Source organism: Neptunicella marina (assembly GCF_014270035.1).
Classification (GTDB): domain Bacteria; phylum Pseudomonadota; class Gammaproteobacteria; order Enterobacterales; family Alteromonadaceae; genus Neptunicella; species Neptunicella marina.
The window spans coordinates 57,672-115,342 of sequence record NZ_JACNEP010000010.1 but is presented as its reverse complement, the minus strand read 5'-3'; the positions used below and the strand labels follow the sequence as shown (position 1 = coordinate 115,342).

Below are 57,671 nucleotides of genomic sequence, written 5' to 3'. Positions count from 1 at the left end.
TCTGCTGACGAGGCACCTGCCGGCTCTGCGTCAGTTTGTTGGTTATCGGCTGCTTTGTCGTTAGCAGCGGATTGTTGTTCGGCTAATTTTGCTTCACGTTTGGCTTTGGCACGTGCAATAGCCGCGGCAACTTGTTGCTTTTTATCATCCTGAGCTGAATCGGCTGCGATGGGTGTTGATTCCTCTTCGCTAGATTCAGATGCAGATTCTTCAGCGAGTTTAGCCGTGCGTTTTGCTTTGGCACGGGCAATGGCTTCCGCTACCTGCTGTTTTTTAACATCCGCTGGTGCGGCATCTGCCGGTTTTGTTGCGTTATCAGCGTTTGATAATTCATCCCCGGAAACGCCATCCTGTGCTTTGTCGATTGTTGCATCAGATTGTTTCGCGGCACGTTTGGCTTTGGCGCGTGCAATCGCATCGGCCACTTGTTGTTTTTTATTGTCCGCCTCATCTGCTGTTTGGCTGGTGTCTTCGGATGGGGCTTTTTTCGCTTTGGCTCTGGCCAGTGCAGCGGCGATTTTGGCTTTGGCATCGCTACCATCAGCTTGCATCGCTTGTTTACGTGCTTCAGCCGCCTGACGGTGTTTTTCCTCACGCTCTATCTGGTCGCGCTCTAAGCGCGCTTTTCTGGCTTCAAAACGCTCACGGGCTTTATCGGCCTGAATCTTTTCCTGCTGGGCGCTGCGAATATCGGCTTTGGCGGTGCGGTAATAGTGCACCAACGGAATATCACTGGGGCAAACGTAGGCACAGGCACCACATTCTATACAATCAAACAGATTATATTCCTGCGCTTTTTCATGGTCGTCTGCTTTGGCATACCACAATAATTGTTGTGGTAATAAGCTGGCAGGACAGGCATCCGCACAGGCCGAACAACGAATACAGGCTTGTTTCTGTGGGGGGAGCGGCATTTCGCTTAAACTGGGCGCCAATATACAGTTGGTGGTTTTTACCACCGGGATGTGATCATTGGCTAAGGCAAAGCCCATCATGGGGCCACCCATGATTAAACGCTCAGTGCTTGCCGGCTGATATCCGGCATGGGCTAATAAATGCGAAATTGGGGTGCCAATTGGTGCCCATACATTTTGTGGAGCATCGAATTGTTCACCGGTTAGGGTAACAACCCGTTGAATCAGCGGTTTACCCGAAAAAATAGCATCGGCAATGGCGTAACAGGTGCCGACGTTTTGCATGATCACACCAATATCCACCGGCAAACCATTTTGTGGTACTTCTTGCCCGGTTAAAGTTTGGATCAATTGTTTTTCGCCGCCTGCGGGATATTTAGTGGGAACAACACAAATCTGATACTGCTCGTTATCACGGCACGCCACCCGCATGGCTTCTGCCGCTTCGGGTTTATTGTCTTCTATGCCAATCAATACTTGTTTGGGATTGAGTAAATATTGCAATACATCAATTCCCTGACGAATTTGCCAGGCGTATTCGCGCATTAATCTGTCATCTGAGGTGATATAAGGTTCACACTCAATACCGTTAATAATTAAAAACTGAACGTCTTTTTTCGGTGAGACTTTTATATGGGTTGGAAAGCCTGCACCACCCATACCTGAAATACCGGCTTTGCAAATGGCTTCCACCACTTTGGATTTGTTTTGTTGCTGGTAATCCTGCATGGGTTTTAAGTCAATCCACTGACCTAAACCATCGGGTTTGATATGTACCGCCATTTCGGGCAGTGCAGACGGATGAGCGCTCGGATGCACATCAATGGCTTCGATGGTGCCTGATGTTGGCGCATGTACCGGCACCGAAAAAGGATTGGCACTATGGGTTAAGGCCTCACCTTTTAATACTCGCTGACCTACTTCAACTTTTATTTTGCCTTCCGAGCCAATGTGTTGTTTAACACTGACATGTAACAGCTCTGGCAGGGCGATGTTGTCAATGCTGCCTTGGTTGGATATGTCTTTACGTGACGGCGGATGAACGCCACCCGGGAAGTCCCACCAACGTTGATTTTTTATGCGGTTTAATAAGGATTCCACGGTTACCTCAACTCACTTGCTTAACCGGGATACTGTTTAAATCCCAACGCCATGACTGCGCAGTGGCTTCAACCGGACGCATTTCAATGCAATCCACAGGGCAGGGGTCGACACATAAATCACAACCCGTGCATTCATCACTAATAACAGTGTGCATATGTTTAGCGGCACCTAAAATAGCGTCTACCGGACAGGCAACAATACATTTTGTGCAACCTATACATTCATCTTCGCGGATAAAAGCCACTTTTTTGATGGGCTCCTGTGCGTGGCTGTCATCTAACGGTTTGGGATCTACCCCCATTAAATCTGCCAGATTTTTAACCGTTGCTTCTCCACCGGGAGGACATTTATTAATGTCATCGCCATTTGCGATGGCTTCGGCATAGGGTTTACAGCCAGGATAACCACACTGACCACACTGGGTTTGCGGCAATAATTTGTCAATTTGATCAACTAACGGGTCAGCTTCAACTTTAAAGCGCACCGCAGCATAACCGAGGATCAAACCGAATATGAGTGCCAGCAAGCCAATGGCAAATAAGGAATAAACAAACAACATTAAAACTTAACCAATCCGGTAAATCCCATAAAGGCGAGCGACATCAGACCTGCGGTTATCATGGCAATGGACGCACCTTTAAATGGGGTTGGTACATCGGCAGCAGCTAAACGCTCACGCATAGCGGCAAATAAAATCAATACCAGTGAAAAACCAACCGCAGCGCCAAAGCCATAAATGACTGACTGGGTAAAATTGTGGTTTTCGTTAATGTTTAATAATGCCACACCCAATACAGCACAGTTGGTGGTAATAAGTGGCAGGAAGATACCCAATAAGCGATAAAGCGTCGGGCTGGTTTTATGTACCACCATTTCAGTAAATTGCACCACAACCGCAATAACCAGAATAAAGCTCAGGGTACGCAAGTAGCCTATGCCAAGCGGCATTAAAATATAATGTTCAACCAGATAACTGGATAGGGAAGCGAGGGTTAAAACAAAGGTGGTTGCCAGTGACATACCAATGGCCGTTTCTAAGCGACCAGAAACACCCATAAAGGGGCAGAGTCCCAGAAATTTAACCAATACAAAGTTATTAACCAGTACGGTACCGACCAATAACAACAAATATTCGGACATAACGTAAATTAAACAGCCTGATTGGCAGAAAATATAAGATGCATTATCCGTTTTTATGCGTCGATTAACAACTTGAATAGCAGCAAAAATCGCTTAACTGCTTAAGATTTGAGTTTGATTTTATTAAGAATTTTTAAAAGGTACAGGAGTTGGCTCCCCCTCCCCGACTCGAACGGGGGACCTGCGGATTAACAGTCCGTCGCTCTAACCAACTGAGCTAAGGGGGAATCGAATAAGATAGGTTGAAGTGGCTCCCCCTCCCCGACTCGAACGGGGGACCTGCGGATTAACAGTCCGTCGCTCTAACCAACTGAGCTAAGGGGGAATCGAATAAGATAGGTTGAAGTGGCTCCCCCTCCCCGACTCGAACGGGGGACCTGCGGATTAACAGTCCGTCGCTCTAACCAACTGAGCTAAGGGGGAACAGATTCAACCTGCAAAAAAGGAAATCTAAACTGGCGTTTGGCCCCTGTTTTGCAACGGTGCGGATATTAATGAGCGGACAGGTCAGTGTCAACACTCCAATTAAACTATTTTACTGCTTTTTGACTGTTTGCCTAATAGATGTGCAAAAAGACCAATAAATATTCTTAATTATATAGCCAACCTTAATTTTCTCTTGAGCGATTGCACTTAACTTCAATATATAATGAGCCGTTAATAACAGTATGGTTAAAAGTATCGTTTAGGATTTTTTCTAAGGTTTAACTTTTACGATTTTATAAGGAAATATTACAAGGGTTAAGTCCGGTCTTTATCCACAATTCACGGTTTTTTGTGTTCAGGTTCATATTTGAGTAGACAATAAATCTTTATTTGTAAAGTAATGACTTAGGTAAAATTTATTTAACTTTCAAATAGATAATACAAAATATCATCAAGTCCTATATTTGTTTTATGACATGCATATGACAACGTTGTCTAATTCATAGATCTATTTGTTATAAAAAAGTGTTTAATATCTGGCTTTATATCCAGTACTTTTAAAGCGCCAACCGTGATTCAACCATCACAAAGTTAGTGTCGACTTACCTAAAATTGGCGTAAATTTAATCGACCGTACGTGTTTTCAGGCCTGCAATGAGTTATCCACTAAATCTGTGGATAACTATGTGAATGAATCCTTTAAAAAGTGCGCTAGCCCAGTAAAAACGTTGTCAATAGGATAATCATTTTTATTTTTAAATTCGGTTAAAAATTCTTTTAAAACAATATCTTATGTTTGTTTCTATGTTGTGGGTTAGTTAAGTGGTCAGGAAAACAACAGAAAAAAGTTTGCTTGTGTGTTACTTACAAAAATTGTGCAGAATTTGTAGTAAATATCCACAAGCTAAACGGCTGAATGGCTGTTTTGTCGAATTTTTGACACTATTGTTATCCAGCCATTGGTATTCAGTCTGGCAGTACAATATTATACCGCCTTTTAACATCGCAGAGTTGTTGTGAATTCGTCTTCAAAATCTTCCTCTAAACCTGATTTTATTCATGGACCTATTGGTCCAACGCTAAAAAATATCACCATTCCTATGATAGTGGGCATGATTATGCTGATGACATTTGGGTTGGTTGATACCTTTTTTGTAAGTCTGCTGGGAACCGAACAACTTGCGGCCATTAGTTTTACCTTTCCGGTAACCTTTACCCTGATTAGTTTAAATATTGGTTTGGGTATTGGCACTTCTGCCTGCATTGCTCGTTTTTTGGGAGCTGGGCAACACTCTCATGCGCAAAAATATGCCACCGGTGCATTAATGCTGTCAGCATTAATGGTTGGTGGTTTGGCAATTGTAGGTTGGTTGTTGATGGAACCTATTTTTGGCTTGCTAGGTGCAGATCATTCGCAAATGATACATATCCGGGATTATATGAACATCTGGTTTGCCGCAGGGGTGTTTCTGGCGATGCCTATGGTGGGAAACAGTGTATTGCGTGCAGCAGGGGATACAAAGACGCCAAGTAAACTTATGGCGGCGAGTGGATTAATTAATGCGGTGTTGGACCCGGTTTTTATTTTTGGTCTGGGCCCTCTGCCTGCCATGGGGATAAAAGGGGCTGCACTTGCAACGTTTATCGCCTGGGGATGCAGTTTCATTTACATTATGCATTTGTTAATTGTAAAGCGGCAGTTAGCTTTGCCTCGATTACTCAATCTGGGGGAATTTATCACCACCAGCAAAACGTTGCTAAAAATTGGCTTGCCTGCAGCCGGGGCTAATATGCTTACACCTTTAGCCGGTGGTGTGTTAACTGCGGTCGTTGCAGAATTTGGCCCGGAAGCTGTGGCGATGTGGGGAGTGGGCAATCGCCTTGAGTCGATTGCCAGTATTGTTATTTTGGCCTTGTCCATGACCTTGCCACCGTTTATCAGTCAGAATCTGGGCGCCAATAAAATTCATCGTGCTCAGCAAGCCTATCAGATTTCTATTCGTTTTGTGTTGATATGGCAATTAGCGGTCTTCGCCCTGTTAGCCTTCACTGCCCCAGTGATAGCCAGTGTGTTTGCGAAAGAGCAGCAGGTGGCGCATCTTATCCAGACCTTTTTGTATATAGTACCACTGGGTTATGGTTTACAAGGTGTGATAATTCTGACCAATTCTTCTTTTAATGCCATGCACAAACCCATGTCTGCATTAACGTTAAGTGTGATCCGTTTGTTTGTGCTGTTCGTACCGCTTTCTTACATTGGCAGTGTAATATGGCAGCTACACGGCATGTTCTGGGCCGGCATTCTGGCCAATATTGTTACCGCTACATTAGCCTACTGGTGGTTTAGCAAAGCGATTCAGCAAACAACTCACAGTGAGGAGTCAGTATGAGTGCACTAATAAGTAATCAAAAAGCATTCGAGTTGGTATCGGAATATCAGCCGGCGGGTGATCAGCCCAAAGCAATTCATGGATTGCTCGATGGACTGGATAGCGGACTGGCTCACCAAACCTTACTCGGTGTTACTGGTTCTGGTAAAACATTTACCATGGCGAGTGTGATTGCTGAGGCTAAACGTCCGACGTTAATTTTGGCACACAATAAAACCCTGGCAGCGCAGTTGTACGGCGAAATGAAAGAGTTTTTCCCGCATAACGCCGTGGAATATTTTGTGTCTTACTATGATTATTACCAGCCCGAAGCCTATGTACCGTCAACCGATACCTTTATCGAAAAAGATGCGTCGATAAACGATCATATTGAGCAAATGCGTTTATCGGCCACCAAAGCATTGATGGAGCGACGTGACGTTATTATTGTTTCCAGTGTTTCCGCCATTTATGGTTTGGGTGATCCTGATTCCTACATGAAAATGTTGTTGCATTTGCGTCAGGGTGATTTGATGGATCAGCGTGATATTCTGCGCCGTTTAGCCGAACTACAATATACCCGCAATGACGTGGCTTTTGAGCGTGGTACATTTCGTGTTCGCGGTGACATTATCGATATTTTTCCGGCAGACTCTGACCGCCAGGGAGTCAGGGTTGAGCTGTTTGACGAAGAAATTGAAAAAATAAGCCTTTTTGATCCCTTAACCGGTGCTGTGGATAAAACCGTCGCGCGGGTCACTGTATTTCCTAAAACCCACTATGTCACCCCGCGTGAAAAGATCCTTGCGGCGATTGATCATATAAAAGATGAACTAAAAGATCGTCAAAAACAGTTAAAAGACAATAACAAACTGATTGAAGAACAACGTATTACCCAACGTGTGCAGTTTGATGTGGAAATGATGCTTGAGCTGGGATATTGCTCCGGTATAGAGAACTACTCACGTTACCTGTCTGGTCGTGCGCCGGGCGAGCCACCACCCACGCTGATTGATTATTTCCCGGCTGATGGTTTGTTATTTATTGATGAATCTCACGTAACGGTCTCACAAATCGGTGCCATGTATAAAGGTGACCGATCGCGCAAAGAAACGCTGGTGGAATACGGGTTCCGTTTGCCATCTGCCCTGGATAACCGGCCGCTAAAATTTGATGAATTTGAACAAATTGCACCACAAACCATTTATGTGTCGGCCACGCCCGGTAATTTTGAGCTGGAACGTTGTGGTGGCGATGTGGTCGAGCAGGTTGTACGACCAACAGGTTTAATTGATCCCGAAATTGAAATTCGTCCGGTTAGCACGCAAGTGGATGATCTGCTATCCGAAATCAACAAGCGAGTGGCGTTAGACGAACGGGTGTTGGTTACGACGTTAACCAAAAAAATGGCCGAAGATTTAAGTGACTATCTGAATGAACATGATGTAAAAGTGAGGTATTTGCATTCGGATATCGACACCGTAGAGCGTATCGAAATTATTCGGGACTTACGTATCGGCAAATTTGATGTACTGGTTGGTATTAACTTGTTGCGGGAAGGTCTGGATATGCCAGAAGTATCGCTGGTCGCCATTTTAGATGCGGATAAAGAAGGATTCCTGCGTTCGGAGCGTTCGTTAATTCAAACCATTGGTCGGGCTGCTCGTCACTTAAATGGTCGTGCAATTTTATATGCGGATAGAATCACCGGTTCAATGGAACGTGCCATTTCTGAAACGCAGCGCAGACGCGAAACACAACAAGCGCATAACCTAAAACATGGCATTGTGCCGCAAAAACTGAACAAACGTATTACCGATATTATGGATATTGGTGATGGCAGCAGTGACGGTAAAGTTAAACTGCGTAAAGTGGCGGATAAAAAAGGTAAATACGATGCTAACCCTGTGTCTTCTAAACAGTTGATGGATCAAATTGCTGATCTGGAAAAACAAATGTTTAGCCATGCACAAAATCTTGAATTCGAGAAAGCGGCTGCAGTAAGAGACCAGGTGGAAGATTTACGTGAGCAATTGGTCAAAATGAGTTAAAACAACGCCTTAAGAAAAGGATTTTTGATCATATTTGCAAATTTTATGTAAAAACTTGTTTCCCCAGCGTGGATCTGCGGGTTATAGTATAAAAAATTATACCTTAAACCCTAAACACGCAGGCTAAAACATGCTTAACCGCTTACAAGAATCAGACATAAAATTATTGCGGGTGTTTTTTGCGGTTGCTTCCTGTAACGGCTTTACAGCAGCAGAGCCAGTACTGAGAATGCAACGGCCCAATATCAGCGCCGCGATAAAAAAATTAGAAGAAAGGCTCGATCTCATCCTTTGTCACCGAGGCAGAGGTGGATTTCAGATGACCAAAGAAGGTGAAGTGGTCTTTCAGGAAACCAAACGTATTTTTAATGCGTTCGATAACTTCGTTTTTAACTTAAAAAGCTTGCACGACGACTATTCCGGGCATCTGACAATTGTGTTGATGTCCGGGTTGCCGCTGAATGTGATGACGGCGGTGAGTAAATCGGTCAAAACATCGATGCATAAATTTGAAGATATTCACTTTAACGTGCAAACCCGTTTATATAACGAGGTAGAGCATGCAGCATTGTCCGGTGAATGCCATCTGGTGGTATCCTGCTACGATATGGTCAAACCCGAGTCTATCGTGTTTCACCCGCTGCCGTATAAATGTGAAGGGCGTTTGTATTGTACTAAGTCTCATCCGTTGGCTAAGTATCGCGATCAAATCCCCACTTCTGTGGAATTATACGATCATCCAGCCATTGGGATTACCGGTATGTCACCTTCAAACTACATAGGTAATGAACGTCGTTTGTCAATTGAGACCTTTTCAGATTCATTCGAGTCCTGTTTGTCAGCTATTTTAACCGGCGAATACATGGGGCTGTTGCCTGACTATTTTGTTGAAGGCAAAACATATGCTGAGGAGTTGATCCCATTAGGTGGTGATGAATTTGCATTTAGTCATGATTTGTTTGTAATGAATGGTAAAAATACTCGTATGAACCCGGTACTGAAACATTTTATTCGTGAACTTGAGTATTTTGTTACCCAATAGCTAAATTGGATTGTTAAAAATAGAGGGGCTGTTGCCCCTTTATTTTTACTTAATTAAAACGTCACGGGCGGTTTAATCTATTCATATAAACATGGATCAGTCACACCATTTTCGGCAAACGCTTCCAGGCGTTCCTGACAAGCTCCACATTTTCCACAGGCTTTTTCACGCCCGTTGTAACAGGTCCAGGTGTCAGTGTAATCCAGTCCCATGTTCAAACCATCAGTCAGTATTTCAATTTTGGTGTTGTGCAGATAGGGCGTGACAATTTCAACGGCTTCATAGTTGGCAATGGCACATACATCATTCATTTTTTGTACAAATTCAGGACGACAATCCGGATAAATAGCATGGTCACCGCCATGCGCCCCGTAATAAACCTGATTGGCATCAATGGATACGGCATATCCCACGGCCAGTGACAACAAAATCATATTACGGTTTGGCACCACCGTTTGTGCCATGTTCTGGTCTTCATAATGCCCTTCCGGCATAGGTACATCACTGGTAAGTGCGGAACCTGCCAGCAGAAAATTGACAGCACTAATATCCACTACCTTATGTGAAATGCCCAGTTTATCGCAGACAGTCGCGGCATAGGCCAGTTCTTTAGAGTGTTTTTGACCATAATTAAAGGATAAAGCATGAACTTCTAGTCCCTGCTGCAATACTTTATTTAAAACGGTAAATGAATCCATTCCACCGGAATAGATAACAACAGCTTTTTGTGTCATTCAGACGCCTTTTTACGATTTTGTTTCGCAGAAATTTGCTAACATAGTGGCAATTAAAAGATGTTCCAATAATAAGGAAAATATGGCCGACTATAAAGTAAATGAAGTATTTGAGTCGATCCAGGGGGAGGGGGCCTTCACCGGTGTTCCATCTATCTTTGTTCGTTTACAAGGCTGTCCGGTTGGTTGTTCATGGTGTGATACTAAACATACCTGGACAGTGGATCCTGAAAAGCAGAAGTCTGTTGAAGCGGTAATGGCGGAACAGCAGGAGTCTGAACACTGGTTTTTGTTAACACCAGCCCAACTTATTTCATTGTTCGCAAACAAAGGTTACAAGGCTAAACATGTCATTCTGACTGGTGGTGAGCCTTGTATGTATGATTTGATGCCATTAACTAATGCACTAATCGAGCAGGGTTATAGTGTTCAAATTGAAACCAGCGGTACCTTTGAAGTAAAGGCGCATGCTGAAACCTGGGTAACAGTTTCCCCTAAAGTCAATATGCAGGGAGGCTATGAGGTGTTACAACAACCACTCAGAATTGCTAAAGAAATAAAACACCCGGTTGCTATGCAAAAACATATTGATGAACTTGATCAGTTACTTGCGCGTGGGCATCATCAGTCTGGCGTGTTAGTCTATTTGCAACCAATTAGTCAGCAAAAGCGTGCAACACAGTTAGCGGTTGATACCTGTATTGCGCGTAACTGGCGACTATCGTTACAAACTCATAAATTTATTGGAATCGAGTAAAAGGAAGTTCATATACCCATGCTTATAAACGAATATTTTGACGATTACTGCCGTGCGTTTAATTTGAGTGATGGTGAATATATTTCGGCTTGTTTTAACAGGCCGGCTATTTTTATGGAAGGTAAACGTAAAACCATCTTTACTACCGAGGAAGAGGTTGGTGCTTTTGTAAAAAAATCGCTGGAAAACTATCGTAAGAAACAGGTCGTGCGTGCAGACATTGAGATACAGCAGGTTATTCGTCTGGCCAGTGATTTTATGTTCTGCAAAATAATCTGGTGGTTTTATGGTCAGGATGGTCGTGCGCTTTTTCAATGCCCCATTTCCTATACCATGCAAATGGATGGAAATAATGTCACTCATATTGTGGCTTTGGTGAAAGATAAAGACCATCCGGTGGGGTAACGCCCATACACAGAGGTACGTGAGTTATGAAAGGGATACAACAGCGATTTATCTTAGGGGTAATTACCTGTTTATGGTGCCTTTCCAGTCAGGCTGCTGTTTGGGATGTGGTGTATCCCAAACCTTTAATTGAAGGTGATAAGCGTGACGAGTATCCGATTGCGGTATTAAAGCTGGCGTTGGAGCAAACCGGTGTTAAATACCGTTTACGTGAATCAATTCATAGTATGGAACAGTCGCGTTCCTTTAGCTCCTTGCAGTCAAACCGCGAAATAAATGTGTTGTGGAGCATGACCGACAGTACGCGTGAAGCCCAATTAATGCCGATCCGTATTCCTATTTTTAAGGGGTTAATCGGGCTTAGATTATTTTTAGCCCGTAAAGAAACCTTACCTGATTTACAACGCGTTTCGACCTTAACCAGTTTACGCGATTTCATTATGGTTCAGGGCAAAGACTGGCCAGATACTAAAATCCTGCAATCCAATGGCTTTGAAGTCGCCACGTCACCATATTATCCGGGGCTTTTTGATGTACTTGAACAGCAGCAGGCGGAGTTATTTCCCCGTTCAGTTGTCGAAATCTGGACTGAGCTTGATGCTGATAATCACAGTGACACACTGGATATAGAGCCTGATCTCGGTGTTTATTACCCAACAGCTATGTATTATTTTGTGAATAAGAAGAACATTGTGCTGGGCAATATATTACGTTCCGGGTTGGAGATGGCGGTTAAAAATGGCGAGTTTGATAAATTATTTTTGTCAGTACATCAGTCTCTAATTGAAAAAGCGAACTTGAAAGAACGTAAGATTTTTAATTTAACCAATCCTATTTTACCTAAAGAAACACCACTGGAACGAAAAGAGCTCTGGTATCAGGTTAATTTAACCAGCGGGCAGTAATTTCCTATCCAATATCGCTTTATCTGTTAAAAGTCATTTAAATTTAATGTTTACAGTGGCCGGGTTGTTTATAAAATAAACATTATGACTGGCAGGAAATAAACAGTTCATTTTATGACTAAGCAACCTACATGGCAGATAGGTGTATTCTTCGATGGCACCGGCAATAACAAATATGTTGATTATCAAATTGATGACGATCAGTTTGAACCAACCAATATTGCCAAACTATATGAACTTTACCCCAGTAACCTTTCGCACCAGCAGTTAAAAATATATATAAAAGGCTGTGGTACAAAAGATGTAGATGATCTGCAGAACCTGCCCGAGCAGGATCCTAATTATTCACGCTTAATGATGGCAACCGGGTTTGATGTGTCATCTAAAGTCTATTCAGCGCTAGAACAGATTGCTGCGGTTACACCCGAAGCCAAAAGCGTTTGTATCGATGTATTTGGTTTTAGCCGAGGTGCGACAGCCTCGCGTTTTTTTATTAATAAAATACGCGAATTAGGTTTAAAGGGGGATTGCACCTACTGGCCTGCTGAGTGTGAGGTAAGAGTCAGGTTTTGTGGCTTATTTGATACGGTAGGTTCAATCGGCTTACCTGGTGATAAAGACAATTTATTGATGGAACTCGATTTGTCACCCGATGTGGCCGATTACATTTATCATCTTACTGCTTCTCATGAATACAGAGATAACTTTCCCCTTACCAGTATTCTTACGCTGCCAATTGGCAACATCTCATCCAACAATCATTGTCCGCAGCCAGTGTGTGAGCACTTTGTAGAAGAGGCGTTATATGGTTCTCATGCGGATATAGGTGGGGGATATGCCATTGGAGCGGAGAAAATTTACCTCGACGTTAACGTTGAACGTTATCCTCCAGATAACCAAGATGAAAAGCGTTTGGCTGAAGAGCAAACTCTGGCTTTATTAAATCACTGGCAGCAAAAAAAGCACAACAGCAATACAAAAATATTTGTTGAATATGAAGAGCAATTAACCGCTTTGTCTTTGATTAAACTGGAAAAAGTACGCAAGGCATTTATTGTTCTTGAGCGCCATGTTAGTAAAGAGCTGTCATTTATTGCACTGGAAAAAATGTTGCAAAAAGCCTTGAGTCAGGGGGTACCTTTTAATCCCTTAAATACACATGATATTGAATGTAAGGTGCCTACGGCATTGCGTGACGCCTATGCAGCTGCGCAAGCTGGAGATAAGCTGGCGATGCAATTTATTGAGCAGCACTACATTCATCATTCTCATCAACTGGTTAAACCTAAAGGCGAACTATTTAATGCCATGGCGGTTGAGCAGGATCCGGAATACACCACAGAAAATGGTAAACGCGAAGTGTTCTACAATACACACAAAACGCCTGCTAACATAAACCTGCCACCATCCCGTCTCAAGTAAACTTTAAATATCTGCGAAGGTTATGGATGCAGCGCCAGCCGTTGCATTGATCACAGCATCATAAAATGCAGTTTTATGTTTTAGTGGTATATCTATGGTGAGAAGAATGCTCGCTGTAAAATCCTGCGAGATCATTTTTACGGAAAATTGCTGTAGTAGTTTTTGAATATGATTGTCGTATTCGTAGGCAAATTCGCACGTTGCGCTGATGCTGGGTTCATAAGTTGTGTGAGGCAAATCTTTTAACACCTGACTTACCGCGCCGGAATATGCTCGTTGCAAGCCACCTTTGCCGAGTTTCACACCGCCAAAATAGCGCACCACACACACGCAAATTTCACCCAATCCAGAATGTTCAAGTACTGCTAACATCGGTTTACCTGCTGTACCACTGGGTTCGCCATCATCACTCATTGAACGAATGGTTGAAGTCGGTGAGCTGGCAATAAAAGCCCAACAGACATGATTTGCTGTTGGGTGTTGGGCGCGAATGGTTTTGATCAATAAATCAGCAGTGGATTTATTGGCTGCATGGTTAGCAATAGCGATAAATTTGCTTTTATTTATCTCTATCTCAATCTGATGTTCGGTTGCTGGTATGGCGTAACTAGTTTTGGTCATTAAGTTTTGTGTTTTTACGCAGTGGAAAATAGTCTCATCTAAAAGATGAGGATTACAAAATACGTCCTTTATTTTGCCCTTCGGGCTATCGTCGTGTCGCCGATGTTCCAAAACGATCCGGTCGTTTTGGTCGAACCGCAGAGGTTCTCACCCGCGAGGGGACAAAATAAAAAACCGACTTAAAAGTCGGCTTTTTGAATTTTGGCGTCCCCTAGAGGATTCGAACCTCTGACCTGCCCCTTAGGAGGGGGCTGCGCTATCCAGCTGTGCCAAGGGGACGCAGCTGGCGTAACTATACCGAAAGCGCATCATCAGTTACAGATGCAGAACCTAAAAATTGAATAATTTCAGGCGTTAACGGCGCATTACAAAATCATTTGGCTGAATATTAAACAAGGGGACCGCGCCGATTGGTTGCAAAATACTGCTATGTGCAAAAACCTCGGATACAATCATCTTAACCGGGTGGATATGGTATTCCATATGTTCATCACCCTGAATGTCATAAAACTGATTGAGTTGAAATAGTTGTAATTCGTCTCCGGATTTTACGCCATCAACACTTCCCAGGCTTACGCTAATTTTCTGGTCTGTGATTTTGATGACGCGTCCAAATGCTGGCTGGCAGCTTAGTAGCTCATCAACTTTATAAGTAATATCCTGCAATAAACTGTTAACTTGTTTACCATAGATTGAACGCCATAGCCGGCTGCTGGCGGCTGACAGATTTTCCTGCATGGAAAAATCCCAATTCGCCTGAGTGTGAAATTGTTCAATTAATAATGGTTCACCTGTCGTTCCATTATACAGTTCCAGTGCCAGAGTAAAGTTGCGGAGGGGGGGATTGTCCTGCCAAAACTTCAGTACATTTTGTTTGACTGGCTCTACATCCATCTCTGTAATGGTGCCAAATAAAACATACTGACTGTCTGTCTTACTCGCCAGTTGAATTGCGTTGTGTTTGTTCGATTGTTGTTCTGATGAATAAAAGCGCGACAAAGAACTGATGTTACTGGCATTGGCATAAAGCTGAAAATTTTGCTGGAGTTGTTCTGCTACTGTTTTTCCGAAGTTGAATAGTTCACCTGCTGTAGCCTGCTGGCGGTGACGAATAGAAAACCAGCTACTGGCAATTGATTTGCTGTAATCGCTGGCGCGGCATTGTTTTTTATTGGTGAAAATATCTGCACGAATCGATACGGTGAGAATATCTCCTGAAATATTTTCGTTGATTAACTCGAGGCTCTCCACTTCACCGCTGGCGCGTATTTCCAGTTTATCATCTTGTAATAAGCCATTCGCCATGCGTTGAACACTGTGCACAGAAGCTCCTGCAAATAACAATGCTTGTTTGATGGCTTCCTGTGTGGCTTGTTGTCGTGCTAGTTGTTTGTTGTCACCATTAATAACAGCTTGTCCGCTGGCCTCAAACCATACAGCATGACTGAATGCACTGAAAAACAAAAAAATAAAAGAAATAATCCGCACGCTATTTGTCATATTTTTGACTACTACCTTTACAGAACTGTTAATTTAAATTGATACGTAAATTTACGTTGTGTTTATTCAACTTTTTGACGTTAACAATTCGAACCTCAAGTTATCGGTAGCTTAAGCATTTTTTATACCTGTTTACCCTTTTAACATGACTTTATTCTAAATTATGACCTTGTCGGAATGGATATTGCAGAGCTTTTCTAAGATTAAAAGGTTGTTTGCCCAATGAGGTAGTAGATGAATGTAATGCGCATAATAAATGTTTGTGGGGTGTTGATGCTCAGTGCCTGTTCAACCGTAATGGATAAAAATGTTGAATGGGAATATGTGCAGCCCGAGCATTATCCGGTATTAAACGCGGTAGGCTATGCGCCCATTTCAGCTCAAATGGGGAGTTCGGATGCGGTGAAAACCCTTTTAGCGATAAAGGCGTCGAAGCTGGATGCATATCGCGAACTTACCGAGCAGGTTTATGGTCAGCGAATTGAAGGGAGTCAGGAGTTATCCAATCTGGTGTTGTCAGATGAAGAGCTTAAGTCATCTATTCAGGGGGTGATTCGTGGCGCAGAGGTGGTAAAAGCTTATGCAGCGGATGACGATACTTACGTCACTGAGCTGCGACTGGATATGCAAAAGGTATACGACTTATATTTATCCACCGCCAGACCAAAACGCATCAAAAAAGTAAATTATTATTAAATAATAAGGTGAGGGTGGTGTTAGCGGTGTGAATTGTTAGGCGCTGATGCCTTTACCTTTGTTACCACTATGTGTCTGACCGGTTTTATCATAGGTCATTGATTCTTTTGCTCGCGATTCAACAATCATATTACGCAGATGAGCAAGTCTTAACTGCCCCTGTTCAACTGCTTTTTGATTGATATCGGTACGATAGCGGCACTCTTCCAACAGTTTATCTATTAGTTGAATGTCGTCTTCAAAAGCGTGTTTATCTTCTTGTGCTGGGTAGAGGCGGGCGATGAGGCGATCTTGCTCAGCAATATCATTAAGCAGAGATTCTTTATCTTCCAGTAGTTTCATTAACGCGTCAGCGTTTCTGGCGCTAATTAAAGCCAGTTCATTTTCTAATACAAGTGACAGCTGCTTTAATTGCTGCTGCTGCTGATTCAGCGCGTCGCGCATGTCACTCATAAATTATTTGATACCAAATAATTCTGATTCGAATTTGGCAATATTTTGCGCCAGTTTTTCAGGATTGACCTTATAGTCGCCAGCCTGAATCGCTTTTTTCAGGCGATCAACTTTTTCCTGATTAACTGTACTGGCTTCAGACCCTTTTTTATGCAACTGACTTAATTGCTGAGCAGACTGAGTCAGCGATACAGAATCTGAACGCGCAGCTGTCTGAGCCACACTTGCTTGTTGTGCCTGCGCCTGATTGGTTGACTGACCCTGCTGCTGTTGCAGCTTCTGGTTGTCTACAAGCGGTTTAGACACATTGTTGTTATTTACATTGATTGACATTGTCTTCTTCCACTACCTAAAAGAACCTCATTGAGCGTATCGGCTGCTATTTAAGAATCTTTAGAGGTTTTTAATTATTTTAGTATCACATAAATCATGTAAATACCAAAAGATGTAAATTGACTGTTATTCTAGCATTTTACAAGCCGAAATTACAGCCTGACTATTACTTCACTGGTGCTGTCTACTTGTGCATTAACCACTTTCTTTGTGCGTTCATTACGCACCAGAATTTGTTCACCTACATTCCCATCCTGTTGGGCAATACCTGCCGCTTTGACCTGAATACCTGCGCCTTTAGCAATGATGGTAATGGCGTCCCCCTTACACACAAAACACAACTGATTGGGGGAGATGGGTTGTCCGGCTATTAAACGCCGTTTAGCTCTGGCGCCAATAACATCATCTGCTGATGTAAACGTGCTGTAGCGCAACAAACTTTTATCCAGTTCCTCAGTTTCAATATCTTCGGCGGTAATTAAACTTCCTGGTGAAAGGGCATTATTTGCTACAATAACCAGCTGCGTTTCTTTTACCTTAACCACAAAATAGATGAACCAGTTGTTGGCTGGGCAGCTAACTTTTACTGTTACATTTGATTGTAACAAGGCGTTAGGTGCCGCAGCGATATCGAACGATTGTGGGCATGCCGGGATATCTATTCGGTTATCAATTGGCATGGCTTTGGCTGTAATGTGGTGTTCGGGGCCAGCATTGAGTTCGGCGAGCACATATTGTTCACCTAGCTGCATAATTTCGTCATGTTGTACCGATTGTGCTAAAGCATCACAATTAAGGCCGATAAACATAGATAGAAATAATGAAAGTTGGTGTATCTTTATAGCTGACAATAATTTTTTCATGTTCACTTTTGTTCTGTTTGACTATGCTTAAACACTAATTGGTGTATGTTAGTGTCATATTTCAGGCAAAATGAATGTATTGCACTAGTAAAGGCAATATCCGTGCCTGCTTTATTTATATTGGAGTAATAGATGGCTGGAGTTTTAGATTCGGTTAATCAGCGTACGCAGTTAGTTGGGGCTAATCGACTTGAATTATTGTTATTTAAATTAAGTGGCCGTCAACGATTTGGCATTAACGTGTTTAAAGTTCGTGAAGTTTTACAATGTCCACCTTTAACAGCAATGCCCAAGTTAAATCCTTTTGTCCGGGGGATAGCTCATATTCGTGGTCAGACAATTTCTGTTATCGATCTAAGTATGGCAACCGGCGGCAAAATGATCGATGACCTCGATAAACGGTTTATCATCATTTCCGAATATAATCGTTCCATTCAGGGATTTTTAGTTGATTCCGTTGAGCGTATTATCAACATCAACTGGGATTCGGTAATGCCTCCACCGCAAGGATCCGGGCGTAAAAGCTATTTAACGGCGGTAACAGAAGTTGATAAAGAACTGATAGAAATTCTTGATGTAGAAAAAATTCTGCACGAAATTTCACCGATCAATACTGATGTAAGTGAAGCTGTTACTAAAGATCTGGATGTAACCAATGTGCGCGATAAAATTATTTTTATTGCCGACGACTCATCAGTTGCACGAAATCAGGTGAACAAAGCCCTTACCGTACTTGGTTTAAAGATTGAAATGGCTAAAAATGGTCAGGAAGCCCTTGAGCGTTTAAAAGAAATTGCCGCTGAGACAGGTAATGTAACCGATCAGGTAGGTGTGTTAGTATCCGATATCGAAATGCCTGAAATGGATGGTTACACCCTGACGGCGGAAATTAAAAGTACACCCGAATTAAAAGATTTACACGTCATACTTCATACATCCCTAAGTGGTATTTTTAATCAGGCTATGGTTAAAAAAGTGGGTGCAGATGATTTTATCGCCAAGTTCCATCCTGATGAACTGGCCTCTGCAGTCAAAAAGTGGTTAGGGCTGGAAGAGCATTAAGGAACCTAAGTGTCATTCACTGAACTTGAAGTCCGTCATTATCCGGAATTTTGTCAGTATCTGGAAAAACAATGTGGGATCGTTTTAGGTGAAAACAAGCAATACCTGGTAAAAAGTCGGTTAGGTCCGTTAGTTAATCGCTATGGGCAAGCTGATTTATCAGAACTGCTGTTGAAATTCACTCGTGGCTCCGACCGGCAGTTAAATGCCGCGATTATTGATGCCATGACAACCAACGAAACCTTGTGGTTCAGAGATACCTATCCCTTCGATATATTAAAAACGCAACTGCTGGATAAACTGGCTGGACGCAGAACGCCGGTAAAAATTTGGTCCGCTGCTTGTTCCTCTGGTCAGGAGCCATACTCGATTGCAATGATTATTCAGGAGTATTTGCAGTCTAAACCTGGCGCGTTTCCCGGCGGTATACAAATTATTGGTACCGATATTTCCTCAGAAATGCTTGAGCGCTGTAGTAAGGCGGAATACAACCATTTGTCGCTGGCAAGAGGGTTATCTCCGGAACGCAGAGCCAGATTTTTTGAAGAAGTCGGCAATGGCGATATGCGAGTCACCGCCGCAGTGCGCAAGCTTGTTTCCTTTCGTTCTCTGAACTTACTTGATTCCTACAGCTCGTTAGGCAAGTTTGACATCGTATTTTGTCGTAATGTACTGATTTATTTCTCTGCGGAAATGAAAACCCGGATATTGCAAAATATTGCCGCTAGTTTACATTCCGAGGGCATTTTAATGGTTGGTGCGTCAGAGTCGATGGCAGGATTATCTGATAAATTTACCTTGCACCGCTGTTCTCCAGGCATGTATTACGCTAAGAAATAACCATATTTCTGATAATTTACCCATAATTAAGCCCCACTAAATTTATTCTGGCATAGCTATTGCTAAATATTTCTCAGAAGTAGGAGAAACGTTTATGGCAATAAGTTTTGATAAATTGGTGGGCTTCCATCATAAGGCGCTAAATCTGCGAAATGATCGCATGGAGATCATTGCCGGTAATTTAGCCAATGCCAACACTCCTGGTTACAAAGCCAAAGACTTAGATTTTAAACAAGCTATGGCAAGCGCCAATTATGAGCGCACGCACAAGTTGACCACTACCGACAGCAAGCACATCAAAGCGCAAATGCAGACTAACGAGGCAATAATGTACCGTTCGCCCCTGCAACCGGATACCGGGGATGGCAATGATGTAGACGTACAGCAGGAACGTAATGCGTTTTTAGATACGGGGATGCGCTATCAGGTGGGTATTGAATTTTTGAATGGCAAAATCAAAGGGTTGAAGAAGGCCATTAGCGGAGGACAAGGATCATGAGCCTTTTTAATGTCATGAATATCGCATCCACTGGTATGAGCGCGGAAAACGTACGCTTAAATACAGTAGCCAGTAATATTGCCAATGCCAACAGTGTAAGCAGTAGTTACGACCAGACTTATAAAGCTCGTAAGCCTGTATTCGCGGCAGAATTACAAAAAGCAACAGAAAATCAGTCGCAGGGCGTTGGTGTTCAAGTGCTTGGGATTGTTGAAAGCCCCAAACCATTGCAAATTGAATTCAATCCTAATCACCCAATGGCTGACAAAGACGGTTATATCTACAAACCCAACGTTAATGTCGTAGAGGAAATGGCTGACATGATCTCAGCATCCAAGTCCTACGAAACTAATGTGCAGGTTGCTGATACCACTAAGCGTATTTTTCGCCGTGTACTGCAATTAGGTCAGGGACAATAAGGAGATAGTCATGGTTGATAGTGTAAACAGAAGCGGCCTGTCGAATGATTATTACTGGCAGGACAATAAAATAGAAGACGGCCAAAAAGATAACGGTAAATTATCACAGGAAGACTTTTTCTCTTTATTAACCGAACAGTTGTCTAATCAGGACCCCACCAAACCGGTGGATAATGACCAGATGATTGCGCAAATGACGCAATTTACTATGGCGGACAGCTTAAATCAGCTTAATGAAAAGTTTGATACGTTTGCGGCTTCGATGACATCAAATCAAGCGCTCCAGGCATCCAGTCTGATTGGCCAGAATGTATTGATTCAGGGCAACGAAACAGTAATGCAGGAAGGTGAAGATGTAACTGGAATGATCATTACCGACCAGGCGTCATATTCGATGAAGCTGACCATTCAAAACAGTTATGGTGAAACAGTAAGGGTCATGCCATTAGGTGACCATGCCGCAGGGAATATTGAATTTACCTGGGATGGCAAAGATCAAAACGGCAATCAATTGCCGGCAGGCAATTACACCATTAAAGCCAACGGAACGGTTGGCGGTGAATCCGAAGAATTAGTTACAGCCATGCACCGTCATGTTGACAGTGTGAGTCTGGCATCCAGTAGTCAGGGCATTATTCTCAATCTTCAGGGCGAGCAGAGTGTGAAACTTTCTGACGTACTGGAAATTGGTAGTTAACGAGGAGAGCATCAGCGATGTCTTTTAATATTGCATTAAGTGGTGTAAATGCCGCTCAAAAAGATTTAGATACCACAGCGAATAACATTGCCAACGTAAATACGGTTGGATTTAAAGAATCCCGTGCTGAATTTGGTGATGTATATGCTGCCAGTTTACTGGCTGGTGGTAAAACCAAAGTGGGTGACGGTGTATTAACTCAGGAAGTGGCACAACAGTTTAGTCAGGGAAGCCTGCAGTTTACCCAAAACGCACTGGATTTAGCGATTACCGGTAATGGCTTTTTTGCTACCATTCCGGAAGTTTCCTCTCGTGATTTCTCCTTTACCCGTGCAGGGACGTTTAAACTCGATGCAGAAAACTTTGTGGTTAACTCTAATGGTGATCACTTAATGGGTTTTCCGGTTAACCCTGATGGTACATCAGCTTCAGTTGCTTTGAGTACCACTGTGCCGGTACGTATTCCTGATTCTTCGGGCTCACCGCAGAGAACAACAGAAGTGGAACCTAAATTTAATTTACCAGCCAATGAAGATGCAGTTGATCTAAATTTGTTTGATCCGGATGACCCTCTGACATATAACTCTGCCACGTCAATTACGGTGTATGACTCATTGGGCGATAGTCATGTTATGACCTATTACTTTTTAAAGGATGCGGCCAATGCGAATGAGTGGGTTGGAGTTACCTATATTGATGATGTGCCGGTAAATACCCAAGGAGATACCCCTGGGAGTCCGCCTTTAACACCACCGTTTGCCTCTGGGGATAATACAGTAGGTGGCTCATCTGGAAATATCGTGTCGGGATTTCGAATGATTTTTTCTAGCGGAGGCGATTTTACTGAGATGCAAAATGCTGATGGAACTTCAATTGCAACGGGTGATGTGGTGTCTGAGCCGTTAGGTAATCCGCCTTTAATTAATGGGTCAGACCCAACACAGACAATTACTACTAATTTGGTGCTAGATCCGGGAAGCGCGACTCCGGATGAAATTACTCAGTTTGCATCTGCATTTGAGGTAACTGCGCTTGAACAAGATGGTTTACCGGTAGGCCGTTTAACTGGTATTGATATCGGCCCGGATGGTTTAGTACGTGCGACATACTCCAATGGTACCTCTGAGCCAATTACCCGTGTAGCACTGGTGCGTTTTGCCAATGACCAGGGCTTAACCCAGCAATCCAATACCAGCTGGCAGGAAAGTATCCTCTCTGGTGAAGCTCTGGCTGGTGAGGCAACTACCGGTACCTTTGGGGAAATCAACTCAAGTGCACTGGAGCAAGCCAACGTCAACCTGACCACAGAGCTGATTGATATGATTATTGCGCAGCGTAATTTCCAGGCGAACTCCAGAGCCTTGGAAGTCAATAATCAGCTAAATCAGACGGTATTGAATATCCGATAATTTAATTAGGTTATCAGTGACAAAAAACCACCACTTGCGGTGGTTTTTTTATGTTTATTTAAATCTCTTGGCGACCACTTTTTGCCGACAACCGTGGCAATTGGCTGCCATATTGCGTAAATTGTGAACGGTTTGCCTTTTATTTGACCGCTTGTATTGCCGCCTGGTGCATTAATCGATTCACTGGCATCAAATTTGCAATTTCATTTAGTAATCGTTTTAGCAGGTCAGGAAGTTGTCATGGATAAAATGCTCTATATCGCCAGCAGTGGCGCCAGTCAGGATTTACTGGCTACCGGCTTACGTGCCAATAACCTCGCCAATGCTCAAACCACAGGGTTTAAAGCCCAGTTGGAGCAAGCCCGTGCTATGCCTGCGTTTGGTGAAGGTTTGCCTACCCGGGTATTTGCCATGACTGAAAGTCCCACCAATGATTATGAGGGTGGGGCGATGATCCAGACTGAGCGCTCTCTAGATATTGCGTTACAAGGGGATGGCTGGTTTGCGGTTAACGATAAACAGGGTAACGAAGCCTATACCCGCGCAGGTAACTTGCATGTGGATGCGAATGGCATGCTAACCGATGTTGCTGGTAACCCGGTCATTGGTGATGCCGGGCCCATACAACTGCCTATTCCGTTGCAAAACGTCAATATTGCTAATGATGGAACCATTTCGGTTCAGCCACTGGGTGCTCCTGCAACCGTTATGGAGCCAGTTGCAAGAATTAAACTGGTTAAACCCGAATATAACGCCATTGAACGTGGACTAGACGGATTATTTCGTCAAAAGGACGGTCAGATCGCGGATGCCGACGCTACAGTGCAAATACGCAGTGGCATGCTGGAAAACAGTAATGTTAACCCGGTGGAAGAAATGGTCAGTTTAATCAGTCTGCAACGTCATTATGAAATGCAGGTTAAGTTAATGAAAAAGGCTGATGACCTTGATAGTCGCGGCAATATGTTGATGCGGATCCTGTAACTGTTCGTTATGGCTGTGCATTTGAGTTTATTTTTCACGGTGAGTGATATCACCAGTAGTAACACCGGAGGACAACATGCATCCAGCACTTTGGATCAGTAAAACCGGCCTGGACGCGGCACAAACCGATGTATCGGTTATTTCTAACAACCTGGCGAATGCCAGTACTGTTGGTTATAAGAAAAGCCGCGCGATTTTTGAAGATTTGTTGTATCAGAATATCAATCAGCCCGGTGGTCGCTCATCAGCTGATACCGAATTACCGTCGGGATTAATGCTTGGTGCAGGTAGTAAAGTGGTTGCCACACAAAAGGCCTTTACGCAGGGAAATCTGATCACCACTGAACGTTCACTGGATATGATGATTCAGGGCGATGGATTTTTTGAAATCCTGCAACCCGATGGCACCATTTCTTATACGCGTAACGGCCAGTTTACGTTGGATGAAACCGGTCAAATTGTAACACCGGGCGCGGGTTTTGTATTGCAACCCAATATTACCGTGCCTGAAGGTGCGCAAAAAATCACCATTTCTCAGGATGGTGAAGTTTCCGCCACGGTTCAGGGACAAGCAGATCCTGTGGTACTGGGTCAAATCACGATTTCGAATTTTATTAATCCCACTGGTTTGCAACCCATTGGACAAAACCTGTTTACCGAAACGGCGGTGAGTGGTGCGCCTATTCAGGGGATACCCGGCCTGAATGGCCTCGGCTCAATTGTTCAGGGATCTCTGGAAACCTCCAACGTTAATGTGACTGAAGAGCTGGTTAATCTGATTGAAAGCCAGCGCCTGTATGAAATGAATTCCAAAGTGATTTCATCGGTTGACCAGATGCTTGGTCAGGTTATTCAGCAACTTTAATGGATAATTGATATGAAATACTGGCTTATCGTATTAACAGGGATTTTAGTGACAGGCTGTCAATCTACACCGGTGCGTGAAACGCTGCCTAACGACCCTTTTTATGCGCCAGTGATCCCGGATATGCCGGAACATAAAATTGCCGACGATGGATCACTGTTTCAGCCAGATTTAGCCAATAGTCTTTATTCTGATGTTAAGGCACGTCGTGTGGGTGACATCATTACTGTGGTACTAAGCGAAAGTACCAGCGCCAGTAAATCTGCCACCACGGGGTTAGCCAAAACTACCACTGCTGACGTACAACCTATTACCGGTCTGGGTGGTAATCCATTGAATATCGGTCCTGAATCAATTCAGCTGGGCGTCAATGCTGGGAATACCTTTAATGGCGATGCCCAGGCTAATCAGAACAATAGCTTAAGCGGCAATATTTCTGTGACTGTGGTGCGCGTTTTATCTAATCAGAATTTGGTTGTGCGCGGTGAGAAATGGCTGACGCTGAACAATGGGGATGAATATATCCGTTTAACTGGCATCGTTCGTTCCGCTGATATCAGCCCACAAAACGAAGTGGAATCAACCAAAATTGCCAATGCACGTATTCAATACAGTGGTACGGGGAATTTTGCCAATGCCCAGACTCAAGGTTGGTTGTCGCGATTCTTTACCTCCGACTGGTGGCCTTTCTAAGGGGATGAAAATGAAAAAGTGGTTAAGCATTATTTGTAGTTTCAGCATCCTTTTGACACCGTTTTCCTATGCTCAGCGTATTAAAGATGTGGCGAGTATTCAGGGTGTACGCAGTAACCAGTTAATCGGTTATGGTTTAGTGGTTGGATTACCCGGTACCGGTGAGCAAAGTCCGTTTACCGAGCAAAGCTTTCGTACCATGTTGTCCAATTTCGGCATCATGATGCCAAACGGACAAAAACCTAAAATCAAAAATGTTGCCGCGGTTGCGGTGCATGCGACCTTGCCGCCTTTTATCAAACCCGGACAAAAAATTGACGTCACTGTGTCATCGGTGGGGGAAGCCGGTAGCTTAAGTGGTGGTACTTTGTTGCAGACTTTCCTCAAAGGTCTGGATGGACAAATTTATGCTGTAGCCCAGGGGAGTCTGGTCGTTAGCGGTTTTGGCGTACAAGGACAGGATGGTTCACGTGTGGTCAATAATACGCCTACCGTTGGGCGCATTCCTAACGGTGGTATTGTTGAGCGAGCCGTGACCAGTGGATTTGCTCAGGGAGACTATTTAACTTTAAATTTAAATTATCCCGACTTTTCAACCGCAGAATCACTGGCTGAAACCATCAATAAAAAGCTCGGCGCTGATCCGGATAAAGGGCCAGTGATTGCCACACCGATTGATGCTGCCTCTGTGCGTGTTTCTGCGCCGCGTGATGTAGGGCAGCGCGTAGGTTTTTTAGCTACCTTAGAAAATTTTGAATTTACCCCAGCCGATGCTCCTGCACGTGTGGTGATTAACAGCCGCACAGGTACGATTGTCATCGGTAAAGACGTGCGCCTGTTACCTGCCGCCGTTACCCATGGTGGTTTAACCGTCACTATTGCTGAAAATCAGAATGTTTCTCAGCCAAATGCGCTTGCCGATGGGCAAACCGCGGTTACTCCACAATCCATTATTGATGTGAATTTAGATGACAGTCGCATGTTTAAATTTGACCCGGGTGTGACACTCGATCAACTGGTGCGCGCGGTCAATGAAGTGGGTGCTGCGCCAGGTGATTTAATGGCAATACTTGAGGCACTGCGTCAGGCCGGTGCGCTTCAAGGGCAACTGGTGGTGATCTAAATTATGTCTGATACGTTAAACGGTCATATTGAATCTCAGTTAAGTCAGGCCAGAAACGTCAATGATCTGGCTGGGCTGGATAAACTGCGTCAGGCAGCTAAAAAAAATGATAAAGCGGCTTTAAAAGAAGCAGCTACGCAGTTTGAGGCCATTTTTATCCAGATGATGCTTAAATCCATGCGTAAAGCTGAAGATGTGATGTCAGATAAAGACAGCCCGTTTAATTCTGAGCAGGTTAAATTTTACCGTGATATGCATGACCAGCAGCTGGCAATGGATCTCGCCTCCAAAGGCAGCCTGGGATTGGCTAAAATGCTGGAGCAACAGTTAGGCGGAGAGGATGGTTTTATTCCCGCATCCGTGTTGCGTAATAACGGTGATTTAGCGGGTGCCCGGGCTCAGTACCAAGCGCAACAGACGTCACCAGACAGTGCCAACAATCCATCGCAATACAGTGCCCAAATTTCCCGTGGCAATAAACAAGCCGCGTTTGGCAATGAACAGGACTTTGTGCAGCAACTCATGCCAATTGCGGAAAAAATTGCACCTGAATATGGTCTCGATGCTAAAGCTTTAGTTGCACAGGCTGCGGTGGAAACAGGTTGGGGCAAATTTATGATCCACAGTCAGCAGGGCCAAAACGGTCATAATTTGTTTGGTATTAAAGCTGATCGTAACTGGCAGGGTAATCGTACTCTGGTGGATACCCTTGAATACAGTGGCGGTAATCCCAAACGTCAGCTTGCACAGTTTCGTGCTTATGGTTCCTTTGAAGATTCAATGCGTGATTATGCTGGTTTTGTCAGTAATAGCAGTCGTTATAGCGAAGCGATGCAGTCGGCTAAAGATCCCGCAGCCTATTTCGAACAATTACAACAGGCAGGTTATGCCACCGATCCCCAATACGCGAATAAAGTACTTAGCGTGATGGACAGCGCCACTTTCAAGCAAGCCATTGATGGCATGCAGCTTTAATGGAGCATTGAGTAAATGACTATTCGTAACGCCGACTTACTCAGTATTGCCAGTAGTGGTTTAGCGGCACAAAATCGTTTACTGCAAACCACAGGTAATAACATTGCTAACGTAAATACCGAAGGCTATATACGTGAGCGAACCACTTTTGTTGCTGAGTTAAATGGTGGTGTGGGCCGGGGCACAACGTCGCAAATACTGGATATCTTTGCGCAAAATCAATTACGCCGTGATACCTCTACCTACGCCCAGTTTACCGCTTACCACGATAAAGCGTCACAGCTGGATGATATTTTTGCCAGTGAAGCCAGCAGTCTTGCAACCAGCATGAGTGATTTTTTTGAGGCAATGCAAACCGCAGCTGATGAGCCTACCAATATGGCGGCCCGTCAACTGGTATTGGGCCAGGCGGATTCTTTACTGGGACGATTCAATTCTCTGTCAGAGTTTCTTTCATACAAAGAAGATGAGTTAAATCTTGAATTTAACTCCATGACAGAAGATGCCAATAATTTAATCGAAACCATTGCAGAACTTAACAACTCGATACGCATTAACCAGTATCGCAATCAGCATGATGTGCCCGGGGCGATAATCTCTGAGCGGGACAATGCCATTTTGAAACTGGCGGAAATGGTCGATATCACCACCCGTACTATGGAAGATGGTAGTACACTGGTCAATTTAAAAAGTGGTCAGTCGCTGGTGATGCAGGATGGCACTTTTAACGTATTTGAAGTCAATGGTGAACCTGACGCCAAACAGAAAAACCTGACATTGAAAAATAGTAGCCGGGGAGTCGATATTAACTTGCCTGAAAATTCGGTTGGTGGCCGGATTGGTGGTTTATTTAATTTCAGAGACGATATTTTATCTGATGCGCAGCGACAGATGGGGCAGTTGGCTCTGGCGCTGGCCGATGCAGTGAATCAGCAAAATCGACTGGGCATGGATTATGATGGCCAGCTTGGCATTGATATTTTTAATTTACCTGTGACACAGGCATTAAATTATTCAACTAATTCCTCTTTGTCTCTGGGATTAAATGGCAGAATTGCGGAAGGACAATCAAATCAGGTTACCACCAAGGATTATCAGATAGTGATTGATAATGTGGCGGCAGGGCCTCCGTCTACTGTCGATATTACGGTTAACCTGCTGGAGCCGGATGGTACACCGGTACTGGATGTCAATGGTAATCCGCAAACCCAGTCATTTACCGGTCTTGATGCTGCCGCCGGTACTTTTGTACCTATTATGGATGGCCTTGAAATTGAATTTCCAAATGGCGCCAGTTATGCCGCAGGTGACCAGTTTTTGTTACAGCCTACCAAATATAGCGCTGGTCAGATTGAAGTTGGCATCGTGCGGCCGGAAGATATTGCGTTTGCTTCACCCATTCGTGTTGAATCCGATATTAATAATTTAGGTGATGCAACACTGGTCTCTACTGATGTTACCAATGTTAATGTTGGCAACCCTTTAACCGATACCAGTGTATCGGCTTTTGATGGTACTGGCGGAATTCATGGCCCGGGTCAGTCTCCGGCTGGTCCGTTACCTACTGACGTGGGAGCGCCCGCACAAATTGTATTTTTATCTGCCGACTCTTATGAAATACGCGATAGTGCAGGGCAACTTATTACGACAGTCTCAGGTGCCAGTAGTCTGGAAAATCTGATCCAGCAGGGGGCTGCATCGGCAGGCTGGCCGCCAGCGTTTGCCGCGATGGATAATTATCCTGGTTACGATTTAACCTTACAGGGCGTGCCAAAAGCGGGGGATGTATTTAACATCAACTACAATACAGATGGTTTTGATGATAACCGTAATGGTCTGATTATGGCTGATCTGCAAAGTATGGATACTATGCGCCGCAGCGCCAGCGCGTCAGGCGGACCAACCAATTTGCTGACGTTTCATGAATCCTATGCGTCCTTAGTCGGTTCGGTAGGGGAAAAAACGGCGAAGTCAGATGTGTCGGCTCAGGCAGCCAAAGCGCTGGTGGATCAGTCTAAGTCGTGGTTTGAATCTGTGTCAGGAGTGAGTCTGGATGAAGAAGCCGCTAACTTAATGCGATTCCAACAGGCATATTCGGCGTCAGCCCGATTGATCAGTACGGCACAGGATTTATTTAATACCATTTTGAGTTCGGTAAGGTAGGGTATAAATGCGCATTTCAACTAATCAGTTATTTGATTTAAGTGTAAAAGGCGTTTTAGACAATCAAAGTAAGCTGTCTCACGTTCAGCAGCAATTGTCGTCCGGTAAAAAGTTGTTACGCCCATCTGATGATCCCGTGGGGGCATCGCAAGTTATACGCCTGACAGAAGAACTGAATCAAATTGCCCAGTATCAGGCCAATAACAACCTGCTTAAAAATTCGCTGGAGCAGGAAGAAGTGGTCATGGAAAATATGAAAAATGCCTTGAATCGTGCCCGGCAACTAGCTGTAGAAGCGGGAAATGGTATATTTGCTGAAGTGGATAAAGCGGCAATTGGCATTGAGATAGAACAAATACGCGGGGAAGCGTTTGATCTGATGAACTCGCGTAATGCGGAAGGGGAATATATTTTTGCCGGGTATCAGTCGCACAGTCCTGCCTTTGAATTTAACCCAAGTTCCCCGGGCAATAAGTATAATTTTGTCGGTGACGACGGCCAGAATGAAATACAGATTTCCCCCACGGTAAGAGTAAAAAATGGCGATTCTGGCAAATATGTATTTGAAGATGTACCAGCCAGACTTAAAACCAGTATTACTGGTAGTTCAGTGCCCGCAACCTTAAAAATATCTCAGCAGGATTCCCATGACTTTTTCCACGAAAACAATTACGACAGGTTAACGCCGGCGAATAATAATTACCAAATTCAGGTGATTGCCCCGGGCGATCAGGCAACCGTAACTCAGGTTAATACAGGTACCGTAGTGGGAACCTACAGTTACAATGCAGACCAACCGTTTGTCTTTAAGGGCATGGAGTTTAATTTTCAGGGAGGTGCGGGAGATACTGTGGACTTTACCCTGCAAACACCCGAGAAAAAGAACATTGCCGAAACACTTAATGATTTTGCCATTGCATTAAATGACGAAAATATTTCTGATGCGGATTTTGCCGAAGCACTGGCTGATGCACTGGTGGGCATCGATAACGCATCCAAACGGCTGGCGGATGCAAATTCTGCGGTGGGCGGACGATTAAACGTGGCTGAGTCGGTTTTTGCTTCTAATCTGGACCTGGAAATCACTAATAAACTGGCCAGAAGTTCCATTGATGAAGTGGATTATGCTGAAGCGGTAACTGAGCTAAGCAAGCAGGAAAATGCGCTGCAGGCAGCCCAGTCAACGTTTTCACGGGTAACACAACTTAGTTTGTTTGATTATCTGTAGTGTGTAACTGGCGCTTTATAAAGGTAGATGGCGCATTTCCCGTATTGATGCATGGAATAATAGCTGACATACAGTTGCTCTTGGTGGATTAGCATACCCGGGTAACTACAGTCACCTCGTGACGGCAAAATCTCTTTTAATGTTAACTTTCCTGTTATTAAGTTTATGCCAATCAGGGCTGTTTTGGGCCCTTGTTGCTGCCATATGCGCCCCGCAATAATTGCATGAGTATTATCCCATATTAGCATCTGTGGTGAGCCAATATAGGCGCGTAAATCCCGCCATTGCCACTTTTTATACGGATAGTGAGATTTGCCCAGTTGCGCACTGGCAGTGTCGGCATCCCGCCGAACAATGGCATACGCGCAGCCTTCTGCACTAAAAGCTATAGCAGATTCGTTTGGATATCCCAGACCATGTCGTTCCAGACTCATCGCCTCAGGTGTTATTTCTTCAAAGGTGCGTAGTGGATTACCCGCATATAAATTGAGGGTTTGCGAACGTCTGTGGTAGGCAAAACCATATGCCTGATGGTTAAACCAGCTTAGTCGCCACAACCAGTGATTAGGTTTAGCCAGTGCTTTAGGGGCTGAAAAGCTTTTGCCATCATTGCTAAACCAGACATATGCCTGAGACCCCTGATGTATACCATCATGATAAAACCGTGCATATGCCAGTAAAATAAGCTTGCCGTTGTTATCGACAGATAATTTGGGATCCCGCAGATCACACTTTGCCATACGTACGATGGTACTGGATGTAACTTGTCCTTGTGTATTTAGCGTTAGTATTTTTATTACCCCATCGGGGCTGATGTGGTCAGTTGCGGCTCTGAAGCAACAAAATAACTGATTTTTGTACAGACACAGATCGGTAAATGCGCTGTGAGCGGCTTGTTCATCAATACATTTAAGAAATTTTTTTGTCATATAAAAAGTTTTTTCAACTGCGACTCAAACCATTGAATATCAAACGATCATGAATTGCAAAGGCGGCAAATTCTTTCCGCTTTTTCCTCAAGCGGCAAAATAATTACTAAAGGACTTCTGCATAGGGTCGATAAGCTAAATCGAGAGAGCCAGTAACATTCATTTCATAAGTAAAGTGAATGTACTTAAAAGTGTTATTAAACCTTTGATCACACCGATCAATGCCAGTGAATGCTGGACTGAGAGTGTAGGAGAAAACCCATGACAATGTTCGTCAATACTAACGTTTCAGCATTAAATGCTCAGCGTCAATTATTTAACTCATCCAATGCCTTAAGTACATCGTTTGAACGTTTGTCTTCAGGTTTTCGTATCAACCGTGCTGCTGATGATGCTGCAGGTCTGCAAATTACTGACCGTATGACCTCCCAGATTATGGGTTTGGATCAGGCTGTTCGTAATGCAAACGATGCGATTTCACTGGCGCAAACGGCTGAAGGATCAATGGGTGAGATCACCGATTCTTTACAACGTATTCGTCAGTTAGCAGTTCAGTCACAGAATGGTATTAATACCTCTGCTGACCGTGTTGCTCTGCAAAAAGAAGTGTCAGCGCTTAAAACTGAAATCAGCCGTATCGGCACCGATTCTCAGTTTGGAGGCCTGGATATCCTGACTGGTAGTTTTTCAGCTGCATTCCTGGTTGGAGCTAACGCAGGTCAGACAATTTCAATAAATCTGTCTCGTTCAGGTGGCTTTGGTGCTTCCGGTCTGGGAGTCGGTCAGTTGACAGTTGCAACTGAAGCGGGTGCTTCTGCAGCATTAGCCAGTGTTGATGCTGCCTTATCAACCATTGGGGCTGCCCGTGCTGATTTGGGTGCATTACAAAACCGCTTCCAGTCAACTATTCGTAACTTAAGCAACATTAGTGAAAACATGTCGGCTGCACGTTCACGCATCCGTGACACTGATTTTGCCACTGAAACCGCTGAGTTAACCCGTAATCAGATTATTCAGCAATCCAGTATCACAGTGCTGAGCCAGGCAAATCAACGTCCTCAGGCTGCATTACAACTTCTGGGTTAATCAGTCAAAACGATTCCCGTTTGACACTTAACGCCAGGAGGGAGTGAGGTTAACAGGCCAGACGGATATCAGTTCTGCTCATTTTCTCCTAACGGTGAGCATCCAGCCGGAGTGTAATACTCCGGCTTTTTCATTTCTATAACTTATTGAAAAATAAGCGATTTAAAAAATAGTTTATTTTTTTTCTAAAGTAATTTTCCAATTCATACGATAAGTTCAGCAAAGGCACTCGGTAACTAATAAAAATAATAACCAAATAGCCTTGTAATCAGACCACAACTAATAAAAGCAATAAATGTGGCTGATACCGTTAAAACTGCAATAAAAATAATAATAAGTTTGACGGGTAAACAAAAAAGTTAGGAGAAAAAAATGAGCTTGTACGTCAACACAAATGTGTCGTCGTTAAATGCCCGACGCCAGCTGTTTACCTCGAGTAACAATCTGAACACGGCATTTGAACGTTTGTCATCAGGCTTTCGTATTAACAGTGCGAAGGATGATGCGGCCGGTTTACAAATATCTGACCGGATGACATCGCAAATATTAGGTCTGGATCAGGCTGTTAGAAATGCAAATGATGGTATTTCTCTGGCTCAAACCGCAGAAGGTGCAATGCAGGAAATTACCACGGCTCTGCAACGGATCCGGGTACTGGCAATACAGGCTCAAAATGGGATTAATGCTTCTTCTGACAGACTGGCATTGCAAAAAGAAGTGTCAGCGCTGAAACAGGAAATCAGCCGGATTGCCCAGACAACGCAATTTGGAAGTGTGAATATTCTGGATGGTGTGTACTCGTCAGCGTTTTTGGTAGGGGCGAATGCAGGCCAGACCATAAGTGTCAATATTTCCAGAACCGGCGGGTTTGGCGCTTCAGGATTATTTAACGGCCAGTATTTGACCGTCGAAACTGAACGCGGTGCTTCTGCAGCCTTAGGTGCAGTCGTCCGGGCCATCTCTATAATTGATGGTGTTCGGGCAGATTTAGGTGCGATTCAAAATCGTTTCCAATCAACCATTAGAAATTTAAGCAATATTTCTGAAAATATGTCAGCGGCAAGATCACGCATACGTGACACTGATTTTGCCCAGGAAACGGCAGAACTGACCCGTTGGCAAATTATTCAGCAAGCCAGTATTACGGTGCTGGGGCAGGCGAATCAAAGACCACAGGCGGCTTTGCAGTTACTGGGTGGTTAACAACGCGTTTGATACCGTGAAATGTGGGGACAAGCCACGGTTATCAGAATAACGCAAAAGACAGAGAATTTATCGGGGTAAGTATAGTTGTAGGTAGCACTGTGCTTAATCTGTAAAAGTGGGACATACCTTTCGTATCTCTTCCACCAAAAAAGAATTCAATACTATGTATTGATAGGGCCGGAGTGTGTCTGGCTGACAGTAAAGAAGGCCGGGTTGCAATTTGTTGGGGACAAGCGGCAACCGGCCTGACAGAGAATTTACCGGGACAAAGTTGCAAAGGATCGCTGTGCCCAATCTGCAAAAAGTGAGGTTTTGTAGATTGAGGCGCCGACTGACAGGGTTAACGCCAGGAGGTAGTGAGAGGTTTGAGGTAAGGCCATCAACCCTGACAGTCGACATGAGCATAGAGCCCATTTTTTAGCATAGCTTTTGCAGGCGTTCGCCCAGCAAAAACACAAGTCAGAAAACTGACTGGCATATAAAGTAAAGCACGTAATGTGCCAATATTTTGGATTGTTATAGAAAACCACGAGAAACGCAGGCGCGACAATAAAAATAATAGCCAGTGCGTTATCAGGTTAGGAGAAATATTATGAGTTTATATGTCAATACCAATGTGTCGTCACTTAATGCCAGGAGACAACTTTTCAACTCCAGCAATGCACTAAGTACGTCGTTTGAACGATTGTCATCGGGCTTCCGCATCAACGGGGCTAAAGATGATGCTGCGGGTTTGCAAATTTCTGACCGTATGACTTCCCAGATTATGGGATTGGATCAGGCGGTACGAAACGCAAATGATGGTATCTCACTGGCGCAAACGGCTGAAGGCGCAATGTCCGAGATTACGACCGCTTTGCAGCGTATCCGTACGCTTGCCATCCAGTCACAAAACGGGATTAATAGTTCGTCGGACCGATTGGCGCTGCAAAAAGAAGTATCTGCGCTCAAACAGGAAATTAGCCGGATTGCTACTACCACCCAGTTTGGAGGCGTGAATATACTGGATGGTGTTTATTCTGCGGCCTTCCTGGTCGGAGCCAATGCCGGTCAGAAAATCAGCGTCAATATATCGCGTCCGGGGGGATATGGTGCATCGGGTTTGTTTAATGGTGTGAATCTTTCGGTGGCAACGCCGGATGCTGCATCACGGGCGATGGCCGCCGTTAGTCAGGCAATTTCTACGATAGGTGGAACCCGGGCTGATTTGGGTGCGATTCAAAACCGCTTCCAATCGACAATTCGTAACCTGAGCAACATTTCAGAGAATATGTCGGCCGCACGTTCACGTATTCGCGATACTGATTTTGCCGCAGAAACAGCTGAATTAACCCGTAATCAGATTATTCAGCAAGCCAGCACAACGGTACTGTCGCAAGCGAACCAACGTCCGCAAGCTGCGTTATCCCTGTTGCAGTAAAACAGAGTACTGAGAGTAGGAACTGAGAGGCCACTCTGAAGAAAACGCCGACTAACAGGACTGAGAGTGTAGAAGTGGTTGAGAGGCCAGTTTGCAATCCCAAACCCTGTAGTCGGACAGAAAACGAATTTGCTCGATCTCCTAACTTGAGCAAGTTGGTTGGGTCAACTGACCCAACCTTTTTTATTCTTTACTTAATTTTTGACGTTGCTCATTGTCTGGTTCTTATAAAGCACAAGTTGTGCCAATTTAATTAAAATACAAGGCAATAAGTTATCATTAATGCGAATTTTAAGTATTAAACTGGGGAAAATAGACGGTCATACAGAGTTTTGTCGAAATCACATTAATGTCTACACTATTGATTTCAGCGTTTTGTGTCTAAATGGACATCCCAGTTAGATTTTGTTGTGTGAATAGGTTTAAGTTCTTTTGTGCAGGCAATTCATTGCCTTATAAAAAGCCCGACATTGCCGGGCTTTGTTGTGTTTTAGGGTAAAGCAAATTGTGAGCACCAATGATTAAACTCACTGTTTTTCATGCTCTTTCCCGCAATACTCAGTTTTTTAAGTGCAACTAAATTCGCGCCTATAAAACGCATATACTCTGGTAATGCGGTTTTTAGACTTTCGAGAACAGCTTCCGCAGATGTTATTTCAACCGATAAATTTTGCAATTCAAGTGTTTGGGTTTTGCGTTCAAGTTTGGCATCTAAACGTCCGGCAAAGCGTTGCCCTAGTAACAGGGGTAAACAAAAATATCCATACTGACGCTTGTTGGCTGGCACGTAACATTCAATCTGATAGTCGAAATTGAAAAGCTGTTTGACACGTTCACGTTGAATAACCAGATTATCGAAAGGTGATAAAATATGTAACTGCTGTTGGTTAATGCGTTTATTTGATAAAGACTCAATCCGGGGCAGGGCAAAGTAAGTCACATCAGCAACATGTACTTTTATGAGCTCTCCGCTTGCGAGCATTTCATTGCAATGTTGGGTAACTTTTTTTAAATAGCCTTTACGTAAATAACTGATTTGCTTTGCAGTACCAATGCCGTGAGCATGCAGGTAACGAGTAATCAAATGTCGGCAGAATTCTGTGTCTGTTGGTAAACTGGTATCGATACTTGATGGGAGAACTCGTTCTGTCAGGTCGTACACTTTCTGAAAGTTTTGACGGTGGGAAACCATCAGTTTTCCCTCCATATACAGTTGCTCGAGAGCCTTTTTAGCGGGTTTCCAATCCCACCACCCCGCTTTGTCTGACCGTTTATGCTCAAAATCTTTTGCTTGTAAAGGACCTTCCTGTTCTATTCGCTTTAGGATTTGGCTATTTAATTCAGGGTTTCGTTCAAACCAGTGTTTTTCGCCTGATGCAATGGCTGCTTTACGTGGCAGACTATAACGATAATCCTGCATGGGTAAATAAGCCGCAGCGTGTGACCAATATTCAAAAATATGTTTTTGTTTGATTAATTTATCCAGAAATGCAGGTGTATAGTGTGGCTGCCGGGACCACAACGTGTGGTGATGCGCCCGTTCCACTACCGAGATACTATCGATCTGCACGTAGCTCATTTTTTTTATATTTTGCAATGTGGCAGTTGTATTTTTGTTGTTTGATTTCTTCTGCCCAAGCCCCTGACTTAAAAGTACTATTCGTTGAGCCTGACTTTTTGACAGAGTGAGGGGAGTGTCTGACATGTTGGTTCTTATACCTGCTTGCTTTTTGTTAATCCGGCGTACTATAAAAGCTCAAACTAACTCTGGTAAAGTGCAGAGTAAATGATTATTTTGGATTTATTATAATGCGTATCAGTTGCTTACTTTTCTCTGGCCTGATTGCTCACCTGTTTGTATTTTCTGCATCCTCTGATGCACAAACTTTTACTGTTGATCAAGTTTACACTGTCGCGTCAGCCGCACAGAAATACGCTAAACAATACCCTGCGTTGCGCATTGCCAATATTGACAGCGCTCATATCAACATCCGTTTTTCACGCATGTACAAAATGGTCGGCAAGCGTGAACTGACGCTTGATCTTTTTACACCTAAACAAATTAAACCGGCTGTGACTATTGCACTGATCCACGGTGGAGGATGGCGTTCCGGCAATAAATCACACATGTACGCATTAGCATCTCGTTTAGCTGAACGAGGCTATGCGGTCGCGGCAATTGAATACCGGCTGTCACCGGAAGCATTGTTTCCGGCTGGAATAGTGGATATTAACGATGCAATTGTGTGGCTCAAGCAGCATGCTGTGAACTTAAAAATATCGCCCAGTATTATTATTGCCGGCGGTTCGTCAGGCGGGCATATGGCTGCACTTATTGCCAACAGTAAGAATGTAAAGGCGTTTAAATCCGGGCTTAATCAGGATGCAGATAGCAGTGTAATTGGGGTTGTCGATATGGATGGTATTATTGATCTAACTTCAGATGCGGGACTTAAATATGAAGATAAAGACGGCGATAAACACAGTGCGATGGCACGCTGGATTGGTAATGATTTTTCCAGTGCAAAAGAACTGTGGCAGCTTGCATCACCTGCGGGGTACATAAATGCAGACTCTCCCGCCATGTTGTTTATTGCGTCTGGCCATGAGCGGTTTTCGCTGGGGGCAAAAAAAGCGATCAGCATGATTCAACAAAATGGGCGGCCTGCAAGATTAGTGTCGATGCATAATGCGCCACATACTTTTTGGTTATTTCACCCATGGATAGACAGGGTTGTTGAAGAGATTGACCGCTTTGCTCAATTGCTGGAATAGCCAAATACACCCTTAGTCTTTAGCTCTGGATGACAGCCACTTTTCAATGTCAGGCCAGCTAAGAGGTTTGCTAATATGGTATCCTTGCGCGATATCGCACTGCATATTGCCCAATGCATTTAGTGTATTGTTATCTTCGACACCTTCAGCCACCACTTTTAAACTAAGGTTATGCCCCAGATTAATTGTTGAGCGAACAATAATGATGTCCTGCTCGTTACTGAGCATTTCGCCAACAAAATCACGGTCGATTTTCAGTGTGTCGATGGGTAACTGACGTAAGTAGGATAAGGATGAATAGCCGGTACCAAAATCATCAATCGACAGGCTGATCCCTAATTGTGATAATTGATTAAGTAATTCAATTGCCTTATCCGGATCCTGCATTAATGCCGTTTCAGTCAACTCCAGCTCGAGCATACCAGCTGGTGTCTGGTATTTTTCCAGCATTTGTTTGAGGCTGACAATACAACGGTCATCAATTAAGTTACGTGCCGATAAATTAACCGCGACACTAAAATGATAACCCTGCTGCCGCCATTGCTGTTGTTGTGCCAGTGCCATATCCAGCACTTTTTCTGTCAGGTGGTGGATAGCATCACTCACTTCTGCCAGAGGAATAAATTTATCCGGATATAGTAGTCCGGAAAAAGGGTGCTCCCAACGAACCAGTGCTTCAAATCCAATGATTTTATTGGTACTTAATTGTACTTTCGGCTGAAAATGTAATACCAATTGATCATCACGAATCGCGGTACCCAGTTCAGCCATGAGGGCCAGACGCTCCGGGGTATGAATGTCGCTCTCACGCTGGTAAATCATTACTCCGCCGCCACGGCGCTTGGCTTCATACATCGCCACATCAGCAGAGCGCAGCAAAGCATGGCTGTCCTTACCATCTGTCGGGTAAAAGGCCACACCGATACTGGCGTCTATTTCCAGTAACATCGAATCAACATTTATAGGCTGACGTAACTGCCGCAGAATACAATCGGCAATATCCAGTACCTGATTGCGGGCCAGTTTGCCGTATATCAGCACTGAAAACTCGTCTCCACCTAAGCGGCAAATAAGTGTCTTATAGTTGGTTGTGCACTGACTAATGCGCGGACTGATTTGTTGTAATACCAAATCACCAACATAGTGCCCCAGTGTATCGTTTATATCTTTAAAACGATCAAGGTCAATTAACATCAATACTGCCGGCATGCCCGGACCGTATGCAATATTGTTTTCAAATTCCTGATGCAGCACCGCACGGTTAGGGAGGCCTGTAAGTGTATCGTGATGCGCCATAAACTCTAGCTTTCTGACATTTTGTGCATTAGCCAGCGCCAAAGATACGTTTTGTCCTAATGTTTCGTACGTTTCTGTTTCACTGTCAGTGAACTCTTTTTTGCTCTCAAATAACAAACACAAAGTGCCCAACGCCTGTCCCTGATACATCAGTGGAATAAAAACACCCGCGTTAATACCTAAAGGCCCAACCAAGGGTTTGAGTTTTTCGTAGGCAGCGGGGTCGGTCGCCAGATTGTTGGTAATAACAGGGCTACCGCGCTTAATTGACAGGGCATTCAGGCTGTTTTCCAGTGGTATACGTGCTCCCACTTTGCGCAATTCGCCATTAAAACCATGAGACTTTACAAGGTTAAGATACTGCTTGGTTCCATCAAGTAAATACATCGCAATATGCGGTGTCTGGGTCAACTGCAACAACACCTCAAATGTATCATCGATGATAGTATTTTCATCAATGCAACCGTGTAACTGGTTAGAGAGTTTATTTAACAGCGTTAAATTACGATTGCGCTCCATGATTTCAGTTTTGGAGTGCTCCAGTTGAGTCTCTGCTGCTTTTCGATCACTGATATCACGCACTACCGCATGCATCACCTGACGGTCATCCAGCTGTAATAACGACATGGTGACTTCTGCATCAAAAGGCGTGCGGTCGTAACGCAGGTGTTGCCATTCAAAAACCTGGGTTTTTCCCTGCATCACCAGATTGATTTTGCGTTGTGCAACGGTTTTGGACAGCTGTCCGTCGGGCTGATATTTGGGTGAAAAAAACGTAGTACTTTGAGCCAGTAATTGTTCTTTCGAGCAATCAAACATGGTGAGTACGGTTTGATTGCAATCAACGATATCGTTACCGGAAAATATAAAAATGCCATCATTGGCGTGATCAAACGCCAGTTGTAAATTATGTTTTTCCTGATGAAGTGCATCAATATACATGCGGTATGCGGTGCATTGGGTAATATTAAGTAACGCCGCGGAATAATCCTGTGCAACGGTTTGATTAAACTCCAGACACATTACACCCAGCAGTTGGTTTTGATAGTAAAGGGGGCAATGAATGGAGGTATAACAGGTTGGGGAAGACGTTATGTTAGTTAAGTTCGGCTGGGTTGAGGGAGAATCGAGAAAGAGCACATCCTGTTTATCTAACGCTGCAAAGTATCCTGGGTGTCGCAATCGGCATATCGGTTTATCATGTATGGCATCATTATTGTTGAGAGCGTAAAACTGCTTTAATTGCTGCTCCTGATGATGATATTGCCACAACTTTACGTTGGGCAATTTTCCGGTAATAAGCTCTAGCTGTTGCGAAATCTGAGTGCAGACACTCGACCACGGCGCATCCCACCATTGGAATGGAAAATCCGGTTGCCGTAAAAAACTATCGGCCACTGATACCGTCGATAATGATTTTTGATACATACTTTTATAATTGTTATTGGAGTCTTCGCTCTTTAAGCTGGCGTTCAGTCTACGGGCGCTGAAGAAACAGAGCAATACCCTGAATAAAACTTTTTCATCATGAATTCTGGTTTTTAACTAACTGCTTATTTTTATTGCAAATTTACGCAAAGCATGACGTTTGAATAGAGGATTAATTGATATAATATTGTGAACTTATGATGTGAACCTATGTTGTTAAACAACAAAAACACTATTTAAGCTTTAATTAACCGAATCAACAGATATCTGATACTTCAGAAAATAATTCAGGATATTTTCCTATGGCACTGGCTGAAACCATGGCACAAACACTTAAATTGCAGGCAATAAAATCAGACCGTTTGTATATGAAAGTCGCTGAACAATTGCGCAGTCTGGTGGACAAGGGGCAAATAAAGCCCGGTGAACGGTTTCCTTCGGAGCGTGAATTAGCTGATAAGTTAGGGGTGAGCAGGCCCACTATCCGTGAAGCCATGATTGCACTGGAGTTATCCGGCGTTATTGAGATCCGTACCGGTTCAGGCATCTATGTCACCCAGCAAAAACAACCGGTAGAGCGTGAGCTAAGTGATAAGGGCATCGGATTGTTTGAAATAATGGAAATTCGCTACATTATCGAAGCTGAAGCCTGTGCACTGGCGGCAAGCCGTATCACCGATGAGCAGCTTACGCGTTTACGTGAAGCTGTCAGAGCGATGGAAGAAGAAGAAAAACAGCCTAATGCGTCTGAAAAAGCGGATTGTGCGTTTCATATGATTATTGCCGAAGCGGCGCAGAATAGCGCGATTCTGGAGGTGGTTAAATGGTTGTGGGAACTACGAAATCAATCTGAGCTGAGTACACGTTTTTTAGCCAGAATCCGTCAGGAAGGGGTGCACCCGTCGATTGCGGAACATCGGAAGATCTTACAGGCGCTGGAACAGCGAAATCCTGAAAAAGCGCGAATTGCGATGAAAATGCACATAGAAAATGCGACTGATAATGCAGCGATGCATTTTGAGCGATAAAAAAAGCAGCCCCGAGGGAGGGCTGCTTCCGGCTTTTTGATTTCAGCGTAAAATCAAAAAAGTTACTTTATAAACCTTGTCACCGTGTGAATAACACCACGTAATTCAGCTAATCCTTTTAAACGTCCTATATAAGAATATCCTGGTTTTACGTCTGGCAGATCCAGTTCATCCTCAAGTAAATGACCGTGGTCAGGTCGCATGGGAATTAACGGTAAATTATCTGTACTCTGCATTCGCCGTTTTTCTTCTGATAGTAAGGCTTCAACCAGCCCGACCATATCGTTATCTCCATCCAGATGATCAGATTCGTAAAATGAACCATCTTCTTCACGGATAACATTACGTAAATGTACAAAATGAATTTGCGGACCAAATTCCCGGGCCATTTCGACAAGATTATTGTCACAACGTGCGCCGTAAGAGCCAGCACAAAGAGTTAAGCCATTCGCTTTGGATGGCGCGGCCTGTAGTAATGCTCTGGCATCATCAGCGGTAGATACTACACGTGGTAATCCAAATAATGAGAAGGGAGGATCATCCGGGTGAATACACATTAGGGCGCCAGCTTGTTCGGCAACCGGAATGATTTCCTGCAGAAATAAAAATAAATTCTGGCGAAATCCTTCCGTCCCCAATGCAATAAATTGTTCGATAGTGCTGCGAATTGAGTCCCGGGTATAAGAGCCTTCACCACCGGGCAAACCGGCAATAATGTTTTTTTCCAACAGCACTTTTTCCTGCTCGGACATGTTGGCGAATCGGCTTTCCGCTTTTTTTATAACTGCGTCAGCATAGCTTTGTCTGGCACCGTCACGATTGAGCATGAAAATGTCATAGGCGGCAAAGTCAGTCATTTCAAAACGAAGAGCATGACTTTTGTTGGGTAACTGGTACATCAGATTGGTGCGTGTCCAGTCCACTACGGGCATAAAGTTGTAGCAGATGGTATAGACACCGCAGGCTGCGGCGTTAACAATCGATTGTTTGTAGTTTTCAATATACTGACGGTAGCGACCTGTGCGGGTTTTAATGTCGTTATGTACTGGAATGCTTTCAATAACCGTCCACTCAAGCCCGGCATCTTCGATCAGTTTTTTACGCTCAGCAATGGCATCAACCGGCCATACGTCTCCGGTTTTTATTTCGTGAAGGGAACTGACTATGCCAGTTGCGCCAGCCTGAGCTATTTTACCCAGACTAATTGAATCGCTGGGACCAAACCATCTCCAGGTTTCAATCATGTTGCTTACTCCTGTATAAATTGCCGTGCAATTTATAGTGTTGGCTCCCTGTCACACAACAGGGAGCAGTTAATGCCAGATCCTGGTTTAAAACTGATATTTCAGTCCCAGGAAATAACGGGCGCCGGAATACTCAATTCGGTTATAGGCTTCATGCGCTACCCGTTGTTCAACGTAGGGTTCGTTGGTCAGATTTAATATCTGTAATTTGGCCTTGAGGTGCTTGTTGATTTTGTAACCCAGCGACAAATCATATGAGCCAGTATCATCTACAAAGCGGTTTGTTTGCGCCAGGTTGGGGCCAAAGGGTTTGTAATACTCGGATCTGAATTTATAAGACAGACGTGCAGAGTAGGTTTCATCTTCCCAGTACAGCTGGGTATTGAAGGTGTGTTTAGATAGTCCGGCAATATTGGCTGGCGCAATTGTAGCAAGCACATCGTCGGTTATATTTGAGCCTGCCTCCGGGGTTTCAAATGAGCTGTCTGCATAGTTATAGTTCATTGCGATACCCATGCCATTGAAAGGCTCGGGCAACCATTTAAATGAATGTAAAACGGTTAACTCGAGTCCTTTAATTGACGAGCTGTCATCTTTAATAGTGACCAGACCATTAACTTCTACATTATAGGTTTGTCCATCTACCACCACATCTTCAAAACTGCTCTGTTCCTCAAAAGCCGCGTTAAAGCGTTTATAATAAACCGCCGCTGACAGCATGGTGTCATCGTCGTAATAATAACTGAGTGAAGCATCAAGGTTATCTGACTCCAGCGCTTCCAGATAAGGATTACCCAGTGCAGATACATTGTTTTTCAGTGCATCTTCTACTGTGGTGAATTCTTCATCTGCGTTTACCTGACCAATACTGCGAGCAGCACCAAAAAACCACATGTCTGGGCGTGAAATTGCAGAATATCCAGCTAAACGCAGCATTAGATCATCCTGTAATTCAAAGGTCAGATTCACACTGGGCAGTAAGTTCCTGTATGTATTTTTGTAAGTATTAAATTCGAGAACATCATCATTGTTGTGAAAAATGACAAAACCATTATCGTCATATTCAACACTGTAAGAGGAGCGCACTCCTGACGAAGTCACTTTGGTCTCTACCTGTCTGATACCTATATTGCCGTCCACAGGGATAGAGCCTAATTGGGTATAGAAACTGGCCATGGCATAAATTGATGTTACATCCTCAATTAAATCCACGTCGCTGGAACTTGGCGCTTTAGGATCCGGTGATAATACTGTTCCATTGGTTAGCGTATCGTAGGCACATTGAGTGTTAAAAGTGGCCCAGCTAGCAATAGGGCTATTGGCATCATCACCATAATCACTTTGTGGAAACGCCATTGCACAGTTATCAATTGTATTTTGAAGCATTTGAGCTCTGTCTGCCGAGGCGGTAGATAGGGTTTCTGAATCTTCTGCATAATTTAGATGTTTGTGTGTTGAGCTTGCAAGCCCGGTACTGAATTTAGTAAAAAAGCCTCTGTCAAAAACATAATCAGCATCCAGCTTATAACTATTTATACGGTCTGAAATATCAAAACGATAACTCCTCGCCTGACTATCTGCAGAAAAGTAGTGTAAATCCTGTACTTCACTTACCCAGTCTATGGCGGATGACTCTGGTTCATCTAAATCGGTGTAGACTGAGGTAACCTGTGGATATTTTTTACCATTACTATTGTTAAAGTCGAAGTATGTTCGATTACCACGATAACGCGCATAGGTTCGGGTTTGATAGCGATAGGTATCTGAATAAGCTGCGTCTGCAGTTAAGGTTAAGTTGGGTGTTACCACCCACTCAATGTTGGCACCAATTCCTTTATATTCCTCGTCGCGCACCCTGTATTCGCCATAAGAACTGATGCGGGATTCACCCGTGTATGACATCAGAGCATGTTCTTCGTTAGTGCTCCAGTTTGTAATGCGTCTGCGACCGTCATCCCATAATAAGTCATGACGATCTTCCCAGTAATTACGCTCTGACCACTGTCCATCAATATTAATGTCGACTTTGTCGCTGGGTTTCCACTGTACGGCGACAATAACGGCGTCACGTTTTTCTTTGGATTCCATCTGACGATAATAAAAAGAGTTCGGAATAAAAAAGTAATCGCCATTAACGGCATTGCCACCGTGAGCTGCAGCATTTGAATCGGAATAATTACAGTTACTGCCGCCATCAAGCTGATAATCTGAATTACAGTTGCGTAGCGTTGAACTGGTATTATAACTTTCTTCAGGAGATGAGGTACGTGCTCCGGCATAACCAATGGCGTAACCAAACTTACCGTACTGTGTGTCCATATTATCAGTAAATGAAAACGACTCACGATGACCTACACCGTTGTCATCAGAAAATTTAGCCTGATAAGGATTGTAGTTACCTTTTAACTCTGCCTGAAAACGGGTTTTTCCATAGTCCACCGGTTTGATGGTTTGCAAATCAATTAAGCCGGAAACTCCGCCTTCAAGTAGTTTTGCCGTTTGTGCTTTGTATACCACTACACCATTGACCAGCTCAGATGGAAACTGGCTAAAGGCTACAGAGCGATTGCCGCTTCCCGAGGATATTGCGCGGCCATTAACGGTAGAAAATCCAAGAAAAGGACCTAAACCACGGATCGAGATTTCGCTGGCATTGCCCTTAAAGCGATCACCGCTTACACCTGTAATACGTTCCAGCGTTTCGGCTACAGATAAATCGGGCAGGGCACCTATATCAGCCGACGATAATGCATCAACGATGGTTGTTGAGCCCCGTTTGACCGCCATGGCGCTGCGGTAGGTTTCGGCGATACCACTCACCTGGATGACTTCAACATCTTTGGCTTGTTGCGGCTGTTTTTCTGTATAAGACGACTGTTGCTGAGCCGCAGCAGTGTGACTGAATAAAATGGCTTTAATGGCTACAGCTAACAGTGTGTTTCTAAGTTTTCCTGCTGAACCTTGTGTGTTTACTTGAATTGTCATGGCACGGTTCTCCACTTGTTGCCTGATATGATTTGTTGTTTTTTTGTTAATAGCAAAACGCATGGGCAGTCTATGTAATGTTTAATTTCTGTCAAGTGGTAAGGCCAATTAATTTTAACTAAATATTTACAATTGTCAATCCTGTTAGATCAATACAGTTGACGCAGTTTAAGTTCGATTGGATGATTTAAACGGGCTGTTATGTTTTGCACAATTTGTTCAAATATGAATATTTTGTCGGCGCCCATCGGCTGTTGTTGCCAGTTGGCAATGAAGTAATATTGTATTGGTTTTTGTGTGTCGTTAACTGCCACACCGTAACTATCTTGTTGCTGCAATATTTTGGAATACAGAATACAAGGGTAAAAGATCGCCATACCAAGATTGTCGTCCGCCAGACTTTGTTTGCCCCAGGTTGCGCTGTAGCACCAGTTTGCCTGTCTGTCTTTACTTGAAAATCTGGTGACCTGATGATCGACTTGTACCAGCGCCCATTGGGGGATCTTTGGGGTGGCTAGTGCGGTAACCTGCATCAGGCCGGGACCCGGATAAATACGATAGCGACTGGTAAGCTGGGTATTGATATCCGCAACCTGCCAGTCTATATGATGTAAAATGGCCTCTGAAAATACCGGACCATTGTTCAGGTTTAGCTCAGCCTTACTAAATTCATTTATACCGATAATTTTGTTGTTATTAAATGCCGCCACCGCTGCTAATCCCGGCGTTGAAGCAACTTTTAATACATCCATTCCCCAGCTATTTTTATGATGGTAATTGTCTCCATCCAGACCAATATTCCTCAGCATTAATCGGTTTTGACGTTTGCCAAAAATATCAATCGCGCTACGGTGATCAAAATAAAAGCGGTAGGCTATTTGTTCAGATTCAAATCCAATCCCTTCATATTTAAAGAAACGATTACCTACTTCGTGGTCATTTGGCAGAGTAAAAGAATTTAACTGAAGATAATGTCCCTGTTGGTAGCGTCCTTTGTTATTTAAGCTTCCTCCAATCCGCACCGCTATTTCTGTATAGGTGCTGCCTGCCTGATTCTGTAGCACTGTTTTATTGGATAACAAATGAAGTACAAGGTTAAAGTGTTGCTCAGCACTGAAATCAAGCACGAGTAACAAACTATCCGCATGACCATCTAAATCATCATCACTTAGTTGTGAGGGAATCACATTCTGATCTTTCATTGCAACAAATTGCAGCGTGGAATCGGGCTCAATATTAAGGTCATGTAGATTGATTCTGATGAGTTGTTGTTTCCGAACTAGCCCCAGCGTATTGACGACATTAAGCTGCCAGCTATGGCGAACAGTGTCCTTTATATTGAAAGTATCTGTTTGATTAGATGCGATCGCTGCAGGATGCTTGATGATGAAAAACATGCTGATTAAAAACAGCACGTGAATTTTAGCAGGCATAGTGAACCTCCAGTTTGTTATTCAGATGTTAATTTGTATGGACTTCGAATTTTGTGCAGTATAAGATGAAAAAATTGGTAAGGCCACATTACCTAGTGTGAGATGTTAACAAACAGGTGAGAACGTCATGAAATTTGCAAATTATTTACCTTTAGTTGCGTTGCTGGCGGGTAGCGGAAGTCAGGTTAAAGCGCATCAACTGGTTGATTACAAGCCACCAGGAACCCAAACAATTTCCATGTCATCACAATTATCAGTTGATGCGATACGTCAGGTCGGTGACCAGGTCGCTGACTGGCAACTGGCGCAATTTGATATCCGTAGTGGCCAAATGCGTTTTGAGGACAGGGTGAGTGGTCTTGCAAGTGGCTGGATGTACGCCACATTTGATATTGGTTTACTGCGATATGCCCGGCAAACGCAACATTTACCTTACATACATGCGCTAGCAAATATTGCCAAACTCAATAACTGGGAAATTGGGCCGCGCGTTTATCACGCTGATGATCAGGCCATGGGTGATGTTTATCTGAGTTTGTTTGAGACAGGTAACACGTATGCCAGCATTGATGATGTGCAGTCTAAACTTAGCCAGGTTGTGGGGAACCCTAGTGATCGTTCTTTGGATTTTAGAACCAAACAACGTGAAGTGATTGAAACCCCACTACGGACTTTTAAAGATCCATATTGCACCATTCGTTGGTGCTGGGCCGATGCCATCTTTATGGCACCCCCTGTTTTTGCGCATCTGGCCAAAGTAACCGGGGATAAAGCTTATCTGGATTTTATGCATCAGGAGTTTAAAGCTACGACTGACTATTTGTTCGATAGCGACTACCAACTTTACCTGCGGGATAGCCGTTATTTCGATCGAAAGGATGAAAAGGGCAGACCTATATTCTGGGGGCGTGGCAATGGCTGGACGCTGGCCGGGATAGTGCGCACGCTGGAGTATCTGCCAAAAGATTTTCAGCATCGCAATTATTATCTGAAATTGTTTAAGGCGCTTTCTGCCAGTGTTATTAAATATCAGAATGAGGACGGTAGCTGGCCGTCATCATTACTGGAGCATAAAGATAATGCCAGACCTGAATCGAGTGCAACAGGCTTATTGGTGTTTGCTTTAGCTGCAGGTGTCAATAATGGCTGGTTGGATAAGCAAACATACACGCCAGTGATCAGAAACGGATGGCAATCACTGGTATCAGCAGTACATCCTGATGGCAAAGTTGGTTATGTACAACAGGTGGCTTTTGCTCCGGGTAGTGCTACTGCTGACGATACACAATTATATGGAAGCGGAGCGGTATTACTGGCTGCAGCCGAGTTATTAAGAATGCTGGCGTCGACCCATGATTAGGGTGTTAAACATGTGCTGGCTGTCGGTGCTTTGTTTGTCATCGTGTCATAATAGTTTGCGAACTGAAGATTTGCCTGCGACAGACTGGTTAGGTGCTAATGTTGCAGCAAATCAGGAGCGGTTTAATTCTGATGTGGTTGTCCAAGCTGTCGCACAATTGCAGCAGCAGGCAGAAAAAATACTGCGAAAACCGGTTCTGACTGTAGTCTCGAAAAAGCAGTTACCAGCTAGCGGTAATGCGCATGATTATTTCAGTGTTGGACCATACTGGTGGCCCAATCCTGAAACGGTAAATGGTTTGCCCTGGGTGCGTCGTGATGGTCAGGTTAATCCTGCATTTCGGCGTAATGACAGCGACAATATGCGGATGGGCCAGATGGTGACACGCATACATACACTAATGCTGGCAAATTATTACAAACCCGATCGCAGAAAAATTGCTAAAGCCGCTGAACTCTTGCGTGTGTGGTTTATTGCTCCAGAAACACGTATGACTCCTCATATGGATTTTGCTCAGAGCATTCCCGGGCGCACCACTGGTCGTGGTATTGGCATTATTGATGCCAGAGTACTGGTGTACTTGCTCGATGTTATGCCTCAACTTCAGACGTCCCTGACCAGCGAAGAATTCAGTACGTTTAAAACCTGGCTGAAGGATTTTTATCATTGGTTGCAAACCAGTAATAACGGTATTAAAGAGCGTATGATGCATAATAATCATGGTAATTTTTATGATTTAATTAGTGCATCGATTGCTTTTTATTTAAAAGATCAGGCAGGGTTACAGCAGATATTTACGCGTAGCCTGCAGCGCGTTGAACAGCAAATTTTGGTTGATGGCAGTCAGCCGCATGAACTTATACGCACCCGCCCATTTCATTACAGTGCATTTAATTTACACGCTTTATTTGGAATTGCCCGATTTGCAGAACTTAGTGGTGTCGATTTATGGCAGCGTAAAAATCCCGATGCGCCGCTGCTTCGTGCCTACACTCTGTTGTTAAACAGTTATACAGATAACCAACGCTGGAAGGGTAGTGAAGAAGCTAACATCCCGTTTCATGCTCTGGTGCCCTTGGCACTGCAGGTGAAAAGAGTGTATCAGCGAGATGATTTTTTTCTGAAAATCAAGACATTACCGGCAGTGGAACGTCAACGTACACAGAGTTTGTTGGGGCGTTGTGCATTGATATTTGATGTCACTGCGATAACCACTGTCAGCGAAATTGAATCCTTTTGTAATTACTAAATCTGAGAGTTGACCCTATGAATTATCCGCCATCCCTCAAGTCATTGATAAATAACGCAGTCGCGATAATGTTATTCGTCGCAGCAATGGGCTCGCAGGCCGCAACCACGACTGAACGCCTTAATTTGGATACAAATTGGCAGTATCTGCAACAGGACTGGATGTCCGCAGAGAAAGCATTGCAACAACAGCAGTGGCAACACATTTCACTGCCACATACATGGAACGCAACCGATACAGTAGATGCCGAGCCAGGTTATCGTCGCAGTGGTAGCTGGTACCAAAAGACGCTCAACATCATGCCCAAGAGGGGGGAGCGTCAATTATTGTATTTTGAAGGCGCTAATTTTGAAACAGATGTATACGTAAATGGTATCAAAATAGGTCGTCATGTTGGTGGTTATGTTGGTTTTCGCTTCGACATCACTGAGCAAGTTAAAAAAGGCGATAATCAGATTTTGGTGCGAGTATCTAATGCGTTTAATCGCAACCTGATCCCATCACAAAAATCAGACTTTTTTTTATACGGGGGGATCACCCGTGATGTATGGCTGGAAACCGTGCCGGCTGATGCTATCAGTCATGTGCAAATCAGCACCCCAAAAGTTTCAGATAAAACTGCAAGCACGCAAGTATCACTGGAACTGACACAACACAATGGCCAAGGGGAACAGGTCAGTGCGGAGATTGTAGATCCACAGGGGCGTTCAGTTGCAAAAGCCACGCAGGCACTGGGCGCAAATAAACAAACTGTATTAATAAAATTGCCAAACGTGCAGGTGCCACAGTTGTGGTCACCGGATTCTCCCTCTTTGTATCAAATGCGTATCGCACTTATCGATGCTAACGGTAAACTTTTGCACCTTACTACCGAGCGTTTTGGTTATCGCTGGTTTGAAATGCGTCCGCACAAAGGTTTTTTTATAAACGGCAAACGGTTATTGCTGCGCGGTACTCATCGTCATGAGGAACATGCCGGTGTGGGCGCTGCGGTAAGCAACGAGCAACATCGTGCCGACATGCAGATGATAAAGGGCATGGGGGCTAACTTTGTGCGTCTGGGGCACTATCCGCAGGATCCGGAAATCTATAAAGCCGCCGATGAACTCGGCTTGATTATTTGGGACGAGCTGCCTTGGTGTCGTGGCGGTAAAGGTGGGGCTGAGTGGGAAGCCAATACTGAGCGCCTGTTACGTGAACAAATCCGCCAAAACTACAACCATGCCAGTATTGCATTTTGGTCACTGGGTAACGAAATGTACTGGGAGGAAGATTTTGTCGGCGGTGGAGCTGATGATGTGGTTACCCCTTATTTGCAACATTTGAATGATGTGACTAAATCGCTGGATAAAAGTCGTTTAACCTCCATTCGTAAATTTTATCCGGGCGATAAAATTGTTGATGCGTTTTCGCCGTCAATCTGGGCTGGTTGGTATGGAGGGGCTTACAGCCAGTATGCTAAATCAATTCACAAGTCGATGCAGAAATATCCGAATTTCATTCATATGGAATATGGCGGTTCCAGCCATGTTGGCCGCCATACCGAAACCCCCATCAGTGCTACCGGCATTCGCGGTGCACAGGTATCGGTTTCTGAGGCGATGAATCAGGCTGTGGTTAAAAGTGTGGCCAAAGATTCCGACTGGAACGAAAACTATATTGTGGATCTGTTCGACTGGCATCTGAATGTGTCAGAAAGCACCCCCGACTTCGCTGGCAATGCCCAGTGGGCATTTAAGGATTTTGGCACGCCGCTGCGTCCGGAAAATCCCATTCCGTACATGAATCAGAAAGGCCTGGTGGACAGAGCCGGCAATCCTAAAGATGCCTATTATGTGTTTAAAAGCTACTGGGCAAAAGACCCGTTTTGCTATATCGAGTCCCACAGCTGGACGCACCGTGAAGGACCAAAAGAAGGACGCGAGGTTACCGTGTATTGTAATACCGAAGCGGCCGAACTTAGCCTTGATGGCAAATCACTGGGCAAAAAAGATAAACAACAAGGCGTTGTGCCTGCCGGTGGTTTAGTGTGGAAAGTACCGTTTAAGAGTGGAGTGAACCAGTTAAGTGTAGTGGGCTACCGTGATAATAAAGCCGTGGCCAAAGACAACATGGCAGTGCACTACCTGATTGGCGAACATGGTAAGCAGGATCACATTAACCTGAGTGCCGATAAGCTGGCCAACGGTAACTGGCTGATTCGGGCAGAAGCACTGGATAAAGAGGGAAACCGGGTATTGGATTACAATGAAAGAGCCTATTTCTCCAATATGACCAGTCATGGCCATTTGCTGGAAAATTACGGTACACCACACAGAAGTAGCATTCTCGAAATGGCCAGTGGTCAGGTAGCTATTGAGTTTGTGGCGGGCGAGCAGCCATCAGTTATTGAGTTTCGTACTCAGAACGTTAAAGGCCTGTATATCAAGATCGATCCCAGGCTGGGTGTGGTGGCGTTATGAAATGCCTGTTGTCGGTTTTAGCTTTAACAGTACTATTTGTGGGCTGCGCTCCCGCCGCTGAATTGTTGCAGGATAAATCGATTTTTTTGCCCGATTACTCTTATGCAGGTTATGCCAATGGTGAACGTCAGCCTGGTACCGAGGGTTATCAGGTGCTTGATGTTGAGCAATTTGGTGTTCACGCTAATGATAGTCTGGATGACAGTAAAGCTCTGATTGCTTTGTTGAAACAGGTGAATGGTTTGCAAGGCGGGATTATTCTGCAGTTTGCACCAGGGCGATATATTCTCAGTGATATTATTTATCTTGAGCGCAGCCAGCTTGTGTTACGCGGCAGTGGTAGTGGCGCAGGTGGCACAGAGTTTTACTTTCCCAGACCGCTGAATTATGTGCCGAACCCGCCTGAGCTGGCCGAGCTTCGTGATTACCTGATCAAGCTTGATAAGGTTCAGCGAGAGAAGCCAAATAATATAGCAATACCTTTTACTCAGTGGGCCTGGTCTGGTGGTTTTTTTTGGAGTCGCATAAAAGGCCAACGGGTTAAACAGTATCTTGATAGTTATGACACCGAGCCCAGTATACTTGCCAAGGGGCAAAGCGGTGAGCAGGGAAAACTAACGCTGCAAGTGGATGACGCTGATAAGTTTAAAATTGGTGATGTTATTGAAATTAGCTGGTTTAATACTGAGGGTAAAGACGGTGCGTTTTTAACTGAGCTGTATGGTAAATATGCCACCGAAGATCGGGTTAAAATAGGGTCTCATCACTGGCAACAACCAAAATTGGCGCTGGCGCGTCAGCAGGTTGAGGTACGTGCAGTAAATGGCAAAAACGTACATATAAGTAGTCCGTTGTTGCACAATGTTAAACCTGAATTCGGTGTTACTCTAACGCCATGGCAGCATTTATCTGAAGTAGGATTGGAGCATTTTGCCATTCGTTTCCCGTATGCCGAGCCGGTTGCGCACCATGTTGAGCAGGGCTTTAACGGTATTTATCTGACTCGCGTCTACAACAGTTGGGTACAGGATGTGGTTATTGATAATGCAGATAGTGGCATTCTTACTGAAGAAATCGCCAATGTCAGTATTCGTCATATTAATACATCAGGCGAAAAACTCGCTCATTATTCGGTACAAATGGGCGGTGTGCACAATGTTCTGGTGAATGACTTAACTGTTGATAATCCTGTTCGTCATCCATTAAGTTTTAATACATTCTCGACAAAAAGTGTCTATTCCCATTGCAAGGTAAATACTGAACCGCTTCTCGATCAACATAGCGGTGTGAATCAGCAGAACTTGTTCGATGATATTAAGGTCAGGGTCACAATCAGCGATGACAAACGCCGCTATGATTTATTTAAAGGTGGTGGGGCTGGTTATTGGAAACCATCACACGCTCAGTACAACAGTTTCTGGAATATTCAGGTAGAATTTACAAATGGCTTTAATAGTAATAAGCCGGTGGAGCTGGGGGGAATGAAAGACGGAGTAGGGGCTCGATTAATTGGTGTACATGGTAATTTGCCCGTTAAAGTTAACTATGCACCCGATGCGTATATTGAGCAGACTAATACTAAGCCTGAGCAAATTTCACTTTATGACTATCAGTTAAAAATGCGGTTAAAGCAGGATTAAGTCGCTATTCATTCCTGTGTCAGCCGCAGCAACATCTGATGTAGGGATGAAATAATCGCACATTGGGGCTAGTGAACCCGTTTATAGTTAAACTTTTCTTCAGTAGTAGTGTTTTTTTTCTCAATGGCGACATAGATATTAATTTCATCGTCGTTGACTTTTTCAACGGTAAGACCATCGAAGTAAACCTTGTTGGTGGTCACTTTTACCAACGGGAAGTTGACTGTTTCATCCTGTTTCTCCCAGCCTTTTAAATCGCCACTAAAATGCTTAAGTCTGAAAACAAGACTGTTATTTTGTTCAGCAATGGTCTCTATTTCATAAAACTTCACTTGGTTGTCCATTACCAGTTTAAACGCTCCCATCATGCTACCACCTAAAGGTGGAGCCCAAATTTCTTCGGTGATACCCCCAAACGCTTCTCCTCGCCAATGACCTGCAAGCCACTTAACCACGTTTAAACTGGCTTTGGGAGAGGTCTGGTTTTGTGCCAGATATAAAATATGTTCAAGTTTCTCGGTAGCATAAGTTGTAACGGGCAGTAGAAGTAACAAACAGTATACAATGCCTTTTTTCATCTGGGATTCCTTGGTTCGTTATATTGAAAACACTGGTCGGATCGAGCACTGGTTAAATCGTATTACACGCATCAGATACATCAAAACTGTATGGTTAAAAAATGTACTTGTAAATGATTTTGACGGTTTTGCCTTACCGGAGCGGGGCTTTGGCGTTGAATATATATTAAGCCAATGATTTGATGGAGTTTGTAAAGCCAGCTTAACATTGATTTGACTATAAGAAAGTCCATTAAAGCGGGTGCAACGAGAGGGGATTATGTCTAGAATAGCGCCCAAAATAATTCGCTACATTACTATGAGGACGCCTGATGTTATCAAGAGACATGAACATCGCTGATTTTGACCCTGAATTATGGCAGGCCATCCAACAGGAAACGGCTCGTCAGGAAGAGCACATTGAGCTGATCGCATCTGAAAACTATTGCAGCCCACGTGTGTTAGAAGCACAAGGTTCACAACTGACTAACAAATATGCTGAAGGTTACCCTCACAAGCGTTATTACGGTGGCTGTGAATATGTTGATGTGGCTGAAGAATTAGCCATTGAACGTGCTAAAGAATTGTTTGGTGCTGATTTTGCCAATGTTCAACCCCACTCAGGTTCACAGGCTAACAACGCTGTATTTTTAGCTTTGTTGCAACCAAACGACACTGTATTGGGTATGAGTCTGGCACATGGTGGTCACTTAACTCACGGTTCTCATGTTAACTTCTCAGGTAAAACCTACCACGCGGTTCAATATGGTTTGCACCCTGAAACCGGCGAAATTGATTACGCCCAGGTTGAAGCGTTAGCGCTTGAGCACAAACCAAAAATGATTATCGGTGGTTTTTCTGCATACTCAGGTATTGTTGACTGGGCCAGATTCCGTGAAATTGCCGATAAAGTGGGTGCCTATTTGTTCGTTGATATGGCGCACGTTGCAGGCTTAATAGCAGCTGGCGTTTATCCGAACCCTGTTCCTCATGCACACGTAGTAACCACTACCACGCACAAAACATTAGCTGGTCCACGTGGCGGTTTGATTGTATCGGCTTGTGGTGATGAAGATATCTACAAAAAGCTGAATAGTGCTGTATTCCCGGGAAGCCAGGGTGGTCCTTTGTGCCACGCTGTTGCTGCAAAAGCAGTCGCCTTTAAAGAAGCGTTACAGCCTGAATTTAAAGCGTATCAACAGCAAGTCGTTGCTAACGCCAAAGCGATGGTGAGAGTACTACAGGAACGCGGTTATGATGTGGTATCTGGCGGCACTGACAACCATTTATTTCTGATGGATTTAATTGCTAAGGACATCACTGGTAAAGATGCTGATGCTGCTTTAGGCCGCGCCAACATCACGGTTAACAAAAACTCAGTACCGAATGATCCGCGCTCACCATTTGTGACCAGTGGTTTACGTATCGGGTCCCCAGCCATTACCCGTCGCGGCTTTAAAGAAGAGCAAGCCAATCAGGTTGCTAACTGGATTGCTGATGTTTTAGATAACATCAACGATGAAGCTGTGATTGAGCGTGTTAAAGGTGAAGTGGTTGCTTTGTGTAAGCAATTCCCGGTTTATGCTTAATTAATCCGATCAATGACAAACTAAAAAAGCGATGCTCAGCATCGCTTTTTTTTTGGCGTGTAAATTGCAAAACGAAAGATATAAAAATGTGAAAGGTTAAATTTCCTCTAAAAGTCACCTAAAAATTGTCATATGGAAAGGTAATTACATGAATTCCAAGCGTTGTTCTTCAAAGTACATAGTGTCTACACTGGCAATATTTGGCCTCAGTGGATGCATGAGCTGGTACGATATTGCCGCATCAGATGATACCCGCTTGTGTGCACGTGATGATGGCAGCTTTTATGAATGCAAAGATGTTGTACCTGTTGCAACAATGCAAATGCCTGAGCGCAATAGCGCGCTATATAGTTCTGATATGCAATTTAGCCGATTAAATGAATACACGGAGCAAATGGCATTTGAATTAGGACGTGATTTGCCAGTGCCCTTGGACAAGGTTATAGGTATCGCACCTATGGCTAACGATACAAAAAACGCTTATCCGCAATTTTCACGACATATGCTTGAGTACCTGATTGATTGCATGCAACAGGAAGGTTTACCTATTAGTGAAGAGGTGAGTAATGATGATTATTTACAGACATTTTGGTCAAGTGATGAAGCAAAAGAGCTTGGTTTTGGGTATTTCTTATCTACCAGCATAATGTCAAACTCAAACGGAATTGTATTCAACGCGAGAGTTGTAGAAGCAATGAATAAACGTGTTGTTGCATCGAGCTCTCGATTTATTCCTTATTCCATTGCTGAACATGCACAATGATTCTGTAAAATAGCGCCTTAGGTTAAATGTTCATTAATTAACCAAGATAAAATTTTTCTAAAAAAATATTAGCCATTTTATTAACTCAAATTGGTGGTATTAGAATATATAAGTGTGTATTGGTATGTATACTTTGGCTGTGCATAAATTTATTTATTGATGCTTGTGTAATTATCAACTTACTAGAATAATTTATGTACCACTTGGCTGAGTTTTAGCCGAGATGAACAAGAACTGGACGTTGTGAAGTTCCTTCAATGTCTTATTTTTACTCAATTCGCAGAAAGTATCTTTAAATAGTTGAAATAAAAATCTAAAAGTCTCTCAAACTGTGCCGATAAGAAATCGTTAGGCAGCTTGTGTCGTTACAATTAATGCGTTTTTATTGTGGGATACTAGGTGATGGGCGATTCTTTATATTGTCTGCTTAATATCTTTCTGATAAGAATTTGGAAAAACATTAGGAGTGTTGTTATGCAACAAATATTGAAAAACAATAAAGCCCTTGGACTAGGGGTGGCGCTGTTAG

Annotated in this window: 49 protein-coding genes and 4 tRNA genes (2 of these 53 cut by a window edge); 33 read left to right on the top strand and 20 right to left on the bottom strand. The window is 43.8% G+C overall.

Features of this window, described 5'->3' with window-relative positions; translation table 11 throughout:
* The 6 genes from rsxC to H8B19_RS13045 form a co-directional block, all read right to left on the bottom strand.
* On the bottom strand, window positions 1-2,015 hold the 5' portion of the coding sequence (gene rsxC, locus H8B19_RS13070) for an electron transport complex subunit RsxC (RefSeq protein ID WP_186507335.1). 289 nt of this gene lie to the left of the window's left edge; only the first 2,015 of its 2,304 coding nucleotides appear in the window; the start codon lies at window positions 2,013-2,015; its stop codon lies beyond the left edge, outside the window.
* A 7-nt stretch (window positions 2,016-2,022) separates the two neighbouring features.
* The gene (gene rsxB / locus H8B19_RS13065) at window positions 2,023-2,577 is read right to left on the bottom strand and encodes an electron transport complex subunit RsxB (RefSeq protein ID WP_186507334.1); all 555 of its coding nucleotides are present in this window, start codon (window positions 2,575-2,577) and stop codon (window positions 2,023-2,025) included.
* On the bottom strand, window positions 2,577-3,158 hold the full coding sequence (rsxA, locus tag H8B19_RS13060; protein ID WP_186507333.1) for an electron transport complex subunit RsxA: 582 nt from the start codon (window positions 3,156-3,158) through the stop codon (window positions 2,577-2,579). Before rsxA ends, rsxB begins: the two co-directional genes overlap by 1 nt.
* A 150-nt stretch (window positions 3,159-3,308) precedes the next feature.
* Window positions 3,309-3,385, bottom strand: a tRNA-Asn gene (locus tag H8B19_RS13055).
* Window positions 3,386-3,406: 21 nt separating this feature from the next.
* Window positions 3,407-3,483 (bottom strand) — tRNA-Asn (locus tag H8B19_RS13050).
* 21 nt (window positions 3,484-3,504) lie between these two features.
* Window positions 3,505-3,581 (bottom strand) — tRNA-Asn (locus H8B19_RS13045).
* Between the two features lie 1,019 nt (window positions 3,582-4,600).
* On the opposite strand from H8B19_RS13045, the gene H8B19_RS13040 reads away from it, so the two are divergent.
* From H8B19_RS13040 to H8B19_RS13030, 3 genes are all read left to right on the top strand, one after another.
* On the top strand, window positions 4,601-5,974 hold the full coding sequence (locus H8B19_RS13040) for an MATE family efflux transporter (RefSeq protein WP_338401527.1): 1,374 nt from the start codon (window positions 4,601-4,603) through the stop codon (window positions 5,972-5,974).
* Window positions 5,971-8,004, top strand: coding sequence for an excinuclease ABC subunit UvrB (gene uvrB, locus H8B19_RS13035; RefSeq protein ID WP_186507332.1), 2,034 nt, complete (start codon window positions 5,971-5,973; stop codon window positions 8,002-8,004). Before H8B19_RS13040 ends, uvrB begins: the two co-directional genes overlap by 4 nt.
* A gap of 130 nt (window positions 8,005-8,134) precedes the next feature.
* Window positions 8,135-9,046 carry a LysR family transcriptional regulator gene (locus tag H8B19_RS13030; protein ID WP_186507331.1) on the top strand — a complete coding sequence of 304 codons (912 nt, stop codon included), beginning with the start codon at window positions 8,135-8,137 and terminating at the stop codon, window positions 9,044-9,046.
* A 77-nt stretch (window positions 9,047-9,123) separates the two neighbouring features.
* On the opposite strand, the gene queC is transcribed toward H8B19_RS13030, so the two are convergent.
* A complete protein-coding gene (gene queC / locus H8B19_RS13025; protein WP_186507330.1) occupies window positions 9,124-9,780 on the bottom strand; it encodes a 7-cyano-7-deazaguanine synthase QueC in 657 nt (218 codons plus the stop codon).
* Between the two features lie 82 nt (window positions 9,781-9,862).
* Between queC and queE the strand changes: the two genes are divergently transcribed.
* The 4 genes from queE (at window position 9,863) to H8B19_RS13005 (ending at window position 13,269) form a co-directional block, all read left to right on the top strand.
* Window positions 9,863-10,537, top strand: a complete 675-nt coding sequence (gene queE, locus H8B19_RS13020) for a 7-carboxy-7-deazaguanine synthase QueE (protein ID WP_186507329.1) — start codon at window positions 9,863-9,865, stop codon at window positions 10,535-10,537.
* 18 nt (window positions 10,538-10,555) lie between these two features.
* On the top strand, window positions 10,556-10,942 hold the full coding sequence (locus tag H8B19_RS13015) for a hypothetical protein (protein WP_186507328.1): 387 nt from the start codon (window positions 10,556-10,558) through the stop codon (window positions 10,940-10,942).
* Between the two features lie 26 nt (window positions 10,943-10,968).
* Window positions 10,969-11,847: an amino acid ABC transporter substrate-binding protein gene (locus tag H8B19_RS13010; protein WP_186507327.1), complete on the top strand. Its 879-nt coding sequence runs from the start codon at window positions 10,969-10,971 to the stop codon at window positions 11,845-11,847.
* 114 nt (window positions 11,848-11,961) lie between these two features.
* Window positions 11,962-13,269, top strand: a complete 1,308-nt coding sequence (locus H8B19_RS13005) for a T6SS phospholipase effector Tle1-like catalytic domain-containing protein (RefSeq protein WP_186507326.1) — start codon at window positions 11,962-11,964, stop codon at window positions 13,267-13,269.
* Window positions 13,270-13,272: 3 nt separating this feature from the next.
* Here H8B19_RS13005 and H8B19_RS13000 read toward each other — a convergent pair whose 3' ends face one another.
* From H8B19_RS13000 to H8B19_RS12990, 3 genes are all read right to left on the bottom strand, one after another.
* Window positions 13,273-13,890, bottom strand: coding sequence for a YigZ family protein (locus tag H8B19_RS13000; RefSeq protein ID WP_186507325.1), 618 nt, complete (start codon window positions 13,888-13,890; stop codon window positions 13,273-13,275).
* A gap of 202 nt (window positions 13,891-14,092) precedes the next feature.
* Window positions 14,093-14,169: transfer RNA gene (locus H8B19_RS12995), tRNA-Arg, on the bottom strand.
* Between the two features lie 75 nt (window positions 14,170-14,244).
* Window positions 14,245-15,390, bottom strand: coding sequence for a flagellar assembly protein T N-terminal domain-containing protein (locus H8B19_RS12990; protein ID WP_186507324.1), 1,146 nt, complete (start codon window positions 15,388-15,390; stop codon window positions 14,245-14,247).
* 243 nt (window positions 15,391-15,633) lie between these two features.
* Between H8B19_RS12990 and H8B19_RS12985 the strand changes: the two genes are divergently transcribed.
* Window positions 15,634-16,086: an LPP20 family lipoprotein gene (locus H8B19_RS12985; protein WP_422121160.1), complete on the top strand. Its 453-nt coding sequence runs from the start codon at window positions 15,634-15,636 to the stop codon at window positions 16,084-16,086.
* A 36-nt stretch (window positions 16,087-16,122) separates the two neighbouring features.
* On the opposite strand, the gene flgN is transcribed toward H8B19_RS12985, so the two are convergent.
* From flgN to flgA, 3 genes are all read right to left on the bottom strand, one after another.
* Window positions 16,123-16,539 (bottom strand): flagellar export chaperone FlgN, encoded by a 417-nt coding sequence (gene flgN / locus H8B19_RS12980; protein WP_186507322.1) that lies wholly within the window; start codon window positions 16,537-16,539, stop codon window positions 16,123-16,125.
* Between the two features lie 3 nt (window positions 16,540-16,542).
* Complete coding sequence (gene flgM / locus H8B19_RS12975) at window positions 16,543-16,872, bottom strand: flagellar biosynthesis anti-sigma factor FlgM (RefSeq protein ID WP_186507321.1); 330 nt, start codon at window positions 16,870-16,872, stop codon at window positions 16,543-16,545.
* A gap of 152 nt (window positions 16,873-17,024) precedes the next feature.
* Window positions 17,025-17,735 (bottom strand): flagellar basal body P-ring formation chaperone FlgA, encoded by a 711-nt coding sequence (gene flgA, locus H8B19_RS12970; protein ID WP_186507320.1) that lies wholly within the window; start codon window positions 17,733-17,735, stop codon window positions 17,025-17,027.
* 132 nt (window positions 17,736-17,867) lie between these two features.
* Here flgA and H8B19_RS12965 point away from each other — a divergent pair, with 132 nt between their 5' ends.
* The 13 genes from H8B19_RS12965 to flgL all read left to right on the top strand — a co-directional run bounded on the left by H8B19_RS12965 (window position 17,868) and on the right by flgL (window position 30,692).
* A complete protein-coding gene (locus tag H8B19_RS12965) occupies window positions 17,868-18,797 on the top strand; it encodes a chemotaxis protein CheV (RefSeq protein WP_186507319.1) in 930 nt (309 codons plus the stop codon).
* Between the two features lie 9 nt (window positions 18,798-18,806).
* Window positions 18,807-19,637, top strand: a complete 831-nt coding sequence (locus H8B19_RS12960) for a CheR family methyltransferase (RefSeq protein WP_186507318.1) — start codon at window positions 18,807-18,809, stop codon at window positions 19,635-19,637.
* 94 nt (window positions 19,638-19,731) lie between these two features.
* On the top strand, window positions 19,732-20,136 hold the full coding sequence (gene flgB, locus H8B19_RS12955) for a flagellar basal body rod protein FlgB (protein WP_186507317.1): 405 nt from the start codon (window positions 19,732-19,734) through the stop codon (window positions 20,134-20,136).
* Entirely contained in the window at window positions 20,133-20,555 is a 423-nt protein-coding gene (flgC, locus tag H8B19_RS12950; RefSeq protein WP_186507316.1) for a flagellar basal body rod protein FlgC, read from the top strand. Before flgB ends, flgC begins: the two co-directional genes overlap by 4 nt.
* A 10-nt stretch (window positions 20,556-20,565) precedes the next feature.
* Window positions 20,566-21,252, top strand: a complete 687-nt coding sequence (locus tag H8B19_RS12945; protein ID WP_186507315.1) for a flagellar hook assembly protein FlgD — start codon at window positions 20,566-20,568, stop codon at window positions 21,250-21,252.
* Window positions 21,253-21,269: 17 nt separating this feature from the next.
* On the top strand, window positions 21,270-22,661 hold the full coding sequence (gene flgE, locus H8B19_RS12940) for a flagellar hook protein FlgE (protein ID WP_186507314.1): 1,392 nt from the start codon (window positions 21,270-21,272) through the stop codon (window positions 22,659-22,661).
* A gap of 240 nt (window positions 22,662-22,901) precedes the next feature.
* Window positions 22,902-23,645 carry a flagellar basal body rod protein FlgF gene (locus H8B19_RS12935; RefSeq protein ID WP_186507313.1) on the top strand — a complete coding sequence of 248 codons (744 nt, stop codon included), beginning with the start codon at window positions 22,902-22,904 and terminating at the stop codon, window positions 23,643-23,645.
* Window positions 23,646-23,721: 76 nt separating this feature from the next.
* Window positions 23,722-24,510 (top strand): flagellar basal-body rod protein FlgG, encoded by a 789-nt coding sequence (flgG, locus tag H8B19_RS12930; protein WP_186507312.1) that lies wholly within the window; start codon window positions 23,722-23,724, stop codon window positions 24,508-24,510.
* A gap of 12 nt (window positions 24,511-24,522) precedes the next feature.
* On the top strand, window positions 24,523-25,203 hold the full coding sequence (gene flgH, locus H8B19_RS12925) for a flagellar basal body L-ring protein FlgH (RefSeq protein WP_186507311.1): 681 nt from the start codon (window positions 24,523-24,525) through the stop codon (window positions 25,201-25,203).
* Window positions 25,204-25,213: 10 nt separating this feature from the next.
* Complete coding sequence (locus H8B19_RS12920) at window positions 25,214-26,326, top strand: flagellar basal body P-ring protein FlgI (protein WP_186507310.1); 1,113 nt, start codon at window positions 25,214-25,216, stop codon at window positions 26,324-26,326.
* A 3-nt stretch (window positions 26,327-26,329) separates the two neighbouring features.
* Window positions 26,330-27,301 carry a flagellar assembly peptidoglycan hydrolase FlgJ gene (flgJ, locus tag H8B19_RS12915; protein WP_186507309.1) on the top strand — a complete coding sequence of 324 codons (972 nt, stop codon included), beginning with the start codon at window positions 26,330-26,332 and terminating at the stop codon, window positions 27,299-27,301.
* Window positions 27,302-27,316: 15 nt separating this feature from the next.
* On the top strand, window positions 27,317-29,464 hold the full coding sequence (flgK, locus tag H8B19_RS12910; RefSeq protein WP_186507308.1) for a flagellar hook-associated protein FlgK: 2,148 nt from the start codon (window positions 27,317-27,319) through the stop codon (window positions 29,462-29,464).
* A gap of 7 nt (window positions 29,465-29,471) precedes the next feature.
* Window positions 29,472-30,692 carry a flagellar hook-associated protein FlgL gene (gene flgL / locus H8B19_RS12905; protein WP_186507307.1) on the top strand — a complete coding sequence of 407 codons (1,221 nt, stop codon included), beginning with the start codon at window positions 29,472-29,474 and terminating at the stop codon, window positions 30,690-30,692.
* Here flgL and H8B19_RS12900 read toward each other — a convergent pair.
* Complete coding sequence (locus H8B19_RS12900; RefSeq protein ID WP_186507306.1) at window positions 30,683-31,621, bottom strand: hypothetical protein; 939 nt, start codon at window positions 31,619-31,621, stop codon at window positions 30,683-30,685. The genes flgL and H8B19_RS12900 overlap by 10 nt on opposite strands.
* 261 nt (window positions 31,622-31,882) lie before the next feature.
* Between H8B19_RS12900 and H8B19_RS12895 the strand changes: the two genes are divergently transcribed.
* The 3 genes from H8B19_RS12895 to H8B19_RS12885 all read left to right on the top strand — a co-directional run bounded on the left by H8B19_RS12895 (window position 31,883) and on the right by H8B19_RS12885 (window position 35,333).
* Window positions 31,883-32,707: a flagellin N-terminal helical domain-containing protein gene (locus tag H8B19_RS12895; RefSeq protein ID WP_186507305.1), complete on the top strand. Its 825-nt coding sequence runs from the start codon at window positions 31,883-31,885 to the stop codon at window positions 32,705-32,707.
* Between the two features lie 372 nt (window positions 32,708-33,079).
* Entirely contained in the window at window positions 33,080-33,910 is an 831-nt protein-coding gene (locus H8B19_RS12890; RefSeq protein WP_186507304.1) for a flagellin N-terminal helical domain-containing protein, read from the top strand.
* A gap of 595 nt (window positions 33,911-34,505) precedes the next feature.
* Window positions 34,506-35,333: a flagellin N-terminal helical domain-containing protein gene (locus tag H8B19_RS12885; RefSeq protein ID WP_186507303.1), complete on the top strand. Its 828-nt coding sequence runs from the start codon at window positions 34,506-34,508 to the stop codon at window positions 35,331-35,333.
* A gap of 490 nt (window positions 35,334-35,823) precedes the next feature.
* On the opposite strand, the gene H8B19_RS12880 is transcribed toward H8B19_RS12885, so the two are convergent.
* Window positions 35,824-37,038 (bottom strand): winged helix-turn-helix domain-containing protein, encoded by a 1,215-nt coding sequence (locus tag H8B19_RS12880; RefSeq protein ID WP_186507302.1) that lies wholly within the window; start codon window positions 37,036-37,038, stop codon window positions 35,824-35,826.
* Window positions 37,039-37,142: 104 nt separating this feature from the next.
* Between H8B19_RS12880 and H8B19_RS12875 the strand changes: the two genes are divergently transcribed.
* A complete protein-coding gene (locus H8B19_RS12875) occupies window positions 37,143-38,108 on the top strand; it encodes an alpha/beta hydrolase (protein ID WP_186507301.1) in 966 nt (321 codons plus the stop codon).
* A 12-nt stretch (window positions 38,109-38,120) separates the two neighbouring features.
* On the opposite strand, the gene H8B19_RS12870 is transcribed toward H8B19_RS12875, so the two are convergent.
* Window positions 38,121-40,832: an EAL domain-containing protein gene (locus H8B19_RS12870; protein WP_186507300.1), complete on the bottom strand. Its 2,712-nt coding sequence runs from the start codon at window positions 40,830-40,832 to the stop codon at window positions 38,121-38,123.
* Between the two features lie 302 nt (window positions 40,833-41,134).
* On the opposite strand from H8B19_RS12870, the gene H8B19_RS12865 reads away from it, so the two are divergent.
* Window positions 41,135-41,860, top strand: coding sequence for a FadR/GntR family transcriptional regulator (locus H8B19_RS12865; protein ID WP_241737607.1), 726 nt, complete (start codon window positions 41,135-41,137; stop codon window positions 41,858-41,860).
* Window positions 41,861-41,922: 62 nt separating this feature from the next.
* On the opposite strand, the gene uxuA is transcribed toward H8B19_RS12865, so the two are convergent.
* From uxuA to H8B19_RS12850, 3 genes are all read right to left on the bottom strand, one after another.
* On the bottom strand, window positions 41,923-43,104 hold the full coding sequence (uxuA, locus tag H8B19_RS12860) for a mannonate dehydratase (protein WP_186507299.1): 1,182 nt from the start codon (window positions 43,102-43,104) through the stop codon (window positions 41,923-41,925).
* Window positions 43,105-43,191: 87 nt separating this feature from the next.
* The gene (locus tag H8B19_RS12855) at window positions 43,192-46,089 is read right to left on the bottom strand and encodes a TonB-dependent receptor (protein WP_186507298.1); all 2,898 of its coding nucleotides are present in this window, start codon (window positions 46,087-46,089) and stop codon (window positions 43,192-43,194) included.
* Window positions 46,090-46,238: 149 nt separating this feature from the next.
* Window positions 46,239-47,522 carry a DUF4861 family protein gene (locus H8B19_RS12850; RefSeq protein WP_186507297.1) on the bottom strand — a complete coding sequence of 428 codons (1,284 nt, stop codon included), beginning with the start codon at window positions 47,520-47,522 and terminating at the stop codon, window positions 46,239-46,241.
* Window positions 47,523-47,649: 127 nt separating this feature from the next.
* Here H8B19_RS12850 and H8B19_RS12845 point away from each other — a divergent pair, with 127 nt between their 5' ends.
* The 4 genes from H8B19_RS12845 (at window position 47,650) to H8B19_RS12830 (ending at window position 54,233) form a co-directional block, all read left to right on the top strand.
* Entirely contained in the window at window positions 47,650-48,882 is a 1,233-nt protein-coding gene (locus H8B19_RS12845; protein ID WP_186507296.1) for a glycoside hydrolase family 88/105 protein, read from the top strand.
* Between the two features lie 10 nt (window positions 48,883-48,892).
* Window positions 48,893-50,131 carry an alginate lyase family protein gene (locus H8B19_RS12840; protein WP_186507295.1) on the top strand — a complete coding sequence of 413 codons (1,239 nt, stop codon included), beginning with the start codon at window positions 48,893-48,895 and terminating at the stop codon, window positions 50,129-50,131.
* A gap of 68 nt (window positions 50,132-50,199) precedes the next feature.
* Entirely contained in the window at window positions 50,200-52,593 is a 2,394-nt protein-coding gene (locus tag H8B19_RS12835; protein WP_241737606.1) for a glycoside hydrolase family 2 protein, read from the top strand.
* Window positions 52,590-54,233, top strand: coding sequence for a hypothetical protein (locus H8B19_RS12830; protein WP_186507293.1), 1,644 nt, complete (start codon window positions 52,590-52,592; stop codon window positions 54,231-54,233). Before H8B19_RS12835 ends, H8B19_RS12830 begins: the two co-directional genes overlap by 4 nt.
* A 68-nt stretch (window positions 54,234-54,301) precedes the next feature.
* Here H8B19_RS12830 and H8B19_RS12825 read toward each other — a convergent pair whose 3' ends face one another.
* The gene (locus H8B19_RS12825; protein ID WP_186507292.1) at window positions 54,302-54,811 is read right to left on the bottom strand and encodes a DUF6265 family protein; all 510 of its coding nucleotides are present in this window, start codon (window positions 54,809-54,811) and stop codon (window positions 54,302-54,304) included.
* 311 nt (window positions 54,812-55,122) lie between these two features.
* Between H8B19_RS12825 and glyA the strand changes: the two genes are divergently transcribed.
* The 3 genes from glyA to H8B19_RS12810 form a co-directional block, all read left to right on the top strand.
* Window positions 55,123-56,379 (top strand): serine hydroxymethyltransferase, encoded by a 1,257-nt coding sequence (gene glyA / locus H8B19_RS12820; protein ID WP_186507291.1) that lies wholly within the window; start codon window positions 55,123-55,125, stop codon window positions 56,377-56,379.
* Window positions 56,380-56,527: 148 nt separating this feature from the next.
* Entirely contained in the window at window positions 56,528-57,142 is a 615-nt protein-coding gene (locus H8B19_RS12815; RefSeq protein WP_186507290.1) for a FlgO family outer membrane protein, read from the top strand.
* Between the two features lie 474 nt (window positions 57,143-57,616).
* Window positions 57,617-57,671, top strand: partial view of a DUF4402 domain-containing protein gene (locus H8B19_RS12810; RefSeq protein ID WP_186507289.1) — the beginning only. The gene runs 581 nt beyond the window's last position; the window shows 55 of its 636 coding nt (coding positions 1-55); the start codon lies at window positions 57,617-57,619; its stop codon lies off the right edge, out of view.

Coding starts and splice junctions, on each gene's coding strand:
- rsxB (WP_186507334.1), bottom strand. CDS start 2,577: ATGTTGTTTGTTTATTCCTTATTTGCCATTGGCTTGCTGGCACTCATA.
- flgM (WP_186507321.1), bottom strand. CDS start 16,872: ATGTCAATCAATGTAAATAACAACAATGTGTCTAAACCGCTTGTAGAC.
- queC (WP_186507330.1), bottom strand. CDS start 9,780: ATGACACAAAAAGCTGTTGTTATCTATTCCGGTGGAATGGATTCATTT.
- H8B19_RS12840 (WP_186507295.1), top strand. CDS start 48,893: ATGTGCTGGCTGTCGGTGCTTTGTTTGTCATCGTGTCATAATAGTTTG.
- H8B19_RS12945 (WP_186507315.1), top strand. CDS start 20,566: ATGGTTGATAGTGTAAACAGAAGCGGCCTGTCGAATGATTATTACTGG.
- H8B19_RS12835 (WP_241737606.1), top strand. CDS start 50,200: ATGTTATTCGTCGCAGCAATGGGCTCGCAGGCCGCAACCACGACTGAA.
- H8B19_RS12815 (WP_186507290.1), top strand. CDS start 56,528: ATGAATTCCAAGCGTTGTTCTTCAAAGTACATAGTGTCTACACTGGCA.
- H8B19_RS12985 (WP_422121160.1), top strand. CDS start 15,634: ATGCGCATAATAAATGTTTGTGGGGTGTTGATGCTCAGTGCCTGTTCA.
- H8B19_RS12935 (WP_186507313.1), top strand. CDS start 22,902: ATGGATAAAATGCTCTATATCGCCAGCAGTGGCGCCAGTCAGGATTTA.
- H8B19_RS12920 (WP_186507310.1), top strand. CDS start 25,214: ATGAAAAAGTGGTTAAGCATTATTTGTAGTTTCAGCATCCTTTTGACA.
- H8B19_RS12870 (WP_186507300.1), bottom strand. CDS start 40,832: ATGTATCAAAAATCATTATCGACGGTATCAGTGGCCGATAGTTTTTTA.
- uvrB (WP_186507332.1), top strand. CDS start 5,971: ATGAGTGCACTAATAAGTAATCAAAAAGCATTCGAGTTGGTATCGGAA.
- flgJ (WP_186507309.1), top strand. CDS start 26,330: ATGTCTGATACGTTAAACGGTCATATTGAATCTCAGTTAAGTCAGGCC.
- H8B19_RS12845 (WP_186507296.1), top strand. CDS start 47,650: ATGAAATTTGCAAATTATTTACCTTTAGTTGCGTTGCTGGCGGGTAGC.
- H8B19_RS12830 (WP_186507293.1), top strand. CDS start 52,590: ATGAAATGCCTGTTGTCGGTTTTAGCTTTAACAGTACTATTTGTGGGC.
- H8B19_RS12965 (WP_186507319.1), top strand. CDS start 17,868: ATGGCTGGAGTTTTAGATTCGGTTAATCAGCGTACGCAGTTAGTTGGG.
- H8B19_RS13000 (WP_186507325.1), bottom strand. CDS start 13,890: ATGACCAAAACTAGTTACGCCATACCAGCAACCGAACATCAGATTGAG.
- flgC (WP_186507316.1), top strand. CDS start 20,133: ATGAGCCTTTTTAATGTCATGAATATCGCATCCACTGGTATGAGCGCG.
- flgH (WP_186507311.1), top strand. CDS start 24,523: ATGAAATACTGGCTTATCGTATTAACAGGGATTTTAGTGACAGGCTGT.
- H8B19_RS12890 (WP_186507304.1), top strand. CDS start 33,080: ATGAGCTTGTACGTCAACACAAATGTGTCGTCGTTAAATGCCCGACGC.
- H8B19_RS12875 (WP_186507301.1), top strand. CDS start 37,143: ATGCGTATCAGTTGCTTACTTTTCTCTGGCCTGATTGCTCACCTGTTT.
- H8B19_RS12880 (WP_186507302.1), bottom strand. CDS start 37,038: ATGTCAGACACTCCCCTCACTCTGTCAAAAAGTCAGGCTCAACGAATA.
- H8B19_RS13010 (WP_186507327.1), top strand. CDS start 10,969: ATGAAAGGGATACAACAGCGATTTATCTTAGGGGTAATTACCTGTTTA.
- H8B19_RS12850 (WP_186507297.1), bottom strand. CDS start 47,522: ATGCCTGCTAAAATTCACGTGCTGTTTTTAATCAGCATGTTTTTCATC.
- H8B19_RS13015 (WP_186507328.1), top strand. CDS start 10,556: ATGCTTATAAACGAATATTTTGACGATTACTGCCGTGCGTTTAATTTG.
- H8B19_RS12900 (WP_186507306.1), bottom strand. CDS start 31,621: ATGACAAAAAAATTTCTTAAATGTATTGATGAACAAGCCGCTCACAGC.
- H8B19_RS12895 (WP_186507305.1), top strand. CDS start 31,883: ATGACAATGTTCGTCAATACTAACGTTTCAGCATTAAATGCTCAGCGT.
- flgE (WP_186507314.1), top strand. CDS start 21,270: ATGTCTTTTAATATTGCATTAAGTGGTGTAAATGCCGCTCAAAAAGAT.
- rsxA (WP_186507333.1), bottom strand. CDS start 3,158: ATGTCCGAATATTTGTTGTTATTGGTCGGTACCGTACTGGTTAATAAC.
- queE (WP_186507329.1), top strand. CDS start 9,863: ATGGCCGACTATAAAGTAAATGAAGTATTTGAGTCGATCCAGGGGGAG.
- H8B19_RS12885 (WP_186507303.1), top strand. CDS start 34,506: ATGAGTTTATATGTCAATACCAATGTGTCGTCACTTAATGCCAGGAGA.
- flgL (WP_186507307.1), top strand. CDS start 29,472: ATGCGCATTTCAACTAATCAGTTATTTGATTTAAGTGTAAAAGGCGTT.
- flgK (WP_186507308.1), top strand. CDS start 27,317: ATGACTATTCGTAACGCCGACTTACTCAGTATTGCCAGTAGTGGTTTA.
- uxuA (WP_186507299.1), bottom strand. CDS start 43,104: ATGATTGAAACCTGGAGATGGTTTGGTCCCAGCGATTCAATTAGTCTG.
- H8B19_RS12825 (WP_186507292.1), bottom strand. CDS start 54,811: ATGAAAAAAGGCATTGTATACTGTTTGTTACTTCTACTGCCCGTTACA.
- H8B19_RS13030 (WP_186507331.1), top strand. CDS start 8,135: ATGCTTAACCGCTTACAAGAATCAGACATAAAATTATTGCGGGTGTTT.
- flgB (WP_186507317.1), top strand. CDS start 19,732: ATGGCAATAAGTTTTGATAAATTGGTGGGCTTCCATCATAAGGCGCTA.
- H8B19_RS12855 (WP_186507298.1), bottom strand. CDS start 46,089: ATGACAATTCAAGTAAACACACAAGGTTCAGCAGGAAAACTTAGAAAC.
- flgN (WP_186507322.1), bottom strand. CDS start 16,539: ATGAGTGACATGCGCGACGCGCTGAATCAGCAGCAGCAGCAATTAAAG.
- H8B19_RS13005 (WP_186507326.1), top strand. CDS start 11,962: ATGACTAAGCAACCTACATGGCAGATAGGTGTATTCTTCGATGGCACC.
- H8B19_RS12990 (WP_186507324.1), bottom strand. CDS start 15,390: ATGACAAATAGCGTGCGGATTATTTCTTTTATTTTTTTGTTTTTCAGT.
- flgG (WP_186507312.1), top strand. CDS start 23,722: ATGCATCCAGCACTTTGGATCAGTAAAACCGGCCTGGACGCGGCACAA.
- flgA (WP_186507320.1), bottom strand. CDS start 17,735: ATGAAAAAATTATTGTCAGCTATAAAGATACACCAACTTTCATTATTT.
- H8B19_RS12865 (WP_241737607.1), top strand. CDS start 41,135: ATGGCACTGGCTGAAACCATGGCACAAACACTTAAATTGCAGGCAATA.
- glyA (WP_186507291.1), top strand. CDS start 55,123: ATGTTATCAAGAGACATGAACATCGCTGATTTTGACCCTGAATTATGG.